A 57671-nucleotide genomic window follows, 5' to 3' on the forward strand; every position below is an offset into this window, starting at 1 on the left:
ACGAGATACGAGATACGAGATACGAGATACGAGATACGAGATACGAGATACGAGAAGTTTGCGTTACTGTTACAGTAACGCAAACGATTTTAACTTCAGAGCTTAACGCTCGAGAATCACAAACTCCATGTTGTGTTTATTCTTCTCATCGGCTTGATAAGTTTCACTAAAGCTCTGCTTCCAACCTTCTCCCCAACTAGGGAACTGCGTGTCGCCATCCACATCAAAATCAATATAAGTCAGATAGAGCTTGTTCGCTTTAGGCAGACAGCTTTCATAAATCGAACCACCACCGATGATCATCACTTCATCAACATCGCTTACTAGCTCTAACGCTTGATCAATTGACGTTACCGTCGTCACACCTTCTATTTCTAAACTTTCATCGCGGCTGATTACGACATTTAATCGGCCAGGTAAAGGGCGACCAATCGAATCATAGGTCTTACGCCCCATCACTACCGGTTTACCCATCGTTGAGCGTTTAAACCATGCGAAATCTGCAGGTAAATGCCATGGCATCTGATTATCTTTGCCAATTACACGGTTGTTTGCCATTGCCGCTATCATACTGATGATCATAAATAGAAAGTCCTGTCCTTACCCGAAAATAAAATTGAAGCTAGACGATAGGTCTACGACGGTAGAATAACAGCCCAGGCACCGCCAAGCCAACCGCTAGCCCCGCGATAATGAACATCGATTTTAAGAAGTTCTCCATCAACATGGCGAGCAACTCTGGGTTATACCCTGCTCTGTTGATTTCTACCATAGCGATCATCGCTTTGAACGCAAAGACTCCAGGAACCATCGGAATCAAAGCGGCGACGGTAAATACCTTTGGGTGCGCCAACAGTTTATGTGACCAATGAACCCCGATCATCCCGACGATGGTCGCCGCGAAGAACGTCGCCCATTCAATGGGAATGCCGAAATGCATCATTAAATAACGGCTACCGTGGCCAATGGATCCTCCGAGAGCACAGTAGATCAACGCTCGTTGTGGTACGTTAAAAACTAATGCAAAGCCGACGGCAGGTATGGCAGCAAAAAACATATCGTTCAGAAGGCCTACCAATAATTCAAAGATAGTCATTGGCTTACCCACCCCCACACGTCTGAAAGGCTCATCGCAGCAACAATGCCTAAGCTTGTTGCCAACGTTAATAAACTAGCCATGGTAAAGCGTGCGAGCCCCATATTGATATGGCCTTTAAGCATATCCGCAACAGAGTTAATTAAAGGGAAACCGGGCACTAGCATCAATACTGACGAAGCCATCACGATAGTGGGTTGACCACCAATATTGTAGAGCACTGCCTGAGCTGAAATGGTGGTGGTGACAAAAGCGGTAATAGCGAAATTTAATAACGGATTGAAATGGCGATGACCAATCTCTTGTCTCACGATCATACCGCAAGCCGAAGCTATAAACGTCATCATAAAGACATGCCAATCTCCGCCAGCAAGACGGCTAAAAGAAGCACACGATAGCCCTATCATTACGACAACTAACCAACGGTTGTAGCGTTCGGGACTGATCCCTTGGATCTTCTTATAAGCTAAATCATAATCAAGAATCCCTTTCTCCATCATGATACACACGCGTTGAATCTCGGTGATAACCTGCATATTAATGCCACGATCAGCACAACTTCGAGTCGTCGTTATGCAATGATCATCCATTACCGTTGTCACAACCAACGCATTGGCTGACAGTGCAACTTCAACTTCATTCACCCCACAAGCAATACCGATACGGCGCATAATGTCACCGACCAATGTGCTCTCGGCGCCGTGTGCCAATAACATTTGTCCTGATTGAGCGACTAACCTTGAGATCGCTCTTTGCTTTGATGCCATGATTTCCTTCCCATAGGCGTTAATTATCTAAAGATAAATTTTGCATAAAAAACAGCAAGACGTCATGATTTAGATACAAAAAAACCGCAATTTTCATTGCGGTTTAATAAAACTATCAGCGTATCTTAGAAAAAGCGACCAAAGTGCTTATAAGAAACTACGAGGATTATTAATCACGAACATAGATAACATGACCGTCATCTTCTTCGTCATCCCAATCATCCCAGTCGTCGTCATCTTCAGTCACGACATTCTTACCGGCCATCGCATCTTTATGGTAGTCATCCCACATAAAGTTAACTTTTTCTTCTTCTTCAATTGCTTCAACTTCACGAGGTAGGTTCTCCATGAACTCACCCAGTTTAAAGCAAAGATCTTTGGTACCGATCTTGTTTACAGCAGAGATCTTAAAGTACTCGCCTTCCCAACCTAAAGCTTCGACGATTTCTTGAATCTTTTCGTCAGCTTCTTCTTCAGGCATTAGGTCAACTTTATTGAACACTAACCAACGAGGTTTCTGTGCCACTTTTTCGCTGTATTGCTCAAGCTCGTCAATGATCGTCAGTGCATTCTGAATAGGATCAGAACCATCGATCGGCAAAATATCGATCATATGCAGAAGAACGCGACAACGCTCAAGGTGCTTCAAGAAACGAATACCAAGACCAGCGCCATCAGCTGCGCCTTCGATCAAGCCAGGGATATCGGCAACGACGAAACTCTTCTCAGGGACAACACTTACCACACCTAAGCTAGGGATTAGCGTGGTAAACGGGTAATCAGCCACTTTTGGTTTCGCAGCAGATACTGAGCGAATAAAAGTAGATTTACCAGCGTTTGGCAAGCCAAGCATACCAACATCCGCTAATAGAAGAAGCTCTAAACGCAGTTCGCGAACTTCACCTTTAGTACCCATTGTCTTTTGACGAGGAGCACGGTTAACCGACGACTTAAAACGCGTGTTACCAAGACCGTGCCAACCACCTTTACCAACCATTACTTTTTTGCCATGTTCAGCAACTTCAGCAACGATTTCATTAGTGTGGATATCAACAGCACGAGTACCTACAGGTACTTTCATGGTCATATCTTTACCACGTTTACCCGTACAGTTACCACCGCGGCCATTTTCGCCACGCTCTGCATTGTAAAAACGTTGGAAACGGTAATCGATCAGTGTGTTTAAGTTCTCATCCGCTTGGATGTAAACATCACCGCCATCACCGCCATCACCGCCGTCAGGACCACCTTTAGCGACGAATTTTTCGCGCCAAAAGCTTACTGTACCATTACCGCCATCACCGGCTTCTATTTTTACTGATGCTTCATCAACGAATTTCATTTTTTAACTCCGCACTTACGTTGCGTTACCACTCATCAAGGAGTGATATAAATTCTAGCAGATCCGTGTTTAGATCGATCACCTAAGATCTAGATCGATCTGCAACCAAGGAACAAATAAGGAGAGGTTCTTTGCTTTCTGTTTCTTAAAAAACAAACGGCTTCTCAAAACTAAACTGCTTATCAAACACCAAATTGCTTCTCAAACTAAAGCCAGAGCGTCTACTTTTTTATTCTCGCTATAAATAAAAAACCCTGCCGAATCGGCAGGGCTTTTGAATTCAGCTTGAAAGCTAGTATAAATAATCTAATAAAAGATTAAATTACTCAGCTTCGATGCTTACAAACTTACGGTTTTTAGGACCTTTTACTGCAAATTTCACTTTACCTTCAGTAAGAGCGAAAAGAGTATGGTCTTTACCGATGCCAACGTTTGTGCCAGCGTGGAACTTAGTACCACGTTGACGAACGATGATGTTACCTGCAAGAACAGATTCACCACCAAAACGCTTAACACCAAGACGTTTGCTTTCTGAATCGCGGCCGTTATTAGTAGAACCGCCAGCTTTTTTATGTGCCATTGTTAAACTCTCCTAATACTTAAGCGTTAATGCCAGTGATTTTCACTTCTGTGAACCACTGACGGTGACCAGCTTGCTTACGCGAGTGCTTACGACGACGGAACTTAACGATTTTTACTTTATCGCCACGACCGTGTTGTACTACTTCTGCAGTAACCTTGCCACCTTCAACAAGAGGTGCACCAACAGCGATTTCTTCGCCGTTAGCAACAAGAAGAACTTTATCAAATTCTACAGTTGCACCAGTTTCAACGTCTAATTTCTCTAAACGAAGTGTTTGACCTTCGCTTACTCGGTGTTGTTTGCCACCAGATTGGAAAACAGCGTACATATTTTACTCCGCTTTTTCCGCACAGCCTATGGTTGTTAATTCTACAACTCGGGTGTGCGCTAAACTAATCAATAGGGCGCAGATTCTACGGGAATCATGCCGCTATGACAAGCCATATTTTTAAAATATTGGCGAAAACATGTTCGCCAAAGAAAAGTGCGGCAATGATGCCTTTAAGTGATGTATTAATCAACGTTTTTTAGTGTATTATTCAACAATTAAATACAACGTATAAGCCTTACAGGGTCTAACTTCAGCCGGATGAACAATGGATTTTAAAGCTATCCAAACGCTTACTGCCAATGATATGGCAAAAGTGAATGAAACAATTCAAGCCCAACTTAATTCTGACGTAAGTTTAATCAACCAGCTTGGTTTTTATATCGTTAGCGGTGGTGGCAAACGCCTACGCCCTTTGCTTGCTCTTTTATCAGCTCGTGCACTTGGTTACCAAGGTGAAGCTCACATCACCTCAGCCGCTTTTATTGAGTTTATCCACACAGCAACACTGCTTCATGACGATGTTGTCGACGAATCAGACATGCGACGTGGCAAAGCTACAGCGAATGCGGCTTTTGGTAATGCAGCTAGCGTTTTGGTTGGTGATTTTATTTACACCCGCTCATTCCAGATGATGACGACGCTTGGATCTTTAAGGATCCTTGAGCTAATGAGCGAATCAGTAAATGTGATTGCCGAGGGTGAAGTTCAACAATTGATGAACTGTAATAACCCAGACACCACAGAAGAAAGCTACATGCAGGTGATCTATTCAAAGACCGCTCGTTTGTTTGAAGCCGCAACCCAAATCGGCGCAATTCTTACAGAGTCTTCACCTGAGATCGAAACTGCGATGCAAAACTACGGTAAGTACCTAGGAACAGCATTCCAGCTTATTGATGATGTGATGGACTACACCGCTGATGGTAAAGAGATGGGTAAAAATGTTGGTGATGACTTAGCAGAAGGCAAACCGACGTTACCATTACTTTACGCTATGCATAATGGCTCGCCAGACCAAGCGAGCATGATTCGTGAAGCGATTGAAAAAGCCAATGGTATGGAACGTCTCGACGACATCATGTCTGTCATGAAAGAGACAGGCTCGTTAGAGTACACGACCAATAAAGCCTATGAAGAAGCTGATAAAGCTATTGCTGAGCTTTCTATTCTTCCTGAGTCAGAATACAAGCAGGCTTTAACTACGCTAGCTCACCTTGCAGTAAAACGTAGCAAGTAAATAGAGGCTAAGCAGTAAGTAGACAGCTATACAAAAAAGAGCCTGTTGGCTCTTTTTTTGATCCTGCTAGATAATACTCTGGGTCTCAATAACGACTCGATTCTAACGATAGAGGTAATTGCGCTTCGATCTCTTCAAGTTCTTCCAATGGAACCGCATATTGTTTATGACTATTGTAAGACTCAAACAACGCGAACTGCTCTTGCTCATCGATAACCAATATCTTGCCCAAGCGACCTAGGTAGTTAACATTCATTCCTTTTTGTACTCTAGTCATAGTTCAATACCCTAATTCTTCGTGGTTAGAAAAAGATTACGAGTGGGTTGAATACAAGGATCAAAAAAGCCGATCGCAATGATCGGCTTTCGTTAACTGTCGTTTTAGCAGAGTTCAGTTATCTATCGCTTATTTAGCGAATTCAACACCAATCTCAATATCGCCATTTAGCGTTTCTAGCATGCTGTCTAGTGCATTGCGTTCGAAATCGCTCAGTTCACCGTAGCTAAGAATCGCTTCAGCGCCTTCTTTGCCAAGTTTAACTGGTTGTGCGAAGAATGGTGCGTGCTCGCCTTCACCTTCAACGTAGGCACACTCAATCACGTTCTCTTCGCCTTGAAGTGCTTTCACTAGAGCAAGACCGAAGCGACAAGCCGCTTGCCCCATAGATAGAGTCGCACTACCGCCACCCGCTTTAGCTTCTACTACTTCAGTACCCGCGTTTTGGATGCGAGTTGTTAGCGCTGCGATTTCTTCGTCAGTAAACTCAACACCTTCAACTTGAGAAAGCAGAGGAAGGATCGTTACACCTGAGTGACCACCGATAACAGGAACACGAATGTCGCCTGGATCTTTATCTTTCAGTTCAGCAACGAACGTTTCAGAACGAATGACATCAAGAGTAGTAATACCGAATAAACGACGCTTGTCGTAAACGCCCGCTTTCTTAAGTACTTCAGCAGCGATTGGCACTGTTGTATTTACTGGGTTAGTAATGATACCAACACAAGCAGTAGGACAAGTAACGGCAATTTTTTCAGCTAGAGACTTAACAATGCCAGCGTTCACATTGAAAAGATCCGCACGATCCATACCAGGTTTACGAGCAACACCCGCAGAAATAAGCACAACATCCGCACCTTCAAGTGCTGGAGTTGGATCTTCACCCGCGTAACCTTTGATCGAAACAGGCGTTGGGATATGGCTAAGATCGGCAGCAACCCCCGGGGTTACCGGAGCGATGTCGTAAAGTGCAAGATCTGAACCAGCAGGCAGGCGGTTCTTTAGTAGTAGGGCTAGGGCTTGACCGATGCCACCAGCGGCACCAATAACAGCTACTTTCATTGTTATTCTCCTTGAGAGCTTTCTCTTATAGATTCTTTGTAGGGTAATTCTTGAGCTAAATTAAGGCTAAAAAGCTAAATTATCGCTAAAAAACTATATTAATCACAAAGTGATTACAATCAATTAACGCTAGCTTTGCGACTTCGCGCAAGTCAATAAAACCGTGCTACACAGCAAGTTCGCATTATGGCGATAATCATTTGAAATGACAAAACAACTCGTCTTAAATAACACATTATCCTATTAAATTTTTACAGTGATATGACTAACAAATTACCGTGATATTTTGGCGAGAACTGAATATGTATGCGAGAATATGCAAACATCTTTGTTAATGAATAAGAATGACATATGCGCAATACAGAAAAACAAGACAACTTAGTTCGAGCTTTTAAATCACTACTAAAAGAAGAACGTTTTGGTTCGCAAGGCGAGATTGTCGATGCCCTGAAGCATGAAGGCTTTGAAAGTATCAACCAATCTAAAGTTTCGCGTATGTTAACTAAGTTTGGCGCAGTGCGAACACGCAATGCAAAAATGGAGATGGTTTACTGTCTTCCTGCTGAACTTGGTGTTCCGACGGTTTCAAGCTCTTTAAGAGAGTTAGTGTTAGATATTGACCACAACAATGCATTGGTTGTGATACACACTGGCCCTGGTGCCGCGCAGCTTATTGCTCGCTTATTAGATTCATTAGGTAAGTCAGAAGGCATACTGGGGGTAGTTGCTGGAGATGATACTATCTTCATTACTCCAACCTTATCAGTTACCACTAAGCAACTGTTCGATTCTGTATGCGAACTGTTTGAATACGCAGGATAATTGCTCACAGTTTCATAACTATCAGCCATTACTATTGGATCACAAACACCTATTTAGTTCGTGATCCAAATCACATCCTAAGATATCTATCCCGCCTCTCCCAAAAATCACTAACTCATTGATTTTAAAAAACTCAATAGCAAATCAAACACGAGATCCAACCGTCATTTGTTAGATTTTTTCGCTATATCTTTTAACATTTGAGTAATTTTCTGCCAATTTTTGATATTATTCAGCCACTTTTTCATCACATGGATTGAAAAAGGTGCCGTTTCCAAATAGGAAACTCCAGAAACGACTACACTTGTTTCAGGGTTAATAATGAATAAAGGAAGGGAAATTCATGGCATTTACCAAACTGATTAAAGTTGGGGCTATTGCAGCTGCTGTAATGGGCGCTGGCGCAGTTAACGCTCAAGAGTTCATCACAATTGGTACTGGTTCAGTAACGGGTGTTTATTACCCGACTGGTGGTGCAATTTGTAAGCTAGTGAACAAAGGCCGTAAAGACCACAACATTCGTTGTTCTGTCGAGTCTACTGGCGGTTCAATCTACAACGTTAATACCATCCGTGCTGGTGAACTAGATTTCGGTGTTGTTCAATCGGACTGGCAATACCACGGCTACAACGGTACAAGTAAGTTCAAAGACCAAGGCGAATACAAGAAACTTCGTGCTATGTTCTCTCTACATACAGAACCGTTCAACATCATCGCTCGCACCGATGCAGGTATTAACAATGTTTCAGACCTAGCTGGTAAGCGTGTCAACATTGGTAACCCTGGTTCTGGCGACCGTGCAACGATGGGTGTTGTAATGGACTCTATGGGCTGGACTAACGATAGCTTCAAGCTTGCTTCTGAACTGAAAGGTTCTGAGCGTTCACAAGCACTTTGTGATAACAAGATTGATGCATTCATTTACATGGTTGGTCACCCGAACGGATCAATTAAAGAAGCGACAACGTCTTGTGATGCAAAACTGGTTTCTGCAACAGGTCCACAGATCGACAAGATCGTAGCTGAAAACCCATACTACGCATACAGCACAGTACCTGCTGGTATGTACCGCGGTACAGATGCTGACGTAAATAGCTTCGGTGTTGCTGCAACTATGGTAACAACTTCAGACGTTTCGGATGAAGTAGCATACAACGTTGCTAAAGCAGTATTTGAAAACTTCGCAACATTCAAACGTCTGCACCCAGCATTTGCTAACCTGAAAAAAGAAGACATGGTTAAAGCGGGTATCTCTATCCCTCTTCACCCAGGTGCCGCAAAATACTACAAAGAAGTAGGTCTTCTAAAGTAACTCTACTTTAAGCCTACTAAACCAATAAGGAGGCTAGTCCTCCTTATTGGCTTTTCACGTTTTATAAAAATAATTTAAGTGAAAAGAACAACCCTTTAAGTTTCTCCAATTTGGAGGACTTACCTTCGTATCAAGCCTAAGACAAAGACGAACAAAGAACGCATTTCTCTATCCATTCACTACACTAGATAGGAAAGAAATCACGTTTAGTTGTTCGTAACAAAAGGCAGACCATCAATAATAAGGATAAAGTACATGACGCAGACAACATCACCGTCTCCAGATGTGCAAGAAATGGTGGCACAATCAGATACTGGTGCGCGTAGCCCTCGTGGTATCCAAGGCCGTATTTTATGGTTTGTGCCTCTATGTTGGTCACTGTTCCAACTTTGGTATGCATCTCCGCTGCCATTCATTTTTAACTTCGCAATTTTAAACGACACTGAAGCTCGAGCAATTCACCTTACGTTTGCTATTTTCCTAGCCTTTACCGCTTATCCAGCCATGAAGAATTCGCCTAGGGATCGCATCCCAGCCGTCGACTGGATATTAGCGCTTGTAGGTAGCTTTTCAGCTTCTTATATCTATATTTTCTATACTCAACTCGCTGAACGTTCAGGCGCTCCAACAACGTTTGATATTGTTGCAGCGGTATTCGGTATGGTTCTACTGCTTGAAGCAACACGACGCGCTTTAGGTCCACCTCTTATGGTTGTGGCAGCAGTCTTCCTACTTTACACCTTTGGTGGCCCTCACATGCCAGACGTTATTGCCCACAAAGGTGCGAGCCTGAACAAGGCAATGTCGCATCTGTGGTTAACAACAGAAGGTGTGTTCGGTGTTGCTCTTGGCGTATCAACGTCATTCGTATTCTTGTTTGTACTGTTTGGTGCAATGCTTGAGCGTGCTGGCGCGGGTGCTTACTTCATCAAAGTGGCATTCTCTCTGCTTGGCCACATGAAGGGCGGCCCAGCGAAAGCAGCCGTTGTAGCATCTGGTTTATCTGGTCTGGTATCAGGTTCTTCGATTGCTAACGTAGTTACCACAGGTACCTTTACTATCCCGCTAATGAAGCGTGTTGGTTTCCCGGGAACAAAAGCGGGTGCAGTAGAAGTCGCAGCTTCAACCAATGGTCAATTAACACCACCGATCATGGGTGCAGCAGCATTCTTGATGGTTGAGTACGTGGGCATCTCTTACGTAGAAGTAATCAAAGCAGCACTACTGCCCGCTCTGATCTCTTACATCGCCCTGATTTACATTGTTCACTTAGAGGCATGTAAAGCAGGTATGACGGGCTTACCTCGTCGTCACACACCAACTATCGTGCAAAGCCTACTCTCTTTCACTGGTACTATCTTAGGCCTATGCGTCATCAGTGCTGCGGTTTACTACGGTGTCGGCTGGACAAAAGATGTCTTTGGCGCTGCAGCCACACCAATTGTGACTGTTGCTCTATTAGTCTCTTATGTCGCTCTGGTTCGTGTTTCTGCTAAATACGCAGCTGAAGGTGGAATGGAAATCGACGAGAACCTAACAGAAGTACCTGATCCAGGCCCAACGATTAAGTCTGGCCTTCACTTCCTACTGCCTATCGTAGTTCTAGTTTGGTGTTTAACGGTTGAACGTTTCTCTCCAGGTCTATCGGCATTCTGGGCGACCGTGTTCATGATCTTCATTTTGATCACGCAGCGTCCTTTAATGACTCTGATGAACAAATCAGACGATCTCGCAGAACAAACAAAAGCAGGCTTCGTTGATCTAGCAGAGAGCTTAGTTTCAGGCGCACGTAACATGATCGGTATCGGTGTAGCGACAGCTGCAGCAGGTACGGTTGTAGGCGTGGTAACGCTGACAGGTATCGGCCTTGTAATGACCGATTTTGTTGAGTTCATCTCAGGCGGTAGCATCATTCTAATGTTGTTATTCACTGCGGTAATCAGCTTGATCTTAGGTATGGGCTTGCCAACAACGGCGAACTACATCGTTGTATCAACATTGATGGCACCAGTAATTGTTACCTTAGGTGCAGCGCACGGCTTGATCATTCCACTGATTGCGGTTCACTTATTCGTGTTCTACTTCGGTATTCTTGCGGACGATACACCTCCGGTAGGTTTGGCTGCATTTGCGGCCGCTGCGATTGCTAAATCAGACCCGATTCGTACCGGTATTCAAGGTTTTACCTACGATATCCGGACCGCGATATTGCCGTTCATGTTCATCTTCAACACCCAACTACTGTTGATGGGCATTGATTCTTGGTGGCACTTAGCACTGACGATTTTCTCTTCAGTTACTGCGGTACTTATCTTTGCAGCAGCGACACAAGGTTGGTGGTTCACTAAGAACAAGTGGTGGGAAACTATACTGCTTATCGTTCTGACCTTCTCTTTCTTCCGCCCTGGCTTCTGGTGGGACATGATTTATCCAGAGAAAGTTCTTTCACCTGGAGTTGAGATCGCTCAAATCACAGAAAATCTATCTGTGGGACAATCACTTGAATTGAGAGTCGGTGGCGAAAACTTAGAAGGTAACTATTCTGAGATAACAGTTCGCCTTCCGTTTGAAGATTCTGCGACAACAAGTGAAGACCGCATTGCTTCAATGGGCCTAATGCTGACCCAAGCTGACGATAAGATGATTGTTGATATGGTTGAGTTTGGTAGCCCTGCTGAAGCTGCTGGCATTGACTTTGATTGGGAAATTAAATCCGTTATCCAAGATGCAGAACGACCAATGAAAGAGTGGGTATTCTTACCTGCCCTATTAATTTTGATTGGTTTAGCGATGAACCAAAGAAGGCGTGCTCGTAAGGATGAGATTAGCGCGTAATGGATAGAGCCAAATAGCGCTCTACTCTATTTGGCTTTTTACTACATGGAAAAGATAATTACAGCGCTTGGTATGTACTCGGCGCTGCTCAAAAAGAGACGAATACATGTATAGACAAATCCTTGTTCCCGTTGATCTGAACGACAAAGGCTTTTCTGATAAAGCGGTCGAGCTAGCGGTATGGCACGCGAAACACAGTAATGCTGAGATCCACATTCTGAACGTATTACCGGGCATCCACATGTCGATGGTAGCGTCTTACTTCCCGAAAGATGCAGCAAACCAAATGAAGCTTGATGTTAAAAATCAGCTGAAAGAATTTGCTGATAAGCATATCGACGATGATGTGATCTATAAAGTTCACGTTGCCGAAGGCAAGACCTACACAACGATTCTTGATTGCGCAGAAAAACTAGGGGCAGATCTTATCGTGATGCCTAGTCATAAGCGTTCAAAAATCGACAAGGTTGTACTTGGTTCTGTTGCAAGCAAAGTGGTTCAGAACTCACCAATCAATGTATTGGTAGTTAAGCCGCAAGGCTAAATCACTTAATCGACACAACGATCTAAATCTAAAAAGGTTGGCCTAAAAGCCAACCTTTTTAGATTTTGTGCTTGCACCATTAAATACTTCCAATCAACTCACTAAGTTCTGCGGATTACCTGCAACAAACCCATCAATATTATCGATTAAGATATCAGACAGTTTTTGAATTGAACTGTCGCTGCCCCACGCCACATGTGGTGTTAGCAGTAAATTAGGTAAGTGGCTGTTAGCCAATAGTGGATTCGAATTATCTGCAGGTTCTTGTGTAAACACATCCATGCCCGCACCTGCAATCTCATTACTTTTCAAAGCTTCAACTAAGGCCTGCTCATCGACAAGTCCACCACGGCCAGCATTAATTAATACCGCACTTGATTTCATCATGGTTAGCTCTCGCTCTGAAATCAGATTTCGAGTCGCTTCAGTTAATGGACAATGTAAGCTGATCGCATCCGCTTGCTGTAACACCGTATCAAAAGGTAGATACCCTTCTCGACAAGAATCAGCCCCTTTACGCTCAGCAAAGATGACATTCATACCAATTGCTTTAGCCAATATCGCTGTTGCTTGTCCTAAGCCACCACTACCGATTAAGCCTAATGTACTGCCTGCAACATCTTGAATCGGATGAGTAAAGAAGCAGAATTGTTGATCCTTTTGCCACTCGCCGGCTTCGATGTCTTGATGATAACCAACGAGATTTCGTTTTAACGCAAACAACATAGCGATAACGTGTTCAGGTACCGATTGAGTCGCATAGCCCTGTACGTTAGCCACTGCGATATTGTTACCCTTACAGTAGCCAACATCGACATTGTTCACACCCGTTGCTGAAACAGCTATTAGCTTAAGTTGTTGTGCTTGAGCCAAATTCGATTCGTTAAGCACGACCTTGTTGGTAATAACCACATCAGCGCCTTCTATTCGTTCAGACACTTGTTCTGGCGAAGTGAAGTCATACTCCACCCACTGATGCTCAAAGCTAAGGGGTTTTAAATGTATTTGAGATGGGATGGTAGCTCTGTCGAGAAAGACCACTTTCAACTTCGGCATTGTACGTCCTTGCATTGGTATTGATGGCACCATTCTAAGCTTTTAGCTTACTGTAGTCTGGAAGCTCTGGCGCAATTTCAAAGTGCTGCTCGATTTGTGGCGATGCTTGAGGGTAAAAATCACAAGGGACAAAGGCTTTGAACAGTTGGTTGTTCGCTGGATGATAGAAGCTCAGTTCACACGCATGTAAAGCTAGCCGATCGCTATACTCAAAAGCTTCAGGCGTTGCGTAAAACTCGTCGCCCACAATTGGATTCCCTATTTCCATACAATGCACACGCAACTGATGAGAGCGGCCGGTGATAGGCAGTAGCTTCAATAAGGTCGTTTGAGCCTCTTGTTGCTCAACCACATAGCGAGTCTGAGATGGTTTACCCTCGTCGAAACACACTTTCTGTCTAGGACGATTCGGCCAGTCGCAAATAAGAGGAAGATCAATCAAACCTTCTTTGTCTTCCACTGAACCCCACACTCGTGCGTAATAAAGTTTGTGTGTCAGTCGATATTGAAATTGCTTCTTCAAATGACGCTCAGCTTGCTTGTGTTTAGCGAGCAACATCAAACCCGATGTCGACATATCCAACCGATGCACAACTTGAACCTCCGGAAATTCGACAACCAACCGGCTCCACATACTGTCGTAGTGCTCTGACAGCCTCCCCGGCACCGAAAGTAGGCCTGCTGGCTTGTTCACCACAAGAATATCATCATCTTGATAGACAATATCAGTCCACGGTTCTCGTGGTGGTGTGTACTGTTCTAACGCCATTAGAGCCTCTAACTACTAAGGAAGTTTTGATTTTTTACTTCATTTCGCGATTGATCACTCGATAGGAATATAGTCGAGCGCTAAGCTTTAACCAAGCTACAGTTTAACCAAACTACAGATACAAATAAGGCCTTCGTAATGAAGGCCTTATTTCGTTAAAGCATTTAGCTAATTCAAAACTAGTTGTGAGAAACCACAATCAAACGTAGCGAATCAAGCTGAACCTGAGCCTTGCTGATGTAACCTGTCAGTTCATTGATTTGAGCTTCGATAACCTCCAGTTCTTCATCACGAATGTTAGGATTAACCGCTTTAAGCGCTTGTAGGCGTTCTAGCTCACCGTTCAAGTTAGTTTGCATATCTTTCTGAGCTTGTTGACGAACTTCTTCAACCTTCGGCAGTACATGCGTCTCACCTGCTTCGATTAGCTTGTGAATCTCACCTTGTACCGAGTTCACTAGCTTGCTCGCTAAATGACGGTTTACCGGGCTTAGTTGACGGTTAAAGCTATCGAATTCAACCTGAGCAGATAAATCGTTACCACGACCATCCATCATCAAGCGAATCGGCGTCTTAGGCAGGAACTGGCTGATACCGCTGCGCTTTGGCGCTTGTGCATCAACAAGGTAAACCAACTCAAGTAGAATCGTACCGACTGGCAGCGCTTTGTTCTTCAGTAGAGATACCGCAGACGCACCCACACCTTCACTCAATAGCAGATCAATACCGCCCTGAATCATTGGGTGTTCCCAGCTAATAAAATTCATGTCTTCACGAGAAAGCGCGGTTTCACGGTCAAACGTAATCGTTGCACCTTCATAAGGTAAGCCTGGGTAGCTTGGCACCATCATGTGTTCAGAAGGTGTCACAACTAGTGCATTTTCACCCTTGTCATCTTGGTTCAGACCAATGGTGTCAAACAGGCTCAGTGCAAAAGAAACTAGGTTAGTATCACCATCGGTAGAAGCAATTTTCTCTGCAATCTCATGGGCTTTATCGCCACCATTTGAATGCATCTCTAGTAGGCGATCTCGGCCTTTTTCTAGATCCGATTTCAGGCTTTGATTGAGCTTCGCTGACTCTTCAATCACTTCATCAAGCTGCTCAGTGTTACCAGAAGCCAGCATTTCGATCAGTACATCAGAATACTTATCGTAAACCGTGCGACCAGTAGGACAAGTCTCTGCGAATGCATTCAAACCTTCATCGAACCAACGCGCTAGAATCGCTTGCGATGTGCCTTTTAGGTAAGGGACATGAATGTCGATATCTCGAAGTTGACCGATACGGTCCAAACGACCAATACGTTGTTCAAGCAAATCCGGGTTAAACGGAAGATCGAACATCACTAACTGGTTAGCAAACTGGAAGTTACGACCTTCAGAACCGATTTCGCTACAGATAAGAACCTGAGCGCCGCCCTCTTCTTGAGCAAAATAAGCCGCAGCTTTATCACGCTCTAGAATCGACATGCCTTCGTGGAATACCGTTGCACGCACGCCTTCACGCTCACGCAGTGCTTGCTCTAATTGCAAAGCAGTACTTGCTCGAGAAGCGATCACTAGGATCTTTTCGCTGCGCTTGTCTTGGATTTTTTCAATCAACCAGTTCACACGTGAATCGAACTGCCACCAGCTTGAATCTTCACCTTCAAATTCTTGGAAGATCTCTTCTGGATACAACATCTTCATCGCTCGAGCTTCTGGCGCCATCTTGCCACCGATCATGCCCGATACACGCATCGAGGTTGTGTACTGCGTTGGAATGTCCATCGGCAGTAGGTTTACATTACGCTTAGGGAAGCCTTTGATTGCAGCTCGTGTATTTCTAAAAAGAACACGGCCAGTACCATGGCGATCCATAAGGTTATCAATCAGTTCTTGGCGAGCTAAGGCTTGCTCTTCTTCGCTGCTATCGCCTTCAATCACGCGGAATAGAGGCTCAACATCTTGCTCAGACAGAAGCTCTGTGATCTGGTTCTTCGCGCTATTTTCAAGCTTCACGCCAGAGAACAATGCCTTTACAGCATCAGCAACTGGCGCGTATTGGTCTTCTTCTTCAACGAATGCTTCGTAATCGTAGAAGCGATCAGGATCAAGCAGACGCAGACGCGCAAAGTGACTCTCACGACCAAGCTGTTCAGGGGTCGCTGTCAGTAGTAATACGCCAGATGTGTTTTCAGCTAATCCTTCAACCACTTGGTATTCGCGGCTCGGTTTGTCTTGGCTCCACTCAAGGTGGTGCGCTTCATCGACAACCAACAAATCCCACTCACCTTCAAGTGCTTGCTCGTAGCGCTTGCGGCTCTTGCGTAGGAAATCCAAAGAACACAAAACGTATTGCTGTGTATCGAATGGATTATCTGATTCTGCGAAAGATTCTATGCAACGCTCTTCATCAAAGATAGAGAAGTGCAGGTTGAAACGGCGCATCATCTCTACTAACCACTGGTGTTGTAGAGTTTCAGGAACCACAATCAGAATACGTTCAGCACGGCCAGACAACACCTGTTGGTGGATGATCATGCCCGCTTCTATGGTTTTACCTAGGCCAACTTCATCAGCCAGTAAAACGCGCGGAGCGTGACGACGACCGACTTCATGAGCAATGTACAATTGGTGAGGAATCAGGCCCGCACGCATACCACACAAGCCGCGCATTGGGCTCTTATGTTGTTGGTATTGGTTGCTTAAAGCACGGTAGCGCAACACAAAGTTATCCATACGGTCGATTTGACCTGCGTACAGCTTATCTTGTGGCTTGTTAAAGCGGATCTGGTTACTTAAAAAGATTTCACGCAGAGTCACCTCTGTCTCTTGAGTATCTTCACGAGTACCCAAATAAGTCAGTAGCCCTTTATCTTCGATAACTTCTTCAACAGATAAAGACCAACCTTCTTGGCATTCGATGACATCGCCTACATTGAACGCCACTCGGGTTACGGGAGCATCTGTGCGTGCATAGACGCGGTTTTCTTCTGACGCAGCAAACATTACTGTTACTGTGCGAGCATCCATTGCTACAACGGTACCTAAACCTAAATCGCTCTCCGTATCGCTTATCCAGCGTTGCCCCAAAGCAAATGTCATGAATCGACTACCTCAATCTTATAGTTGGAATTTGGTCTTTCTAACTGCAATTTCAAACAAGAACGTTATTGCTCTTGAACTAAAAATATAGCCAAAAATGCCTAGTTTGCAGCCACTTTTTAAGTGCGCTCTTAATAATAAATATCTTGAGAAAATGGTGCAGAAAAAGGTCGCTAATCTTACTCGATGCTGTGATTTAGGTCACGCCTAAAGGAGACGATTTCATACTTTTTTTCTGTTTTCATAAGTGCAATCAAACTGTCAAAAAATCATGGTTATTCTATGGAGAGCAGAATGCAGCTCTCAAATGAAGTTTAGGTGAGTTGTTGACTATCACTAGAATCAGATACTAACCTTTATATGAGCTTAATCTACGTTCAATGAATGCAAGGCAAGCCGCACGTCGGCAAGGAGATGCTATGGGCGAGACCAACCGGAAGCTATTTGTTTTAGACACCAATATCCTACTTCACGAACCCTTCGCTATATTTTCTTTCCAAGAGCACGATGTCGTTATCCCAATGACAGTGCTAGAAGAACTCGACAGAATCAAAGACAGTAAAAGAGATGTTGCTCGAGATGCGAGAATTGCGATTCGAACGCTCGAAGACTTATTCAGGGAAGCCACACCAGACCAAATATCGGAAGGCATCCCTTTTTCTAAAGACATAAACGCATCTGGCAGTATTTCAATACTCGCTGACTACGAACTTCAAGAAAGCATCAAAGCCTTCGCCGATGACAAAGCTGGCGATAACCGAATCCTCAACGCAGTCCTCTATCTTCAAAATAAACGCGCGCCACGCGAAGTGGTTCTTATCACCAAAGACATCAACATGCGTTTACGAGCCAAAGGCGCCGGTGTCCGTTTTGTTGAAGACTATCAAACCGACCAATTGATTGATGATATCCAATACCTCACCAAAGGCTTCCAACAACTGGAAGGCTCATTTTGGGATGGTATCGATAATGTCGAGAGCAGAAGTTTAGGCGGAAAGACGCTGCACACCTTAGCAAGAGCGCCGTTCGAGCCAACCTTTCTCAACCAGTATGTGATTGACGAAGAAAGTGACTTTGCCGCTCGAGTCGAAGAGATTGAAACTGAAAGAATTACACTAAGAGACCTCAGTCGCGAAAGACTAATGAATCGCAGAGCATGGGACATCACACCCAAAAACGTATACCAAGGTATGGCGATCGATGCCCTGCTCGACCCTGATATTGATCTGGTGATTCTTACAGGCGCAGCGGGGAGTGGTAAGACACTGTTAGCCATGGCTGCTGCACTTGAACAAACCATTGAACGTAAACAGTTCGATAAGATCATCGTAACCCGAAACACACCAGATATAGGTGAGTCGATAGGGTTTCTTCCGGGTACAGAGGAAGAGAAGATGTTGCCTTGGTTAGCTGCAGTGACCGATACACTGGAAGCGCTGCACAAGAATGATCACTGTACAGAAGGCTCGATGAAGTACATCTGTGATAAAGCCAACATCCAGTTCAAATCGATTAACTTTATGCGTGGTCGTTCAATTCAGAATGCGTTTGTGCTTTTGGATGAGTGTCAGAACCTCACCGCTTCACAAATCAAAACCATCATCACCCGTTGTGGTGAAGGGACCAAGATCGTCTGCTCAGGAAACCTAGCGCAGATAGATTCTTCCTACCTAACTCCTGTGACCTCGGGGCTCACCTACATGGTCGAGCGTTTTAAAAACTTCGAAGGCAGTGCCAACATCCACCTCAATGGTGTGGTGCGTAGCCGACTGGCTGAGTTCGCGGAAGAGAACATGTAGACTCTGCGCGCTCACAGAACCAGTAACCTATAAACAAAAAGCGCCTCACAATAGAGGCGCTTTCAATCTATTTTATGACGAGAGGTTTTGAAATTAACTCGTGCTGCTGACCTGAATTACTCAGTACCACCAACCGTTAGTGAGTCTAGTTTCAATGTTGGTTGACCAACACCCACAGGCACACTTTGACCAGCCTTACCACACACACCAACACCACGGTCGATGCTTAGGTCATTACCGACCATAGACACCTGCTGCATTGCTTCGATACCAGAACCGATCAGCGTCGCGCCCTTCACTGGGTGAGTGATCTTGCCGTTTTCAATCATGTACGCTTCAGAAGCTGAGAACACAAACTTACCTGATGTGATATCAACCTGACCGCCACCGAAGTTCGGTGCGTAGATGCCTTTCTCAACCGTTGCAATGATCTCTTCCGGTGTGTGTTCGCCCGGCAGCATGTATGTATTCGTCATACGTGGCATTGGAAGATGCGCGTAAGACTCACGACGACCGTTACCTGTAGGTGCTACACCCATTAGACGAGCGTTTAGCTTATCTTGCATGTAACCTTTTAGGATGCCGTTTTCGATTAGCGTGTTGTACTGACCATTAACGCCTTCATCATCGACGTTCAATGAACCACGTAGATCCGTTAGTGTACCGTCATCAACAATCGTACATAGGCTTGATGTAACTTGCTCGCCGATCTTGCCAGAAAATACTGAAGACTCTTTACGGTTGAAATCACCTTCTAAACCGTGGCCTACCGCTTCATGCAGTAGAACACCCGGCCAACCAGAACCAAGAACCACAGGCATTGCACCAGCAGGCGCAGCAACCGCTTCAAGGTTAACTAATGCCTGGCGAATCGCTTCATCAGCGAATTGGTAAGCAACTTGAGAACCGTTAGCATCACTTAAGAAGAAATCGTAACCAAAACGACCACCGCCACCGGCACTGCCACGCTCACGACGATCACCCTTCTGTGCAAGTACGCTAATAGACAAGCGAACCAGCGGACGAATATCACCAGCGTAGGTGCCATCAGTCGCAGCAACCAGCATCTGCTCATGCACACCACTTAGGCTTACCGATACTTCAGTCACCATCGGCTCTTTAGTACGAATGTAAGCATCAAGCGCTTTAAGTAATTCTGTCTTTTGCTGTTTTTCCCAGCTTGCTAGCGGATTAACTGCATCATAGTAAGCTTGGTTAGAGTTACGCTTGAAAGCTTGTACCTTACCGTTTTGCCCTTGCTTAGCGATACCGCGAGCCGCGATTGCACTCTGTTTAAGGCCATCCAATTGGATTTGGTCAGAGTAAGCAAAACCGGTTTTTTCACCAGATACCGCTCGTACACCAAGACCACAATCGATATTGAAAGAGCCGTCTTTAATAATGCTGTCTTCTAGCACTAAAGATTCATGCCAGCTTGACTGAAAGTAGATATCAGCATAATCAATTTGGCGGGTAGCAATGCTCGCCAATGTATCTGCGATATTTTGCTCCGTCAGCCCTGTTGGGTTTAGTAGCGCTTCTTCAATTTGATTGATGCTCATAAATGGCTCTTATTTGTAATTAAAATTGATTGGTAAATCGAGAATGCTGCGCGATTGGCATATTTTGCCTGATTGATTCGCAACTGGATGTGTCTATCTCAACCACCATACTTTTAGGATCTTGGTCTAGTTGTGCAACCACTCGTCCCCATGGATCAACCACCATTGAGTGTCCCCATGTTTCTCTTTGGCAAGGGTGATTTCCGCCTTGCCCTACCGCGATAATCCACGATTGCGTTTCGATCGCGCGGCATCTTAATAATGCTTCCCAGTGAGCTTGCCCTGTTACTGCGGTAAAAGCTGCCGGTACCACTATGATTTGTGCACCTTGCTTGCGTAACTCTGAATACAAGTGCGGAAAGCGCACATCATAACAAATACTCAAACCTAAGCGACCAAAAGGCGTTTCCGTTGTTACCACTCGGTCACCGGGCGTGAAAATATCCGATTCTCGATAGCACTTATGTGCATCAGCAACATCCACATCAAACATGTGTAGCTTATCGTAATGGGCCACTAAGCAACCAAAATCATCAACCACCAAAGTTGTGGTAGTCACGCCTTTAGCTGTGCTTATCGGCATACTGCCAATAACAATCCAAATTCGGTAAAGCTTTGCTAGCTCAGAGACTTTCTTTTGCAGTGGACCATCATTTAGAGGCTCAGCATACTGGTGATAGTCGGCTTTACTGCCAAAGACTAACGCGTTTTCAGGGCACACAACCCACTTAGCCCCCAACTCTTTGCACTTTGCTACTTCTTGAGCAAGATAATCAAAGTTCAAGTCAGGGCGAGGGCCTGATGTCATTTGAATCAACCCAACACAATCCATGTGTATCGCTCCTACATTCATTATGATTCAGAAATCAGCATTTCACCGTATATTAACTGATTAGGATACTAAGGTCTTTTCGGCTAATTTAAGATTTATTTGGCTAATTTAAGGCTTATTCGGCTAATTTTCTGAGTTTTTCTGGTAGCTGGAATTCTCCAGAACTGCGAGAAAGCTCGCTCACTGTTGGTGAATCCAACGGCCCTTTCACCGAATAATTAACTTGGGTAAAGACTTCAACAACCGGTGAAATAACCGTAGTCACCGCTAACACGTATAGCGCTGTTTGAGGCGTTACCGCAAAAGCCGTTAATACTGGAATCCCGGAGGTGATATCTGGGGTGAAGTTCACTTCAGCATCGACCTCGCGTGTATTGAGGTTGGCGATCCCTTTTATTTTCATCTCACCGGCGACCGCATCCATATTCAGATCGTTAGTCAGAAAGATACCATTTTGAATCTCGCCAGTTCCTGTGATGCTGTTGAATGCCATGCCATTATCAAAAACGTCCGAGAAGTCGAGCTGCATCTTACGGATAATCGAATCTAGGCTAAACAGCCCCAGTAATCGAGCTGCGCCACTCACATCCGAGATAATACCTTTACCAAATTGGGTTTTAACGTTGCCATCAAGGGTATCCATTTTGATCCCCCAAGGCGAACCATCCCAATTCAATTGACCTTCTAACTCAAAGGGCGCTTTTTGAATCCCGGAAGTAATACCGAAGCGTTCCATTAACTCGCTGTTGTTTTCACCTTCAACATCAAGAGTTAACGATGAGTGACTCTTATCACCTTGCAGTTCCCACCAGCCACTGATATCCGCTTTATTTCCGCCGCTTCGAACCTGAATCTTATTCCACTCAATGCGATCTTCCTGCCTAGTCATCTCAACATCAACCTTACCAACTTTATACCCTTGCAGCCAAAAGTCGTTCAGGGTCAGCGTCAAATTCGGCATCGCATCATGGAGCTTTCTATCCAACTCAGAGATCAATGGTGCTTCTTGCGCCTTACGCTGTAGCAGTTGATCTTGGTTTTTCTTGTCACTCCACCCAGGAACAAACAGATGCAGGCGATCCAATGAAACCGTCAAATCATAAGGTGGCAGGTAGTTAATATCCCCTTCTAGCTCTTGGCTAGACACTTCCATTTGCCATGCTTGCTTATTTTTTCGAGCGCTAAAATCAACATCATTCCAAGAAATACCACCTAAGATCAGCTCTTTGCTCTCGAAGGTGATGCGACGTGGCGCTGGAATGGTTGGCGTGTTCATCTGGCTAAGGACAGCATCCGATGGTTGCACTGGCTCCATGACTACTGACAGCCAGTCATCGGCATTGAACTTATCGGTACGAATCAAGGCATGGTGCCCTACCACGGGGCTAATTTTATAGCCACCACGACCAAGGACTAAATTGGTCGCCGTTAATTCAGGAACATCGCCGGAAATATCAATCTCAGCTTGGTATTTAGTGCTCGGCAATTGCAGACGCGCGGTAATCGATTCTTGATTGCCCGAGGCTTGTAGCCTTGCAGAACCACTTTCTAATGACTTTTTGGCTAATGGATATGGGTAATCACTCGCTAAGTATTTGAGGTCTGACTGTAAGTCGAGTTGGTAAGTAAAACCAATATCATTAAGTTGAATATCGATCTGGCTTTGCCATTGTGCATGACCCGACAAACGGCTTAACCACTGCTCTCCGACATACGGCTTTAGAGGATTGACGTCCCAATCACCTAACACATCAAGATCCACTGCATAGCCAGGTCCATCATTAAGACCTTTAAAGTCAACCGAGATACCTTGATTAAGCAAATCAGCGGCAAGACCACTTGCTGTCACGACATCATTATCAAATTCAATACGACCAGTGGTGTTCTCTAGCACCATTGGTGGAGCTTCAATCTCAACATGGTTACCACTCAGATCTGCATATCCCCACGCTCTAGGTTCTTGTTCAGAATCAAACGGAATATTAAGCTGGAACTCAGAAGAGACATCACCACTCACTTTAAGTGCGGTTAACGCAGCACCCACAGAATCTACGAGTGGCGAAGCAGTCATGTAATTTCGAACTGCATTACCAGACGCCGTTGCTTTAGCTTCAATTTCGATATGGCCGCCTTCCCCTAAATAAGGAATACGACCAGTGATTCGATCTGCCGCCACATCCATCAATTGAGCGGAGCGAGAGTCTAAATACATCGCATCATTTTCAAATAACAGATCAAGTTGAAGGTCGGTTATCAATGGCCACGCGGTATCGAAGCTGAACTTAGCGTCTTCTAAGCCAACCCAAACTTGGAAAATACCATCATGATTGGTGTACGGATATTGGGCTAATTCACCATGCCAGAGTAATTTAACGGTGTCGGCCTTACCCGCTTGAATCGCCGTTGAAAGGTAATCGGTTAAGTCTTGGCCAAGTGCCAATGTCGGCAAATAACGCCATGTCTCACCGACGTTGTAAGCGTCCGCTTCACCATAGAAAGAAAGATAAGGGCTAGCGTTATTTGGAAAGTCCAAGCGAAATGCGCCTAGTACTTGTAAATCTGGCGTGGCTGCAGTGATTTTGTCCGACCACAGTTTCCAGCCGTTTTCATCTTGCTGCCAAACAATATCAACCTGACCTTGTTTGATATTCAGAGGCGCTTGGAAAACATCACCATAAGGAAACACATCATCAATAACATATAAGCTGGCTTTCGCTTCCGAAGCCGAGCCAAACACATGCCCTGATACTTGGCTAAAACCAGGGACTAACTCCCATTGTTCGATCGCCAAATCGGAAAAGTTCGCAGAGTAACGCAAGCTTTCAATTCCAGAGTCCATCGCAACGCGAATGTCTGAAACGATACCGCCCGGAGCCAATGCATTGATCATTTGGGTAGATTGCGAAGAATCTGGCATCAACTTGATCAACGGGGTAATGGTTTCAACATCAAGTTCAGAAACATTAAGTTCCCACGGGCCTTTATTCCACTTGAAAGCGACATCAAGCTCAGGCCAAGGCCTGTCATCCGTTCTTAGATTTAGTGAGTGACCATTTACCTGCCATCCACCATCAATTGGTGATAATTTAAAAACACCCGACTCAAGCATCAAGTCATGTTGACCACCTTCATTCCAAGTCAGTTCTGAAGGTAATACCTCAACATAAGCGCTAACTGGCTTGCTATTTCGTAGCGTTAGCCAGCTATTCAAGCTCACCGTGCCCGTCTCAATGCCGGATTCTGCCTGCATATAACGAGTTAACCAAGGCATTACTGAGATACTATCCGCGCTGACATAAAACTCGCCCGTCATATCAGTTAAAGAACCACCATCAACAAAGTTAGCACTTACTGACAAAGAGTTGAGATTAGCGTCTTTAATACTTACTACACCCTCCGCAAGGTGATGTTTACCTGAGTTTTGCCATTTTAAAGTTTCGATATCAAGCTGACGTTCTTCACCAGAGATAGTGCGATATAGAAGAGAGGAATCTTTAGCGGTCACATCCACCAAAGTTTTTAGAAGTAAATTGTCCAGCTCCTGTATCACTCGCTTGGAAGAGCCGGGGTCTTTAGGTTCATCTTTACCGTTTTGCCCGGCAAATAGATCAATTGAGCGGATATCAAGATACATTTGATTCATGACTAAGTCGGCCACAACCGGACGCATCTGCACGACCGATTGAATCAAGTCAAACTCAACTTCAACACGCTCAACAGAGAAAGCCACATCTTCTGCGTTGGGAAGGCTAGCCTTAACACCTTGCAGAGCAATAGAGGGGTGAGTGTTACGCCAAAAACCACCCACATCTTGAATAGAAAACTCAAAACCGGAATGTTGGTTTACCCAAAGCTCAATTTCAGATTGATACTTATTTAAATTGGGTAAGGCTACACGCAGTGTAGTGACAGCAATGGCTAGTGTTACTAAGAGAGTAACCACTAACCATAGACATGTACGAAGAATCAGAGTAACGCTTGAACTCACAAAATATCCATTACATCATAACAACATCAAACTGCTCTTGTATGTACAGAGGCTCAGCCTGGATTTTAACTTGCTTACCAATAAACACTTCAAGCTCAGCAAGCGCATGAGATTCCTCGCCTTCTAACGCCTCGGCAACGGCGGCAGCCGCATAAACAACAAACTTATCGGCGTCATACGCGCGATTCACTCGTGTGATCTCTCGAAGAATTTCATAACAAACGGTTTCAACTGTCTTCACGCTACCGCGACCTTCACAAGCAGGGCAGCTAGAACACAGAATATGCTCAATACTTTCACGAGTACGTTTACGAGTCATCTCAACCAGACCAAGCTGCGTGAAGCCATTAATGTTGGTTTTCACACGGTCTTTATCGAGCGCCGCTTCTAAAGAAGTTAGTACTCGCTTACGGTGTTCTTCAGACAGCATATCAATAAAATCGATAATGATGATGCCGCCTAAGTTACGAAGGCGAAGTTGACGAGCAATAGCTTGTGTCGCTTCGACGTTAGTATTGAAAATCGTCTCTTCTAGATTACGACGACCAACAAAGGCACCAGTATTGATGTCGACGGTTGTCATCGCTTCTGTTTGGTCGATAATCAGATACCCACCAGACTTCAATTCGACTTTGCGATCCAATGAACGTTGAATTTCGTTCTCGGTATCGTACATATCAAAGATAGGCTTATCACCTTCATACAACTCAAGCTTGTCTGTTAGCTCAGGTACGTATTCGGAAGTAAACTCTTTTAGGTTTTCATATTCTAGACGAGAATCGACCTGAATCTTGCTCAGCTCAGTACCGACAAAATCACGCAAGATACGTTGGCTTAAGCACAACTCACCATACAAGCGAGTACGAGCTTTGTGCTTACCACGACGTTCTAACACCTTTAGCCATAATCGCTTCAAAAATGCGGCATCTTGCGCTAACTCATTTGAATCTGCGCCTTCTGCTGCCGTGCGGATAATAAAACCACCGTGCTCATCACAGTAACGAGACACGACTTTTTTTAGGCGGTTGCGTTCTGACTCACTATCAATTCTCTGAGAAACACCAACGTGGCTTGCGCCCGGCATGAATACCAGATAACGAGACGGTAAAGTAATGTCAGTGGTTAGACGGGCACCTTTGGTACCAAGAGGATCTTTGACCACTTGAACGACAATATCTTGCCCTTGGCGAACAAGCTCTGAAATATCACGAACCTGAAATTGCTTCTTTTCATTCTCAGCAACACATTCAGTGTGGGGAACAATATCAGAGGCGTGCAAAAAAGCTGCTTTATCAAGGCCAATATCCACAAATGCCGCCTGCATTCCAGGCAAAACACGGCTTACACGTCCTTTGTAGATATTTCCTACGATCCCGCGTCGAGCATCTCGTTCGACATGGATCTCTTGAAGAGCTCCCCCTTCAATCATGGCCACACGAGTCTCACTCGGGGTCACGTTCAGCAACAATTCAGCACTCATGGTGCACCTCAGATTAGTAATTATAAGAATTCTTGCAGTAGCTGGTCCGTTTCAAATAAAGGTAAGCCGACAACGGCGTAATAACTACCTTCGATTCGGGTAACAAAGCGTCCGCCCAAACCTTGGATCCCATAGCTACCGGCTTTATCGCATGGCTCCCCTGTTTGCCAGTATTGTTCTATTTCTTTTTCACTGAGGGGTTTAAACCATACGTCGGTAATAATGATTTCTGTCTTTTGTTTTTCTTCCGATACAACAGACACTGCCGTCATCACTTGGTGACGATCATTCGCTAACTGAGTAAGCATACGCTTAGAGTCAGCAAGGTCTATTGGCTTCTCGAGCACTTGCCCTTGGCTTACGACGACTGTGTCAGAGCCCAGAACCACTGTTTCAGAATCAAGAGAAATAACATCAGAGCTAAGAGCTACAATATCAGAACTAGGAACAACATGCTGTTTTTCAGAAGGGTTATCTTTCAATAAAGACAACGCTGCTAAGGCTTTATCTAAAGATAGTCGCTTAACGTACTCTTCGGCGGTTTCTTGGGCGTGTTTACACTCTTCGACATCAGTTACAAGGACAGAAAACTCATAACCGAGTTGAGATAGCAATTCTTTACGGCGTGGAGAGCCGGATGCCAAAACTAAATGTTTCTTTTCCATCGTCACTCTACCTTACATGCCAATGGCGACGCACGCGTCTCATTAATAAAAACATCCAAGGCCAAAGTATACAGTTTATCAATGCGCTCCATAGCGATAATGGGTTGAAAACGACATCTTGGATCAAATATTCACCAAAGAATATCAGCACCTCAAACAACACCGTTAAGGCTGCAATGATTATCGCTTGCTGCCATAGCGCCATATTTCGAATCACGAGGAAGTTCATTGCAATAATGTACATTACTATTGCCATCATCATGCCTCGAATACCCAGAGTCGAACCGATCAAAAGGTCCCACAATAAGCCCAGCACTAGAGCACTACCAACATTAACCCTGTAAGGTAACGCTAAAACCCAATAGCTGGTAACCAGTAATAACCAAGATGGCCTGAATAGATCTAAACTACCCGGCCAAGGGATCGTTTGTAGAATAAGTGCTATCAAAAATGAGCAGCCAATCACTACTTTGCTTCTTAAAACGCTATTGGCCATTTTCACCTTCTAACAATGCTTGTTCGATACTGGATTGCTCTGCTTGCATCTGTTTATTTTCATCAGGCCACACAAGCAACAAGTATCTGAGCTTATCAAACTCAACTACAGGTTCCGCTTTGATAACGGCGAACTCACGCTTAGGATCATAATCAACGGCAGTAACATAAGCGACTGGGTAACCCTCTGGATATACACCACCAAGCCCAGATGTCACCAGCAGATCTTCTTCTTGTATGTCAGTACTGGTTGGAATGTGCTCCAACTGGATCTCATCAATCATGCCATTACCAGAAGCAATCACACGTATATCGTTACGAATAACCTGAACAGGAATTGCGTTGTTTGCATCAGTCAGTAGCAAAACACGACTATTATGAGCAGCAACGAAAGTGACTTGGCCAACAATGCCTTTTTCGTTAATCACTGGCTGACCTTCATACACTCCATCAATCTGACCTTTGTCGATCACCACTTGATGTCGGTATGGTGAAGTATCCACCGCCATAACCTCTGTGACGACCTTCTTCTCATCACGGATAAACGGAGAACCTAACAGCTTACGAAGGCGCTTGTTTTCTTCTTGATATTGCTCAAGCAGAATCAACTCACTCTTCAGTCGCAAGACTTCTCGTTTAATATTATGGTTGGATTCAATTAGCCCTTTGCGAGTACTAAAACGGTCGTATACGCCATCAAACATAGTGCGAGGCAAATTAGCGGCATACTGAATTGGTGCAACCATGCTGTTTAATAGATAGCGGACATTTGAGAATGCATCTAAACGACTATCAGCCAGCATAAGGCTGGCTGATAATGTTACAGCAAAAAACAGGCGCAATTGTAGAGAGGGACCTCTACCAAAAATTGGCTTCATTCTATATTTGGTCCTAGAGCTACATTTGATCCTATAGACAAGGTCCTAGGCTCTTTACATAAAACTAGATAATAAAAGAGCCTAACACTAGATTCTATTCTTCGCTGAAAAGATCACCGCCGTGCATGTCGATCATCTCTAGAGCTTTACCACCGCCTAGAGCAACACACGTTAATGGCTCTTCCGCCACAACAACAGGGATACCAGTTTCTTCAGTTAGCAGACGATCAAGGTCTTTAAGCAGTGCACCACCACCTGTCAGTACCATACCGTTTTCTGAGATATCAGAAGCAAGCTCTGGCGGACACTGTTCAAGTGCAACCATGACTGCAGATACGATGCCAGATAAAGGCTCTTGAAGCGCTTCAAGGATTTCATTTGAGTTCAGGCTAAAGCTACGAGGAACACCTTCAGCAAGGTTACGACCACGCACTTCAATCTCATCGACTTCATCGCCTGGGTAAGCAGAACCGATTTCGTGTTTGATCTTTTCGGCTGTTGCTTCACCGATCAAGCTGCCGTAATTACGACGAACGTAGTTGATGATCGCTTCATCAAAACGGTCACCACCGATACGTACAGAAGACGAGTAAACCACACCGTTTAGTGAGATAACGGCAACTTCAGTCGTACCACCACCGATATCAACAACCATTGAACCTGTTGGCTCAGATACACGTAGGCCTGCACCAATCGCAGCAGCCATAGGCTCATCGATTAGGTAAACTTCACGAGCACCAGCACCCAATGCTGATTCACGGATTGCACGGCGCTCAACTTGCGTTGAACCACAAGGAACACAAACCAATACGCGAGGGCTTGGCTTAAGAACACTGTTATCATGCACTTGCTTAATGAAGTGCTGAAGCATTTTTTCCGTTACGTAAAAGTCAGCAATTACGCCGTCTTTCATTGGACGGATTGCTGAGATATTACCAGGCGTACGGCCAAGCATTTGCTTAGCAGCGTGACCAACCGCAGCGACACTCTTTGCAGAACCCGCACGGTCTTGGCGGATAGCTACAACTGAAGGCTCATCAAGAACAATGCCTTGGCCTTTTACATATATAAGGGTATTGGCAGTACCTAAATCAATCGATAGGTCGTTTGAAAACATGCCACGAAGCTTTTTAAACATATTCTTCGCTCATCCTGCAAGAATTAGAAGACAAAAATTGCACTAAATGTACCAATGCCTTGCTGTCACGGCAAGGCATTGAAGTATAAACATGGACTGAAACCCACAATTTCTTACAGATTCCTAACTTAACAACCAAAAAATCATATTATTGCTGACCTATTAAGCCACTTTCACCTCGGTAGATCACACGATCGTTCCCGCGATGGATACCAAAGGTAACTACTGTTGATGGGTTTTCTTCATCAATACCATCTTGGTCCCAATCAAACATTAACCAAGGCATATTATTATTTATGGAGTCAAGCTGTTGCCAAATTTGCACTTGCTCCCTAGTTACAGCATTAGGGGCTTGCTGTGCTGTAAAGTTGTTCGACACACCATTATTCACATCAGCAGCTCCCGTTAATGTCGCCGTAGTCGCTCCCCCAACAGGCCATATAACCGTAGGGTTTCCATCCATTTCAGCATCGATATCAGTGAAACTATCAAATACATTGTTAATAAAAGCACCGTTTGTCCAATACTGAACTTGAAGAGGAACGGTAATCGAACTACCTTCAACCCCACCTACATCACTCAAATTTACACGACCAAAAACCACATTGGGTTGGCTATCAGGCAGTCGTTGTGTTGTCATGCCTGAAGGATCGGTTGGTTGTGTTTTGAATTGCACAGGATCTGAAAGTGTTGCTGTAAAAACATTCAAAGAGACATCTCGAATTGGCCCACCATCAAAATTAAAAGGACCATCAGGCGAAAAGTCAGCCTGCTTCTGCCATGATATATCGTTGTTATTGATCGCCCCTCGACTACCTCGATAAGTTAAATTCAAGCGATTACCGTTGAGTAAACGCCCTTCATCTAACTCAAAAAAAGCTTGCTGAATAGTGTTAAAACTTCCGTAATTCTGAGTTTCATTCCCCAATGCACTGTAAGCCGCAACGTCAATGGAGACATTATCAAACTCTTGATTCATGTAAGCAAAAGCTTGCCCTGCAGGGTTTCCCCACACATTATTCAACGTATTAAAGTAATCAGGATAAAAGCGGCCAATGACTTGGTGATCTTTTTGTATATCACGACCAAGATAAACAGCACTACTAATAAACTCGATAGCGCCAACTTCGCTCCAAGTATGAACGAGAGTATTCAGTACTTGGTTGGTACTAAATGAAGGAATCACATTAGGAGTCACAGCCCCTGGTTGGGGATTTAATGATGGAGCTGGATAAACCACCTTAAAATCTAAATCTAAGGGACCACTATCAAGTGAATAATTACTTGTCACTGGGTAGGTACACTCATCAGTGATGCCTAATGCTGAATCTGGATGAATGATTGGTTTATAGTCAACAATGAAATCTGTTCCTGCTGATATAAAGCCACCTCCTGTTGCCCCACCAGCAGGGTTAAACGAAGATCCCGAACGAACATTACATATTGCTATTTTCCAAGGACGAGCCTTCAAGGTAATTTGACCTTTCAACGTACCACCATCGCTAGGGCAGTTCGCGACTGTCGGGGGTTGAGTTGAACACCTAAAGCTCTTATCTTCAAGTGTGACCACTAACTCGCCTGAGTTATCAAATTGAATAGCAACATCCTCAACCATCCCTTTAGAGAAGTTAAAATCGCCACTGCCAAGGCTACCGCCACCACTTCCTGGCTTTTGAAGCACGTACCCAAGATCGTTCACATCTAACTTTTCCGCATAATTCATCACAATCGGCGTTGGTGATGCATTATTACTACAAGCCAAGACTCGAACATCAATATCTTCTGCTTTTCCGGCAATGACCTCTAGCGGCTGATTGTTCCATGAAGAACTAGCACTCGGCTTAATATCAAACCGATAAGGTACAAAGCTAATGTCTTTTTGGTCTTGGATAGTCGTTCCATTAACTGATGCAGTCGCAAGCACATCACCGTATTTATTACCACTTCGACCATCAATATCAAAAACAAACCTCTTGTTTTGGCTATCAAAAGATCCACCGCTAAAAGTTACCTCAGGTGCACTTATAGATACCGTCTCCCCATTGACATCGCTCATTGGCTGACTGTTTTCATCATAAGGGACGACATACACCTCAGCCTTGTCATCACAAGTTAAGTGATAGTTGTTTGGTTTGATCTCTATATATTTTATCGTTGGGCTAGGAGGCGTGTAACACCCTATTATTGACTTAGCCCTTATGAAGCTAGTGTCTGACGACCTAAATGAAACTCTAGGAGCGGTAATTGCTCCGGTCATTTGAAAACGAGCGACACCATTAATATCGAAACCAGCACTGATAGCCTCTGGCGATACATACACATTCGCATTCAAACGGATATCAGAACCACCTAAAGGCCAAAAAGATGAAAAACGGCCATGACCAATAAGCGTAAAGTCATTGTGATCATAGCTAGAATCACTCTGCTCATCTATTCCTGCATTAATATATATACGACTTTTATGAGACAAATTTATATGGTTGTAGTGAATAACAACTGGACCATCACCTTTAGCCTTAATGTAAGAATCGTTATGATTAAAATTGATGGTGTCAATCCAATACTCTCCAGCGGGAAAAACAACTGTGCTCGTATTTGCGCTAAAAGATAATGAAGTATAATTAAATTGAGTCGCCTCAGTCGTCTGATTATTGCCAGCCGCTATCAACACACCGCCCGAAGGGTTAAAAGCAGTAGTAGCCGGAACACCTAACGGAAATAAATTCTTAGCCGAACTCACCGTACAACTTCCGCCACTATTCTGCCCGTCTTTATAAACACAAGCTCCAAGACCAGACACTCTAGAAGAAGTAAAACCTAATGCTTCTGATTTGGAAATTTGATCGAGATAGATATTATTTCCAGTACCACTTCCTGAAGATATATCCAGTTGTCCATCCCATGGAGTCCATTCTCCGGGATTTGCGCCTGGCAAATAACGGTTTGATTGCAACATTTCAGGAAAGTAATCACATTTTTGAATAGGGGGTTTTGGCCTTACTTCTTCAAATGCAAAGAACCCAACTCTTTCATATGTCTGATGCGAGCGATTTGAAGCGTCTTCTTCTAGCATAAATGTAAAATAATCCGGATTCGATAGTTCACATAACCTCAACCACCCTCCATCCGATCCACTTCGAGTTTGCTTTTGAATAATCACACCAAAGTCTTGGAACGACTGGCCATGGAACACCTGATTATCAATACAAGACTGCGCTAATGAAGCGCTTTGATTGTATGAACTACTGGGTTTATTAAAAACAAAACGAATACCATCTGAAGTTTGCCCAGAAAACTCAGGTGCCGCCATATACCCTACAGTTCTGCGTCTATAGCTTGTAGGAGTTGGTACATTTTGCCGGCCAAACTCTAAGGCCAGCCGAAAATTCGAGGTTCCAACATTTTTATGTGCAGTAGTTACCCAAAAATCCTTACCGCTATCGGGCTGAACTTGAGAAAAGACAATAGGAGCCGCAGAGAAACGTTGAGAGTATGTTTCTCGTTTCCAGCCTTCCCCCCTTGTATCGCCTGCCGTTTGGAAGTGGTTCAACTCAACTTTACTTACACGTATTATTTTCCCTGGCTGAGATTCATCTAGTATTACGTCCCCAACCTCTGCGGCAAAATAATAGATCGGATCCATTAAATTAGGGTCCGAGCTTAAAGGGAAGCGCTGTTTCACTTCGACCCGATCTTTAGTCACAGATGTGACGAACATTGCCGATGGATTATCATTTGTATTATAAGAAGACATTAATATAACGACAGGCGTCGTTTTAAAATCTTCATCAAAATCAAAGCTACACGTATACCCATTACAAGAGCTAGCGTCTACCTCTCCAAATTCAAATAACGGTTTAGAACGTGGTACCAATGGCTGGCAATCTTTTTCCGATATACAGTATTGGGAACTACTAGTGAAACTATCGCCAATCAGTGTAATGGTAACAAATGGGTCGAATTTATCAGCGCCAGTGGCATAAGATAAATCAAAGTTATTAATAACTTTTTTCTGGGTACCATCTACTGAGTAGGTTAATTTCCCACTTATCCATCTAGCGTTATAATTAGAAGTACGCTCAAACTTAACCTGAAATTGTCGAAGGACGTCATCATCTTCATAATCTTCGTCAAAGATTTGCTGATAGTATCCATCAAAATCATCATCATCTGTCCATAACGGGAAATATTGGCTATTCGCTAATCGAATTCGATTCGACCCGTCAGACTCAAGAGAAAAGGTGATACAAAAACCATTGCGAGCATCTACAGAAGAGCCATTGGTTAGACAAGTGGAAGCATACGAAAACGATGATGTGCTGAGAGAAAACAACAAAGCCAATGATAAAAATAGTACTCTCATTATCTCACCCACACATCTTGACTACGCTGCATTAAATTTACATCCGTTCCGCACGTTGCGACCGCTCTTACAGTATATAACTGAGAGTTGTCGACAAGTGGACCACCTGTTGGTGAGCATGTTATTTGAACATCTGCACATGTAATTGTCGTTGCGAAGTTCATAGTGGATGCGTCCAAGTTTGTACACTCTGCAGCCACATCAAATGGAACAGTTATATTGGTTCTAGGAGGATATATCTGCATTAATGCACGCTCTATTGCTGAATGAGCTAAAAGCGCGGCTTGAGTACCAATCACATCTTTTGTATGTGCGTCATTATTGGACCACTCTATGCGGCTTAAGGTTGTAGCAAGAAACCCCATCACCACCAATACAAAAATAACGACAATATACAGGCTACCGACTTGTCTTTTTTTAAGGTACATTGATCACCTGTATATCTTGCTGGAAGTTGGTCGTTTCGTCTCCAACTTGGTTGCTAAACTCGAACTCAAGATGGACGACACCATTACGCTGAACATTTGCGGGTTGATAGCCTAAAGTCCCTGTTACTCCCGTGTCCGATATTGGAACTAGTGCCCCATTACCTTCACTTCTCCACACTCGGCCATTAAAAATACAATAGTTTACGCGGCCATTAGGATTATAAATATAGTGTCGATTTGAAACTGAATTACCCACAAGGTTTCCAGACTCATTAGCAAGCAAGAAAGTATTATTAGTTGCAGTTACAGTCGCTAAGGGGAAATCATTATTGGTCGGCGTCGCTTCTGTAGGATTTATCACTAAAGATAACGGGGCTAGAAGAGCGGCCGTCAGTGCATTATCAGCCGTGACAAATTGAATATCATCGCCCGACATCGCATAAATACCAGAGGTAACGATAGGGAAAAATGAAACACAGCGAGATCCAGGGACAACAGCATTCTGACTGAACATATTCGGCACAGCATGACGCACTTCACGAGTGATTTTTTCTAAGACAAATTTGGCTTGAGTTTGTAAACGCTGCCTATCGACGGTGTCCGCATAACCTCGCGCACCTAACTCAACAAACCCAGCAATGCCTACAACTAAAATGCTACCAACAATCATGGTGATAATCATTTCAATAAGAGTGAAACCTTGCCTTTTCATTAATAATTCCCTCGATAGGCATCCAGCACGATAGGAGGATAATTTGAGGCCGAGATCGTTAGGTTAATTCTTTTTAGTTGATCGACCATTTGGTACGTCACATCAACATCTAGGCGGTAGTTTCTGTAGGTTGTTGCGCCATTTTCACCCAATAATAGATTAAGGTCTCGACACCCGTTAGTTGCACCGGGTTCCCAACACCCATCATAGTCATCGACATCATTGTATAGAGCAATATCAGCCTCTTCTGGGCCAAAGTTAGCCTCAGCAGTGCAATTAACACCGGCAGCAGCTCCCTCACCGCACCTAAGTTCCCCACCATCAAAGTCACTATTCTCATCGAACCCTCGAGCAAGAATCATCGACATCACACTCTGCCCCAACGCGGCTGAACGGGTTTGATAGTGAGGATCACCAGATCGGCTAATCTGAGGTGCTAAAAAATTTATGATGGTCATCATGGCAAGCCCCATAACCACGATCACAACGACACTTTCAATTAATGTGAAACCACGTTCTTTCGCAAGTGATTTATGAATGGTGTTCATGAGCACACCCCATTTTCCACATAACCTTGCGAGTTAATATCCACACGGCAGGTGTTCACATTTGAAGTGATAGTAATCACCACACCGGCTGCAACGTCAACGACAACGCCAGCAGGTGTTTCACCTGTTGTAGGGTTGCCTAATAAATCAAAGTTAACTAGAGATAGGGGACTGGCAGGTGCGGTATTCGATGCCGCCGTTAAGGTGACCCCGTCGAGCATAACCCAATCACTACGCGCTTGGTTTTGCGCAGTACAGCTAACTTCGGAACCGATACAATTCCCAACGATAGCGAGAATAAAATTGCTCTCTCCAACGACGGCCCCAAGGTCCACATTGGACTGCATACGATTCACTTGAACTTGTCGGACAACAGAAGTTACTTGCTCTTGAGCAGCAAAGGCAGAAAAGCTATCCCTTCCGGATAGACGGCTAGCAGCGTAGGCAGAGACAATCGCAATCAACAAGATCACAATGATTAGCTCAACCAAAGTGAAGCCTAGTTGCTGAAGCCCGATGTTTCTGTATGTTCTATTGAATTGATTCACCGAAATCCAATCCGCTAAATATTTGATAATTTAAAAATTAAGTGTAACTCAGGGAAGGGAGGTTGTCTTTGTCGCTTAACTGAATTTCAGATAGAAAAAAGGCCAGCTATGCTGGCCTTTTAAGATAACTATTAATTAACAACCGTTGGTAACTGCAACAGTGAACGCAGGTGTCGTTGCATCATCCGCCTCAGCGTACAAAACAAAGCAACCCGTACCAGCTTCTGTTGTGAAGTTGTAAGTAAAACCATTCGTCGCGGCATTAACATCTGAGCCAGCAAAAGAGTACGCAACAACATCAAACGTAGGTGCTGTTGGTGTTGTCGTTATACCAACTGCAACCCAATCTCCGCCAGGTAGCCCTTCAACGGCCTCTTCAATGCCACTGTTTAGCGCACCAATATCGGCAAATGTCGGATAACCAAAGTTAATAGCAATTCCATCAGTTGTTTGAGGTGTCGTTGCTGCATCGGCTGTTTTTTGACGCAGTTCAAATCCATCAATTGCAGCTCGGCCGTAAACGATTCCCGCCGCTCCTGCCATTGCGCCGCGCAGGCCTTGCAGTGAAGATTCACGAGCATCACCTTGTAAGTTTAAGAAACGAGGTGCTGCAGTAACTGCAAGAATACCTAGAATAACAATTACCACCACTAGTTCTATTAGGGTGAAACCGCTTTGTTTTTTCATAGTCTTTTCTCTCTATGTATATTTAACGCAGGTTTACTGCAGTGTTACGGTCACACGACCAGTTCTAATCTCGTAAACGAATTGATGCTGAGTACCGCCTTCCAATTGAATGTAAGTACAGTAGTCATTACTATTATCCGCTTGCGCTGAATATTTGTAATTCGAACCATTAGCCACATTGGTTAATGTTCCAACTTTAGGAGGGTTCTGAAGTAGATTTTCCATTAAATCGACACACGAAGAATCAGTCACATCATTAGACGGAGCTGAAGCTGAATTTGTGTTTATAGACCATGGGTAGCCGTCTCTAAAATTAGTACGTCCATTGCTACTTGTTGATCTGGTTAGCCAAAAATCAACACCATCGTAATTTACAGTATTGTATGTTTCAACACCAATTCTTTCTGATGGACGAGCTTCTGCTTCCCATTGCGCTCTTGCTGAAAGCACTCCTGTCGCAAAACCACCCGCGACACCTTCAATACTGGCTTTCTTAGCTTCGTCTGTCACATCTAAGAAACGGGGTAAAGCAGCAACGGCTAATAAGCCCACGACGACAATCACTATGACCAACTCGACTAGGGAGAAACCCTTTTGATTTTTAAGCACTTTCTACCTACTCATCTAATTGCTAATGCGCATTATACATTTGAATATGTATAAAACCATAAAAACAGCGTCAATACGTTCACAAGGCCAATATATTGACTTTGACACTAAATCTTTCTTTTTTTAGTAATATATCTATCTGATACTTATCACTATAATGATATCGGCAATGAAAACGAATGTTATCACTTTTGTCTTCAACACTTGGAGAGCTGAGACCTAAAATACTCCCCTTAGGATATAATTGCTCCAACCAATAACCGCAATTTCGAGTAGAGTCTTTAATTGGCATAACCCACCCCGTTCTGCTGTAAGTCTTTGGCGGTTTCGAATCATTCTTTTGCGCCACACCAGATAACAAATACTGCTGTTTGAACAAATTAGCTTGCTCAAGGATTCGCTTACTTGCAACTATCAATGCCGTGTTCGTCGCTTCTTCTTCTACTGTTTTCCATACAGAAAGCAATCCCATAACGAGAAAAAGAATAACCGCAACCCAAATAACAAAACGTGAGCGCTGTAGGTTATTCAGCATCCTCTAACCTTTGATTGCATCCAGCATTCCCCACATCGGCAAGAAAATACCCAGAGCTAAAATCAGCACCATTCCCGCAACGATGGTCAACAGAATAGGTTCAATTCTAGCGGTTAACGTTTTTAGATCGTAATCAACCTCTCGGTCGTAAAAATCCGCAACTTCGAGCAGCAATTCATCAATACGACCCGTTTCTTCACCCACAGAAATCATTTGTATCACGAGTGGTGTAAAAATTTCGCTGTTAATCGCGGTTGAAGAGACTGTGCTGCCCGCTTCTATTGCCGATTTCATGCCTTGAACACGAAGTTCTAAAAAACGATTGTCCAGAGCTTCAGCCGATAGCGATAACGATTGGTTAAGTGGTACGCCTGCTTTTAGCATCAAAGCAAAAGTACGTGAGAAGCGCGACAATAGAGCTCGATTGACCACCCCACCAATCACTGGCATTTTTAAGCGCAGCCGATCCCACTTTTCCCACCCTTTATCTGTCTTAACCCATGCTTTAAAAGCAAAAATAAGACCAAAGATTAACCCAAGCATTAACCCCCAGTAATTAACAAAAAACTCAGACATTCCCATTAATATACGGGTTGGAAGCGGCAAGTTGACGCCAAAACGCGAGAACATACTTGAAAACTGAGGAATCACAAATATATTCAAGACAAACATAGCGATTGTAATAAAAGTAATTACGAACGTTGGGTAACGCATTGCCGTTTTAATTCGCTTTCGAGTTTCAACCTCTTGTTCGTAGTATCCTGCTAGTTGTAACAATGCCTGATCTAAACGACCTGTATTCTCACCAACACTGATCATCGATACAAACAATGGACTAAATACCTTAGAGTGCATTTGCATCGATGCCGCTAATCCACGACCATTTGTAAGCTCAGCGACCACTTCTTCAAGTGCTACTTTCAGTTGCTTATTTTCACAATGCTGAGTTAACCCTTTCATCGATCTTAATAGTGGAACGCCCGCCTTAGTTAAGCTATACAACTGTCGGCAAAACAGAACCAACACCTCTAAAGGCACATTCGGGGAGAACAGACTGGATACATCCATATCCAGGATTGAACCGCCACTTTTTCCAAGTTGAATCGAAGTTGGAATGATCCCTTTACTCATCAAGCTGTCAGCAGCAAGATCTTCGTTATTCGCATCCAATTGGCCAATCACTTGACTGCCGTCAGAACTGCGACCTACATAACGATAAGTTGGCATATCACTCTACCCCTACAGATAAATTGGATCAGTGGCACCAGAAGCATCGCCTTCGCCAAGGTTCATGACCTCATCGAAGCTCACAACACCCTGCATGGCCAATTCCATCGCAGAAGCTAACAGCGGTTTGTAGTTTTCAGACTGCCTTGCCGTTTGAGCAAAACCAACGGCATCATTGGCTCTAAGCGCATCCATCATAGGCTGATCGAGCTCCAACATTTCAAACACACCAACACGACCACTGTAGCCTGTCAAATTACAATTTTGACAACCACGCCCTTTCATAAATGGCGTACCTAGCTGGTTTGGGAAACGAACACTCAACCATTGCTTACGCGCTTCATCCAGCTCATCATCAACTTTGCAATCAGTACATACCTTACGAACTAACCGCTGTGCGACCACGGCTCGAACAGCACTTGCTACCAGATACCCCGGAGCCCCCATGTCCATCATACGCAATGCACTGTCTACTGCATCGTTGGTATGCAGAGTACTTAACACTAAGTGACCAGTAAGTGCCGCTCTCAAACCAATTTCAACGGTTTCATGATCTCGCATCTCACCAATAAGAATGATATCCGGGTCCTGACGTAGGAAGGTTCTCAAAATCGTTGAGAAGTTGAGGTTAATCTTAGGGTTTACCTGAACCTGATTCACACGAGGAAGACGGTATTCTACAGGGTCTTCAGCGGTAATGATCTTTTTACCCGGTTCGTTTAATTCACTTAGCGCACCGTATAGAGTGGTTGTTTTACCTGAGCCCGTAGGCCCGGTAACGAGGATCATGCCATGTGGGCGGCGTAATTGATGACGAAGACGAACGAGCAAATCACTCGGAATACCTGACAACTCCAATTTACGTAGGCCTGCGGATTGATTAAGCAAACGCATAACCACTGACTCACCGTGCTGTACTGGCATAGTCGACATACGAATATCAACCGATTGACCTTTAACACGAATATTAAAGCGACCATCTTGAGGCAGTCGTTTCTCTGAAATGTCGAGGTTAGCCATCAACTTCAAGCGCAAAACCAGTGCAGAAGCAATATTCACTTCATTCAACAACGTTTCATGCAGAACACCATCAATACGCTGGCGCAAACGTAATACGTTTGAATCTGGTTCAATATGAATATCAGATGCACCAACTTGAATAGCATCTTCAAACAGCGAGTTTACTAGCTTGACGACTGTAACTTCGTCGCTGTCTTCTTCTGCGATATCAAAATCAAAGGCTTCATTAACTTTATGCTCAGCATGAAGCTGCTCAGCAAATGAGGCAATCTCTTTGGTTCTTCGGTAATAACGGTCGAAACCATCAACTAATTGCCTCTCTTGGGCGACGACAAATTCGAGTGCGTAGTCGCCTAATTGGCTAAGCAATGATTCTTGGGCAAACAGATCGGCAGGATCACTCATTGCAACACGTAATGTGTCACCTTGACGCCCAATGACCAAAGCACGAAGGCGGCGAGCATGAACCTCAGGTAAAAGCTGCACAGCTTCGACGTCAACATTAGCTCGGCTAATATCAATAAGAGGAATAGCAAGCTGTTGCGACAAGAAACTGAGCATTTGCTGCTCTGATAAAAAGCCAAGCTCGATCAGTGCATCACCAAGCTTACGGCCTGTCCTTTTTTGAGCGGCCAGAGCTTGTTCAACTTGATCTTCAGTAATGATGCCCTCTTCTACGAGCAAATCACCGAGCCTTTTTCTTAATCTAATTTGCATCGCTACTCTCCTCTAAAGCATTGAGTATTTTTAAACGATCACGTACAAAGCCTTGCGACTGAGATGAGATCCCAACTCTAACCAATGCTCCTTGGTATGATTGCTTTGCAGCCGTGAAATCAAGTTGACGCTCTTGTTGAATCGCTAAACCTAACCACCAGCGAGCATTATCTGAATCGACCTCAGTCAATTTTTGGTAACTCTCTAGTGCGATTTCTTCTTGTTGAGACTTTTGACTTAATGCTGCACGCATTGCTAAGTAATCTTGAGTTGGACTAGGCGATAAATGTATTAATGGGCTCAAAGCGGCTTCTGCCTGATTGGCTTTCACGAGTAACTTCGATAAACCTAAGCGTAGTTTTTCACTGTTGATATTAAGTTTGATGCCCGACTGAAATAACTCATAGGCTTTTCGCGTGTCACCTTTCCCAAAATAGAGGATAGCGAGTTTCTGGCGCACGTCTTCATTTCGAGGAGTATAGCGCAAAGCTTCAGTGTAACCTTTCAAAGCACCTGTAAGATCATTGGCATCCAACGCTTTTTGAGCTCGCCCTTGTGCATTCACTGATAACTGCTCAGGCGTCAATTCCACCTGCTCAATCAACATTCCATTGTTGTCTGAATCGCTAGACGTTTCAGGCTGATTAGATACTGGTGCGAGATCTTTTTTAGCCACGCTAGCAACAAGCATTGGCTTTGCTACTTTTTCTTTAGGTATACTTTGAGCTTTAGGTGCGCTTTGAGATTTAGGTATGGCTTGAGATTCAGGGTTTACTTTAGGCTTTGTAACTGATTCAGTTGATGCAATAACTGAATCAGATTTAGCTTGAGTACTTTTTAGTATTGTCGTGTTGGGAGCCGAAAGGTTCGCTGAATCTAGCGTCACTAACTTCTTAGTCGGCGAGGACACTGGTTGAGTCAAGGCATCTTCAGACATACCTTCAGAACTATCAATAACAGAAACTTGTATATCTCGAGTTGATATTGAGTTATCGACAGCGGGGCCTTGCGATATCGCCCAGCCCCCCATGGCTAAGCTCAGTGTAAAACCTGCGACTACCCAAACCAATGGAGAACGCGTTTTAACCTTAGGTACCACCGCAGCTTCAATTGAAGTCGCTGATTTTTTTTTTGCCAATTCAGACAAGGCGCTGTTAATGACGCTCATAATTAATTCCAACCCCACAGTATTGGCGTTTTAAATTTAGGCTTACATACATCGTATGTTTCATGCATAGCTGAAAACAGGTGCTGATTATCGACACTTCTCTTATCTTCACTAAACGAAAGCAAAAGAGCTTTATGACACAGTTGATTTATCAATCTTGGAATGCCTAACGACGAGCGACAAATGGCTTTTTTTTGATTCAAGCTGAACAACTCGGTGTTACCACCTGATTTAACGATCCGATTATCAATATAAGCTACCGTTTCATCGAGAGTAAGCGGTCTCAGTGTCGAACTGAATGTGATTCTTTGACGAAATTGCCTTAGATGATAAGCCTCTAATCGAGCATCCAATTCAGGCTGACCTAATAAAACAATCTGCAGCAGTTTTTTATCTTCAGTTTCAAGGTTACCGAACAACCTTAATGTTTCGAGAGCTTCATCCGACAACGCCTGAGCCTCATCGAGAATCGCCACAACTCTTAAACCTGAGTTATGTAACTCAATGAGTTTATGTTGAATGTTATCAACTAAGGTGGCTTCGTTATCGATAGTCAAACCCAGTTCTTTAGCCACGGCTTGGCGTAAATCCGCGCCGGAGAGCACCGGGTTTGGCAAGTAAATAAGGGCGGCACTATCGTTGAGCTGATTGACCAACATCCGGCACACCATGGTTTTCCCAGTGCCTACCTCTCCGGTCACTTTTATCACGCCCTCACCCATTTCTAACGCCGACATTACCGTTTGAATTGCTTCAAAGTGAGGCACTAAACCATAAAAGAAATCGGTATTCGGCGTTAAGGTAAACGGTAACTGTTCAAAACCAAAGTGAGCCTGATACATAAGATGATCCAGCTTAGTCAATGACGACCAATCTACATTGAGACGATGAGCAATTATTCTTCATCAGAGAACCATTGCTGAAGAAGGTCACGAGAACGCTCCAACTCAGTTTGCCAAGTGTTCACACCCACAATCGTTGGTTTCAATAGAATCACTAACTCTGTTTTTTGAGTCAACTGACTGGTATTGCGGAATAAATGACCTAACGCTGGAATATCACCAAGAAATGGAACTTTTGAGGTCATGTCACTGGTATTTGATTTCATCAATCCACCAATAACAACAACATCACCATCCTGTGCTCGAATCACTGAGTCCGACTCACGAATCGAACTTTTTGCCAAAGGCAGCTTCACAATGCCTGTTGTTGAGCCTAGGTTGAGCTCTTTCACTTCCTCTTCCACCTCAATAACGGCAGGGTGAACATGTAAAAACACATTACCTTTATCATCGATCTGCGGCGTCACATCCAACGAAATACCAGAGAAGAATGGGGTTAACTCAACTTCAGGGGCCACATTCGCGTTATCCCCACTCCCCACTGAACTTGATAATTCAGTCACGTAGTATTCGTCGGTACCCACTTTAATAACCGCTTTCTGGTTATTAGCGGCTGTCACTCTTGGGCTAGATAACACATTCAAGTCACCCTGTGTGTCCATAAAACTCAAGACGGCTTCAAAACTACCTCCAGAGACAACAAGATTAGATTGACCACCTAAAGCCGCACCGATTGGATCCATGCCTGGTAATGTACCAGGGATGATCGTACCAGCCGCATTTTTAACAATTGAGCCCATACCGACCGTGTAGTTAGTTCCGTTCGACGAAAACATCTTGGTCCAGTTAATACCCTGCTGATAGCCATCACTGAGCGTCACTTCCATGATCTTGGCTTCCAAGATAACTTGGCGCTGCAGGCGTTTCTGAGAAATACCAAGGAACTCACGAACCTCACGAATTTCATCCGGGTAAGCTCGCACCGTAATCACACTAGCTTGCGGCGTAACTACTACACTTTGCCCATCACCAGAACCAATTAAGTGGGCGACAGCTACTTCAAGCTGCGGCCAAAAATCACTTTCAGAGATCGTTTCGATCTCTGTACCGCCGTTCGATGTAGAGCTCGACGAATCAGATGAATTGGACGAATCAGACTTGGAGCTAGAATTAGAAGAACCCGATGGCTTAGAGTCTGAATTTGTAATTGTTCCTGTGGTAATCGTTGTCAAAGAGCGACCAGAGCGCTTTACTTGCAAGTAATCCACAGGAATCGTCACCGTACGCAAGCCGGCAGGGTAAATTTGAATTACCTTGCCACGCTTTTCAATATCGTAACCATACATATCCTGAGCAACAGCCAGTACTTCATCTAACGTCACGTCTGTTAGATTTAGAGTGAGTTTTCCAGTAACGCTTGGATGAATCGCGGCACTGTACTCTGTACCTTTCACTAGGCTTGCAAAAAAGGTTCTCGCTTCAACGCCTTTTGCTTGAATACGAAAGCGCTTGACGGTTTCCACACTCGGAGACATAGAGTCCGAACTTAGCTGAGGCATAAGGTCATCTTGTACCGACGAAGGTAAGTTATGAAGTGCTTTGCTATTCGCTTCATTAATAGATTCGTTTAAAGACTCTTTTATCTCAACAGGGTCTCTATGCCCCATCGAACAGCCGACTAAAGATGACACTAGAATTGCTACTACAAGTTTACGCATGTCTTCACTCTAACCTTAATTATTCTTAACATCTAAAGAGAACATCTCTAATTTCCACTGCTTAGAGCTTCTCTGCAGAGTGACGTACTCTGGATCAATGTTCTTAACTCGGTACCCTCTGATCGTTTCTCCTTGTTCGAGAATCTGACCATTCATAATCGCATAACAAGGTGTATCGCCCTTGCAAACAATGCTCTCTAGAGACGGTAAACGATATTGAACTGGCGCCTTTTTAGCTGATGATGATTTCTGTTGGGGCGAAAGCCAACCTAATGGCGCAGTTGGGTCTTGTTCTGCCCATACCACTGAACTACCAAACAGCAAAGATAACACTAGAGTTCTAACCACCGATAAACTCCTGTCTGGTACCTAGGGTGTAAACCTCGAACACAAGCCGAGCTTTGGGATATTCTTCTACTGAATACTCAAACGTGCGCCAATAATAGCTCACAGGAAGTGACTCAAGTGCTTGAAGATAAATTGAAATATCGAAGTAGCTACCCGTCAACTCCATTCTAACAGGATGGAGAAAGTACTTCGAATTGTCACTGTTCTCTTGATTGTCCGAAATAGCTTCTGGTTGTAGCGATTCTAAAGACTCAAGCTTCAGTCCATTACCTGCATTAAGAACGCTCTCTAATAACTGCGCCATTTGAGAAGGCGTAACCAACCTATCAACGATTTCAGCGAGCTCAAATGATAGCTCTTGGCTCTCAACCAATAATTTTTTTAACTCAAGATCAATTTCTTTATCTGGGTCTTTGTTCAACTTGGCTTGTAGAACAAGTAATTCACCTTGTTGTTTCTGATTTGACTGCGTAAGGCTCATCGACTTCACATTCTTTTCTTGTAAATCAAGATATGCAGGTTCAATCAATAAGGTAAATACAAGCATGGATAAACCCACTAGACCACACACGAAAAGTAGCCATTTCTCTCTCAGGCTTAATGCAAGAAACTTATCGCTAAGCTGATTCCACAGTTGCATTATTCACTCTCCCTATGAGTACTTAACTCAAACGTCACCACATCTTGCTCATTACGACCTATCTTTATCTTTTCAAAGGTACGTCCGACTAAATTAAGTTCATTCTTAAATTGACCAACCCAATTTGGAACTACACTTGCATCACGGGCAAAACCATTAAGCTCTAAGGTATCGTGAGTCATGTATATATGCGAAAGCGAGATGTCATTTCGGCCTAATTGAGCGAAGGAGTTCATGACGCCAGAATACCCGACTTGCTGAGATTCATCGAATTGACCGACCGCCTTCAACGCCTCTTTTTTCGCTTGCGTCTCACTAGTGAGACGAGCAACCGCAGCTACCTTGTTTGGAGACGGTTTATGTTGAATTAACTGGCTGTTTAATTGGTTAACTTCTTGGTTAAGCTGATTCAAGTCATATTGTAAAGCTGCTAGCTCTTCATCCAAACTCGATGCTTGATACTGCATTACACAATAACTGCCAAGCAGCAAGGTACACACAAGCCCCCAAACCATGACCACATTCACTAGAGTGAAATACTCTTTTTTAGGCTTAAGGTGCTCAGGGTAGAGATTAACGTTAAAAATATTCTTTTCAGCCGCGAGCGTAACTAACCATTTCTCTGAATTTTCGCGTTCACCTTCAACAAGCAAAGAAACGGTCGAACTCAATGTGCTATTTAACACGCTCTGCAATTCAGCTTCATCTTCCTCATCACAGCATATTTTTAACTGATGAAGTTGGGTGCCTTTAATTTGAGAAGAAAGGTAATCAATCGATCGTTGGAGTTCTAAAGCTAGGCCATCCAACTGCAATGCACTTGATGCGGTACCAGTTAAGGGGGGGACAACACTGCGGATTGTTCTTTGGAAGCAAACCGTGTTTTCAACAAATGCACCAAGCTTAAAATGTGAGTTGGGGCTGCGTTGTAAAAGAATGAAATTAGAGAGCTCACCAGCACTGTAGCCCCAGACTTCATCTTCGGGTGCAATACCTTTAAGATCAACTTGTGCTGCATTAGTAACGCTTACAAGCTTGTCCAATAGCTTTTTAGGCAAAACATACACTTGTAGCTTATTCGAGGTCGGTAGCGCTACCGCACTCGCTGTAATATCAGTCACCCTTTCAGAGATCAGATCTTTCAATAGAAAAGGCAATGCCACCGACCATTCACTCTGTGGAATGTCCGGTTTATCAATTTGATAGGTTTGGTAGTAGTTCGCACATACAATTAGCTGAAGGCTATCACTAGTAAGCGACTCACTGCTCAACAATTTTTTCAGCGCACTTTCCCAGTCACCGTTAACCACAGGGAAACTGGTGACTTGAGGTTCTGACTCAGCCGATGAAATATAAACGGTATCATTGCCCAAAAGGACAATTTGAGAACTACCGTTATTATTCGTTGGCTTTATTTTGTCTAAAATCGCTTTAAAATTCATGCTTAACTATTACTCTTACGCCATCGATTTCTTCGACCGATTTTTACAACGGATTCAGCTTTCACTGTCTTCTCCCCTTGAGTAGGCAAGGGAATTATTTGTTGTTCTTCGTCGAAATATCTCCCTTGATAACCGTTAATGCCTAACTCTATCAAGGTATTCTTTTCTTGCTTTGTCTCAACTCCGACCGCGATCACTTCAGTTGGAGAATCACCGCATGCTCCAATCAGACTTCGAACAAACAGTTGGTTTTCATGCCGTTTATCGATTTTCTTTACCAAACTTCGATGAAGCTTAATATAGTCAACCTTCAAATCCTTTATATAATGAGTGCTAACAATGGTTCGCCCAGCTTGGCCAACCACCACTTTACACCCTAACCCTCGTAACACCTTCGCCACTGGTCGCATATAATCAAGGTGAGTAATTAGATGGCCTTCTGAAAACTCAAAAGCAAGCTGAGAACGATGCTGAGCAGAGAGCTGTAACAACTCACTTCGGAACCATTTAAAATGTGATTTATTTGCAAACGGAGTGACACTCAAGTTCACCGAATAATTGACAGGCTGTGTTGATACTTTCAGCGACTTAAATAAAACCGTCAAAACCGATTGATCCATTTGAGCTTGATAACCGACTTGCTCTACCGCAGACATAAAGCGAGAAGATTTCAATAGACCTTTATCTGGATCTTGAATTCTAATAAATATTTCCTTATGCAATTCATTAGCTTGACCTGAATCCGGCATAAGATAACACCGCTGAGCAAAGATTACTAAATTTTCAGGTAGCAGGGCTTTATCAAGTAATGTTCTCCAGCGAACACTGCCTCTGTCTATCTCATTTTTATTTTCTTTTGGGTAACGGCTCCAGTTATTAATGCGCTCTAACTGAGCGCTCTTTAACGCCGTTTCCGTTTCATCCATAATTTGGCTATGGCGTTCACCTTCGGTATACATTGTCACACCAATATGGCACCAGTTATCTGATTCCAAAGGCTCCGGCGGAGTCAATTTATCTAATTGCCTTAAACATTGAGCAGCCAACGTCGCAATATCCTTTGTTCCTTGATGCGGAATAAACACGGCAAAGTCTGCTTCGTAATAGCGAGAAAAAATGACATCGGGATAACGCTGAACAATATTCGACAATACTTCACCTACTTCAATAATAAACCCGTCGGTGATCTGCTTGTCATTGGCATCTCGAACTTGTTCCCACTCATCGATACGTATCAGTAAAACGCCTCCACGAGCGCCACTTTCATGTAGTACAGATTCAAGTTTGTTATCAAATAGTACTCGATTGGCTGTACCAGTGAGCTTGTCTAGAAAAGTATGGGTGCGAATAAAAGTATCAAAGCGACTTCGCTCTTGGCGTGCATCTTTCAACTCTTCAATCAGTACATCAAGCGCTTCACTTGCCGTATATGGCCATTCTCGCTCGTCCCCTTTTGAATGAGCCTCTACCTGCCCAGCAAGGATCATTCTCCCTCGCTCTTCCAAAATCTCTGATCCCATTAACTGTTCTTTTAACCAGCGAACACCGCGAGCCAAACAGAAAAGGATCAATGCCACCGCCAAAGTAATCGACCACATAGCTTCAATCGAATAGTTGTAACCAATATAAGGGGGGAGTGCTTTAAATTCGATTTGATAGCCTTCATTTCGGTCTAAAATGAAGCTTCTCTCATAGAGACGGTTTGGATCAATTTGTGGGGAGGTATCTTTAAATCGGTAAACGATACCGGTTTTGTTTGAAAGCTTCATCTCAACGATATTGCTTGCCTGCAACATCTTCGGCATCCAACGTTGCATTGAATACGCAGCATCTGGATCTTCCATCTCTTTATCTACGACGTCGACAATGCCAACCAAATAATGGTCTAAATATTCCTGTCCTATACGCTTAAAGGAGAGTGTGCCACCAATAAAAAGGATGAACATCGCACTGATCACTATCACGGTGACAAATGCGACCAATCGAGTGCTCAATTTTAGTGTCGGGGTATATCTCATGAATAACGAAATCCTTTTCAACTCACATTATACCGTATTGCTACTTATACTATAAATTGACGTTGTAAATAAAGCGTTAAGAATTGTAGGTAACAAAAAGCCGCGACGAACGCGGCTTCTTCCAATTTAATACTACTTTTATAATATATTAAAAACAGTGCTTAAAATGGGATGTCATCATCAAAATCCATCGGCGGCTCATTATATTGAGGTTGAGCCTGCTGAGGAGCTTGTTGAGGTGCTTTCGGCTGCTGTTGAGCTGGCGCACTGTATTGTTGCTGCTGTTGTTGTGGCTGCTGTGGTTGCCCCCAACTACCTTGCTGTTGGTTGTTACCCATACCACCTTGGGCAGGAGCACCGCCTTGAGCACGACCGCCAAGCATTTGCATTACACCGTTGAAGCCTTGAACAACGACTTCTGTTGTGTAGCGATCTTGACCGCTTTGATCTTGCCATTTACGCGTTTGAAGTTGACCTTCAATGTAAACTTGGGAACCTTTACGTAGGTACTCACCAGCAACTTCCGCCAGCTTGCCAAACAGAGCAACACGGTGCCATTCTGTTTTTTCGCGCTGTTCGCCAGTTGCTTTGTCACGCCATGACTCTGACGTTGCAATGGTAATGTTCGCTACTGCACCGCCATTTGGCATGTAACGAATTTCAGGGTCATTACCTAGGTTACCCACTAATATAACTTTGTTAACTCCACGGCTAGCCATGATTTGCTCCGTCTAAATTCATAGTCTCAGAAAATTTTAGCGCACAAGAATAGCATGCTTTTCTGCAGTGATAAATCGCATTCCTATTCTCTCCTCACGACAAAGATTAAAAACGTAACAAATCATGATATTCAGAGCGATGTTGCTTTTTCCTCCACTTACAAACCACTCATTTACTTTGAGAGTTGATATTCAACGCAAGTCACATAAAAGGTGCTAGAGAAGTAAAAATGTGCATGACAACGTGAAATCTAATTAAATATAAACAGGACGTTTCAATGAGAAAATCTCGATACGCTCGCACTTTACACTTTCTGTGCATCGATCCGAGTGACACTTACCTACACGTAAAAGAAATCGAAAAACACTTATCCATTATTCTCTACAAAATGACACCAAGTGAATTGATGCTAGTTGATAGAAAGCAGAGCAATCGCATCTTACTCGTTGATTACAAAGAGGTACCACAGCTATTGGCTATTTGTCCTAACCTACCCGTGATGTGGAAGAATCATGAGATAATTTTATTCAATGTTCCTCTGCAACTTCCTACCTCAGAACTGCTGACCTATGGGGTATTAAAAGGACTCTTTTACAACACAGATCAAAAGGACAAGATTGCTCGTGGTCTTCAAGAAGTGATCGATGGTGATAATTGGTTACCAAGGAAGGTGACTAATCAACTTCTGTTTTATTATCGTAACATGGTCAATACCAATACGACCCCAACCAATGTTGATTTAACTATTCGTGAAATCCAAGTCATTCGCTGCCTTCAATCAGGATCATCAAATACTCAAATAGCCGATGACCTTTTCATTAGCGAATTCACGGTCAAATCCCACCTCTATCAAATATTCCGTAAGTTAGCGGTGAAAAATAGAGTCCAAGCTATTGCATGGGCAAACCAAAACTTGCTTGCATAACCACTCCGCCTCTAACCTGACAATAATTTTGAGGGAAGCTCGAGTAATCATTGGTATTGTTGCTGAATTTTCGACATAACATATGCTAGAGTTGCCCTCAGAAATATCAACAAATCAGTTGAATCAATAATTATTATAGATAAAGGGTCTTATCATGATCAAAAAGTGCCTTTTCCCGGCAGCTGGCTACGGTACACGCTTCCTACCAGCAACTAAATCAATGCCTAAAGAAATGATGCCTGTTGTGAACAAACCTCTGATTGAATACGGCGTTGAAGAAGCCATCGAAGCAGGTATGGATGGTATGTGCATTGTTACTGGCCGTGGTAAGCACTCACTGATGGATCACTTTGATAAGAACTACGAGCTTGAGCACCAAATCAGCGGTACCAATAAAGAAGACTTGCTGATCAATATTCGTGAGACGATTGAAGCAGCAAACTTCACCTACATTCGTCAACGCGAAATGAAAGGTCTAGGCCATGCTATCTTGACTGGTCGTGAACTTGTGGGTGATGAGCCTTTCGCCGTTGTGCTTGCTGATGACCTTTGTGTGAACGAGCAGCAAGGCGTTCTGGCTCAAATGGTTGCGCTATACAAGCAGTTCCGTTGCTCAATCGTTGCAGTACAAGAAGTGCCGGAAAACGAAACTCATAAATACGGTGTTATCTCGGGCGAGATGATCAAAGACGATCTTTTCCGTGTCGATGACATGGTAGAAAAGCCAGAACCAGGTACTGCACCAAGCAACCTAGCAATCATTGGCCGCTACATTCTGACTCCAGATATCTTTGAACTGATCGAGCAGACTGAACCAGGCAAAGGCGGCGAAATCCAAATCACTGATGCATTGCTAAAACAAGCAAAAGCAGGCTGTGTGTTGGCTTACAAATTTAAAGGCCAACGTTTTGACTGTGGTAGTGTTGAAGGCTACATCGAAGCAACAAATTACTGCTTTGAAAACCTATACAAAAAAGACCAACAACAAATCGAGTTAGGTAAACACTCAACAACAAAAGAAGCTTAATCGCTAATTTTGGCTTACTCACTGTTTAACTATTTAGCTATTTAGCTATTTAATTAATAGCAATGAGCGGTTGGTTAGCAGCACATTAAATGATTCCAAGGGTGACTCAAAAGAGTCGCCCTTTTTTATTACTGTTTTTTTATCCAGTAAAACTTTGCACAAATCTCACTCTATGTAATACTTTAGCCACTTAAAATTACATGGTCTGTTGAGATGGATAAAATAGAAATTAGAGGCGCTCGTACGCATAACCTCAAAGACATTAACCTAACCATACCTCGTGATAAGCTGACGGTTATCACCGGGTTATCAGGTTCAGGAAAGTCGTCACTTGCGTTTGATACCCTCTACGCAGAAGGTCAACGTCGTTATGTTGAGTCTTTGTCGGCATACGCTCGTCAATTTCTATCTCTCATGGAAAAGCCTGATGTCGACCACATCGAAGGTTTATCTCCAGCCATCTCCATCGAACAGAAATCAACTTCTCACAATCCTCGTTCAACTGTTGGCACCATCACTGAAGTCTATGATTACCTAAGACTACTTTATGCTCGTGTCGGTGAACCGCGCTGTCCTGATCACAATACCCCTCTTGCAGCACAAACCATCAGTCAAATGGTCGATAAAGTCTTAGAACTGCCTGCTGGTTCAAAGATGATGCTGCTGGCTCCGATAGTCAAAGAACGTAAAGGTGAGCACGTTAAAACGCTTGAGAATCTAGCGGCTCAAGGCTTTATCCGTGCCCGTATTGATGGCGAGACCTGTGATTTATCCGATCCTCCCACATTGGAGCTGCACAAGAAGCACACCATTGAAGTTGTCGTTGATCGCTTTAAGGTTCGCCCAGATCTTCAACAGCGTTTAGCTGAATCGTTTGAGACCACATTAGAGCTATCTGGTGGTATCGCAGTTGTCGGTTGGATGGATGATAAAGAACAAGAAGAGATCGTGTTCTCGGCTAATTTTGCTTGTCCAAAGTGTGGCTACAGCATGCAAGAACTTGAGCCTCGCCTATTCTCATTCAATAACCCGGCAGGTGCTTGTGGTACTTGTGATGGACTTGGTGTTCAACAATATTTTGATCCAAGTCGAGTTATTTTAGATGAGAACCTAAGCATTGCAGAAGGTGCAATAAAAGGCTGGGATCAGAAAAATTATTACTATTTCCAAATGCTAACATCGCTGTCAGACCATTATGATTTTGACCTTTATGCTCCGTTCAATTCTTTATCAAAGAAAACTCAAGAGATCATCCTCAAGGGGTCTGGTAGAACTGAAGTAGAATTCAAATACATCAATGATCGTGGTGATATCCGAGTAAAACGCCACCCCTTTGAAGGTATTTTAAATACGTTAGAACGCCGTTACCGCGATACCGAATCTAGCGCTGTGCGTGAAGATCTTGCCAAGTACATATCAACGAAATCATGCTCTAGCTGTGATGGTACACGCTTAAGATTAGAAGCTCGAAATGTCTTTATTGGCGATACCACACTACCACAAATCGTTCAGCTCAGCATTGCTGACGCACTACAATTTTTCCAAGAGTTGAAGTTAGACGGCCAACGTGGACAAATTGCTGATAAAGTGATGAAAGAGATCAATGATCGTCTGCATTTTTTGGTGAACGTTGGTTTGAATTACCTGAACCTATCACGCAGTGCAGAAACACTGTCAGGTGGTGAAGCGCAAAGAATTCGTCTAGCAAGTCAAATTGGGGCCGGTTTAGTTGGCGTTATGTATGTGTTGGATGAACCATCGATTGGCCTCCACCAGCGTGATAATGAACGTCTACTGCAAACTCTGGTTCACCTAAGAGACTTAGGAAATACCGTACTTGTTGTTGAGCATGACGAAGATGCGATTCGTTGCGCTGACCATGTTATCGATATAGGCCCAGGCGCAGGTGTTCATGGTGGTCACGTGGTCGCTGAAGGCACCATGCAAGACATCATCGAAAATCCGAATTCTTTAACTGGGCAATACCTCAGCGGCGCCAAAGAAATTGCGATCCCCAAACAAAGAACGCCTATCGATAAGAAAAAGGTCGTCGAGATCGTTGGCGCGACTGGGAACAACCTAAAGAATGTCACTGCGACAATCCCTGTAGGCTTGTTCAGCTGTATTACCGGTGTATCGGGATCCGGTAAATCAACACTCATCAATGACACCTTCTTTAAAGTCGCCCACACTCAATTGAACGGTGCAACAACTGCAGTTCCGGCGCAGCACAAAAAGATTAAAGGCTTAGAGCATTTCGACAAAGTAATCGATATTGATCAAAGCCCTATCGGTCGAACACCAAGATCGAATCCTGCAACCTACACTGGTATTTTCACTCCAATTCGAGAGTTATTTGCAGGTACACAAGAATCACGATCTCGTGGCTACAAGCCAGGTCGATTCAGTTTTAACGTTCGTGGTGGTCGTTGTGAAGCGTGTCAGGGAGACGGCGTCATCAAAGTAGAGATGCATTTCTTGCCAGATGTGTATGTACCGTGCGATGTGTGTAAAGGTAAGCGTTATAACCGTGAAACGCTAGAGGTCCGCTACAAGGGGAAAACCATTGACGAAGTTCTAGAGATGACTGTCGAAGATGCTCGAGAATACTTCAACCCTGTTCCTGTTATTGCTCGTAAGCTGCAAACATTGATGGATGTTGGCCTTTCCTACATTCGCCTCGGACAAGCAGCAACAACCTTGTCTGGCGGTGAAGCACAACGTGTTAAGTTGGCAAGAGAGTTATCTAAGCGAGACACGGGGAAAACCTTATACATTCTCGATGAGCCAACAACAGGCCTACATTTCCACGATATCCAGCAACTGTTAACGGTACTGCATAGATTACGGGATCACGGTAATACGGTTGTCGTGATTGAGCATAACCTAGACGTCGTCAAAACAGCGGACTGGATCCTAGATCTTGGCCCTGAAGGTGGTCAAGGAGGCGGTGAAATTGTTGCAGAAGGTACACCTGAAGATGTGGCGTTAGTCGAAGGTTCGCACACTGCTCGCTTCCTTAAGCCTATGTTAAATTTGAAGTAGGTGTAAAATAGCTCCCTGCGAGCAGACAGAAAAATGTTAAAGTAACAGGGCTTTTTTCAGAAGGAACAAGCTCTGTTTTTATAAGGTTAGGGATTTATGGCAACAATACATACTAGCGGTACCCAGCTAGAAAATCAGAGAACTCAGCTTCCGCTTAACAAGGCATTCCTTGCCTCTTTAGCTGTTATATTCTTATTAGCCATGCACTTTTTCATGCCCAATCCTGGAGGCTCAGGCCTCGCTTTATCCTTTAATCCAACCACTTGGTTAGCTCTTAGCTTTACGTTGGCGATTGGCTTCTACCAGCTTGCCACTAACCGAGCACTCAAATATTCAAAGTTAACCGTTGGCTTGCTAATAAGCTGCGTGATACTGACGTTGCCCATTATTTACAGCAACGCCTCTCCTCAAGCCGCATCAGGCCGACTACTGGGATTGTGGGCGGGCTTCGCTTTATTCGTGGTGCTTCAGCAATTTAAATTCAGTAACAAACACAAACAACGCATGTTGTGGTTCATTGTTCTTGCTGTCGTCCTACAAGCACTTTTTGGCTATGTGCAATATTTCTTACTGGAACCTGGCAACCTATTTGGTTATAACACTGCGGCCAATAGACCTTATGGGATATTTCAACAACCGAATGTTATGGCCAGCTTTTTAGCTACCGGTTTTGTGCTTTCAGCTTATCTTTTAGCGAGACAGCCTGCTAAATATAATCGCAAAATTAGCGAGTCATTCTTACTATACCTGACACCAACCTTAACCGTACCTTTGCTGATCATCATTGCATCACGTACAGGATGGTTGGCTGCCGTAATCGGGTTTGTCTGCATTCTGCCTTACCTTTACAAGTTCTCGACCAAGAAGCGCTTCTACGGATGGTGTGTATCAGTGGTAGTCGGTATCGTCGTCGCTTTTTCGGTGATCAGCCTCAGTACAACTGATAGCCTCGCAAGCAAAAGGGCTAACTTAGAAAGCCCACGAGCTTATACCTTTCCGCAAGCGCTCGATATGATGATCGAAAAGCCATTTACAGGGTATGGCTACGGGAAATTCGAATCCGAGTACACGCTATACACAGCTCGCCAGCATCAACTCAACCCAAATTATCATCCCGGCCTTCCTTCAATGGATCACCCACACAATGAGTTCCTGTTTTGGGGGGTTGAGGGCGGAATAGTACCAATCATCGGGATCTTGATTGCTGCGGTGTTGGTGATGTCACGCATAGCTAACTCAGCGAAAGGAACACGTCTAGCACTACTTGCGCTATTCATACCTATACTCTTACATTCTCAGCTTGAGTATCCTTTTTACCACTCGGCGATTCACTGGATAACCTTTATCATTTTGATTTACTGGGTCGACCAACGGGCTTCTCGCCACTATCAGCAGCCGTTTAGTATCGTCAGTAAAACCCTATTCAGAGTGTCGAGCTTAGTCGTTCCTATCTTGGTGAGTTTTTACATGCTGAGTGCCTTACACACCAATTATGTACTCACTAAATTTGAAATGTCTAAGCCGAAAAACCCGGACATTCTTAAGCAGGTAACAAACCCCGTAGTCTGGAAAGATCGCTATGATTGGGACGTGTACAGTACCTATCTAAATATCGGCCTCTACAAAGCCGATCCTAGCCTGATCCAACCTTATATAGATTGGTCGTTAGAGATCATAAAGAGTAAGCCAAGGCCTACTTTCTACAGTAACCTGATTCTCGCGTATCAAGGATTAGGTGATCACAGCAAGGCAGAACAAATTCGTAGTGAAGCGAGCTTCTTGTTCCCAAATCGAGACTTTTCCAAGGTTCAGTATAAGAAGATATCGGAAGCAGAAAACAATATCTCTGCTGCTAAATGATGCCAAGGAATCTAGAGTCATTTTGCTGTAATGACGTTTAGCCTAGACACAAAAAAGCGCACATTCTCTCGTGCGCTTTTCTTTTAAACTTCAATTTATTAGCGTTATTTTAAAACGTCTTGTAACGCTTTTAAGCACAAAGCGACATTCTCTTTTCGAGCGCCATAACCCATTAAACCAATACGCCAAGCCTTCCCAGCCAGAGAGCCCAGCCCAGCACCGATTTCAAGATTATACTCTTCTAACAGCTGCGTTCTTATTTTGGCTTCATCAATCCCTTCAGGGAAGTAAAGCGCATTCAATTGAGGTAGGCGACTCTCTTCATCAACCACAAACTTTAATCCTAGTGCTTCTACGCCTTCTTTAAGCTCTTGGTGCATCGCATGGTGACGTGACCACGCATTATCCAGGCCTTCATTTTTCAATAAAACCAACGACTCATGCAGAGCATATAGGCTGTTCACAGGCGCAGTGTGGTGATAGCTACGCTTACCTTCTCCACTCCAATAACCTAATACCAAGCTCTGATCCAAGAACCAGCTTTGTACGGGAGCTTGACGTG

The 57671-nt window shown here is 43.9% G+C and carries 48 protein-coding genes (1 of these 48 running past the window's edge); 10 read left to right on the plus strand and 38 right to left on the minus strand.

The window, feature by feature from the left end:
- Positions 1-102 precede the first annotated feature (102 nt).
- The 6 genes from folA to rplU all read right to left on the minus strand — a co-directional run bounded on the left by folA (position 103) and on the right by rplU (position 4116).
- A complete protein-coding gene (folA, locus tag ACED25_RS17295; RefSeq protein WP_102579709.1) occupies positions 103-582 on the minus strand; it encodes a type 3 dihydrofolate reductase in 480 nt (159 codons plus the stop codon).
- 40 nt (positions 583-622) lie between these two features.
- Complete coding sequence (locus tag ACED25_RS17300; protein ID WP_170213690.1) at positions 623-1096, minus strand: threonine/serine exporter family protein; 474 nt, start codon at positions 1094-1096, stop codon at positions 623-625.
- On the minus strand, positions 1093-1863 hold the full coding sequence (locus ACED25_RS17305) for a threonine/serine exporter family protein (RefSeq protein ID WP_371695758.1): 771 nt from the start codon (positions 1861-1863) through the stop codon (positions 1093-1095). The genes ACED25_RS17300 and ACED25_RS17305 overlap by 4 nt, the downstream gene beginning before the upstream one ends.
- 169 nt (positions 1864-2032) lie before the next feature.
- The gene (gene cgtA, locus ACED25_RS17310; protein WP_009847831.1) at positions 2033-3205 is read right to left on the minus strand and encodes an Obg family GTPase CgtA; all 1173 of its coding nucleotides are present in this window, start codon (positions 3203-3205) and stop codon (positions 2033-2035) included.
- 322 nt (positions 3206-3527) lie between these two features.
- Positions 3528-3785: a 50S ribosomal protein L27 gene (gene rpmA / locus ACED25_RS17315; protein ID WP_004735905.1), complete on the minus strand. Its 258-nt coding sequence runs from the start codon at positions 3783-3785 to the stop codon at positions 3528-3530.
- Between the two features lie 19 nt (positions 3786-3804).
- Positions 3805-4116 carry a 50S ribosomal protein L21 gene (gene rplU / locus ACED25_RS17320; protein ID WP_004740823.1) on the minus strand — a complete coding sequence of 104 codons (312 nt, stop codon included), beginning with the start codon at positions 4114-4116 and terminating at the stop codon, positions 3805-3807.
- A 268-nt stretch (positions 4117-4384) separates the two neighbouring features.
- On the opposite strand from rplU, the gene ispB reads away from it, so the two are divergent.
- A complete protein-coding gene (gene ispB, locus ACED25_RS17325) occupies positions 4385-5356 on the plus strand; it encodes an octaprenyl diphosphate synthase (protein ID WP_012603158.1) in 972 nt (323 codons plus the stop codon).
- A gap of 85 nt (positions 5357-5441) precedes the next feature.
- Here the strand turns inward: ispB and ACED25_RS17330 are convergent, their stop codons facing one another.
- Positions 5442-5633 carry a hypothetical protein gene (locus ACED25_RS17330; protein ID WP_009847833.1) on the minus strand — a complete coding sequence of 64 codons (192 nt, stop codon included), beginning with the start codon at positions 5631-5633 and terminating at the stop codon, positions 5442-5444.
- A gap of 129 nt (positions 5634-5762) precedes the next feature.
- On the minus strand, positions 5763-6698 hold the full coding sequence (gene mdh / locus ACED25_RS17335; RefSeq protein ID WP_009847834.1) for a malate dehydrogenase: 936 nt from the start codon (positions 6696-6698) through the stop codon (positions 5763-5765).
- Positions 6699-7049: 351 nt separating this feature from the next.
- On the opposite strand from mdh, the gene argR reads away from it, so the two are divergent.
- From argR to ACED25_RS17355, 4 genes are all read left to right on the plus strand, one after another.
- A complete protein-coding gene (gene argR / locus ACED25_RS17340) occupies positions 7050-7520 on the plus strand; it encodes a transcriptional regulator ArgR (RefSeq protein WP_004735909.1) in 471 nt (156 codons plus the stop codon).
- A 343-nt stretch (positions 7521-7863) separates the two neighbouring features.
- Positions 7864-8832: a TAXI family TRAP transporter solute-binding subunit gene (locus ACED25_RS17345; protein WP_009847835.1), complete on the plus strand. Its 969-nt coding sequence runs from the start codon at positions 7864-7866 to the stop codon at positions 8830-8832.
- Positions 8833-9087: 255 nt separating this feature from the next.
- Positions 9088-11667, plus strand: coding sequence for a TRAP transporter permease (locus ACED25_RS17350; RefSeq protein ID WP_371695759.1), 2580 nt, complete (start codon positions 9088-9090; stop codon positions 11665-11667).
- Between the two features lie 106 nt (positions 11668-11773).
- Positions 11774-12211 carry a universal stress protein gene (locus ACED25_RS17355; RefSeq protein ID WP_029222921.1) on the plus strand — a complete coding sequence of 146 codons (438 nt, stop codon included), beginning with the start codon at positions 11774-11776 and terminating at the stop codon, positions 12209-12211.
- A 93-nt stretch (positions 12212-12304) separates the two neighbouring features.
- On the opposite strand, the gene ACED25_RS17360 is transcribed toward ACED25_RS17355, so the two are convergent.
- The 3 genes from ACED25_RS17360 to rapA all read right to left on the minus strand — a co-directional run bounded on the left by ACED25_RS17360 (position 12305) and on the right by rapA (position 17125).
- Complete coding sequence (locus ACED25_RS17360; protein WP_371695760.1) at positions 12305-13267, minus strand: D-2-hydroxyacid dehydrogenase; 963 nt, start codon at positions 13265-13267, stop codon at positions 12305-12307.
- A gap of 34 nt (positions 13268-13301) precedes the next feature.
- Positions 13302-14036, minus strand: coding sequence for a bifunctional tRNA pseudouridine(32) synthase/23S rRNA pseudouridine(746) synthase RluA (gene rluA, locus ACED25_RS17365; RefSeq protein ID WP_269335443.1), 735 nt, complete (start codon positions 14034-14036; stop codon positions 13302-13304).
- A 179-nt stretch (positions 14037-14215) separates the two neighbouring features.
- Entirely contained in the window at positions 14216-17125 is a 2910-nt protein-coding gene (rapA, locus tag ACED25_RS17370) for an RNA polymerase-associated protein RapA (RefSeq protein WP_371695761.1), read from the minus strand.
- A gap of 419 nt (positions 17126-17544) precedes the next feature.
- Between rapA and ACED25_RS17375 the strand changes: the two genes are divergently transcribed.
- Positions 17545-18924, plus strand: a complete 1380-nt coding sequence (locus ACED25_RS17375; protein WP_371695762.1) for a PhoH family protein — start codon at positions 17545-17547, stop codon at positions 18922-18924.
- Positions 18925-19040: 116 nt separating this feature from the next.
- On the opposite strand, the gene tldD is transcribed toward ACED25_RS17375, so the two are convergent.
- From tldD to ACED25_RS17505, 26 genes are all read right to left on the minus strand, one after another.
- Positions 19041-20486, minus strand: coding sequence for a metalloprotease TldD (gene tldD, locus ACED25_RS17380; RefSeq protein WP_371695763.1), 1446 nt, complete (start codon positions 20484-20486; stop codon positions 19041-19043).
- A gap of 19 nt (positions 20487-20505) precedes the next feature.
- Positions 20506-21318, minus strand: coding sequence for a carbon-nitrogen hydrolase family protein (locus tag ACED25_RS17385; RefSeq protein ID WP_009847844.1), 813 nt, complete (start codon positions 21316-21318; stop codon positions 20506-20508).
- A 115-nt stretch (positions 21319-21433) separates the two neighbouring features.
- A complete protein-coding gene (locus ACED25_RS17390; protein ID WP_371695764.1) occupies positions 21434-25306 on the minus strand; it encodes a YhdP family protein in 3873 nt (1290 codons plus the stop codon).
- 10 nt (positions 25307-25316) lie between these two features.
- Entirely contained in the window at positions 25317-26786 is a 1470-nt protein-coding gene (gene rng / locus ACED25_RS17395; RefSeq protein ID WP_009847846.1) for a ribonuclease G, read from the minus strand.
- A 20-nt stretch (positions 26787-26806) separates the two neighbouring features.
- Positions 26807-27451, minus strand: coding sequence for a nucleoside triphosphate pyrophosphatase (locus ACED25_RS17400; protein WP_371695765.1), 645 nt, complete (start codon positions 27449-27451; stop codon positions 26807-26809).
- Between the two features lie 7 nt (positions 27452-27458).
- Positions 27459-27947, minus strand: coding sequence for a rod shape-determining protein MreD (gene mreD / locus ACED25_RS17405; protein ID WP_371695766.1), 489 nt, complete (start codon positions 27945-27947; stop codon positions 27459-27461).
- Positions 27937-28824 carry a rod shape-determining protein MreC gene (gene mreC, locus ACED25_RS17410; RefSeq protein ID WP_012603147.1) on the minus strand — a complete coding sequence of 296 codons (888 nt, stop codon included), beginning with the start codon at positions 28822-28824 and terminating at the stop codon, positions 27937-27939. Before mreC ends, mreD begins: the two co-directional genes overlap by 11 nt.
- Before the next feature lie 94 nt (positions 28825-28918).
- The gene (locus tag ACED25_RS17415; protein ID WP_009847850.1) at positions 28919-29962 is read right to left on the minus strand and encodes a rod shape-determining protein; all 1044 of its coding nucleotides are present in this window, start codon (positions 29960-29962) and stop codon (positions 28919-28921) included.
- A 148-nt stretch (positions 29963-30110) separates the two neighbouring features.
- A complete protein-coding gene (locus ACED25_RS17420) occupies positions 30111-34325 on the minus strand; it encodes a DUF6701 domain-containing protein (RefSeq protein ID WP_371695767.1) in 4215 nt (1404 codons plus the stop codon).
- Entirely contained in the window at positions 34325-34753 is a 429-nt protein-coding gene (locus tag ACED25_RS17425) for an MSHA biogenesis protein MshP (protein WP_371695768.1), read from the minus strand. Before ACED25_RS17425 ends, ACED25_RS17420 begins: the two co-directional genes overlap by 1 nt.
- Positions 34743-35465, minus strand: coding sequence for a PilW family protein (locus ACED25_RS17430; protein WP_371695769.1), 723 nt, complete (start codon positions 35463-35465; stop codon positions 34743-34745). Before ACED25_RS17430 ends, ACED25_RS17425 begins: the two co-directional genes overlap by 11 nt.
- Positions 35465-36019, minus strand: a complete 555-nt coding sequence (locus tag ACED25_RS17435) for a prepilin-type N-terminal cleavage/methylation domain-containing protein (RefSeq protein WP_371695770.1) — start codon at positions 36017-36019, stop codon at positions 35465-35467. Before ACED25_RS17435 ends, ACED25_RS17430 begins: the two co-directional genes overlap by 1 nt.
- Complete coding sequence (locus ACED25_RS17440; RefSeq protein WP_371695771.1) at positions 36010-36561, minus strand: prepilin-type N-terminal cleavage/methylation domain-containing protein; 552 nt, start codon at positions 36559-36561, stop codon at positions 36010-36012. Before ACED25_RS17440 ends, ACED25_RS17435 begins: the two co-directional genes overlap by 10 nt.
- A gap of 135 nt (positions 36562-36696) precedes the next feature.
- The gene (locus ACED25_RS17445) at positions 36697-37248 is read right to left on the minus strand and encodes a type II secretion system protein (protein ID WP_371695772.1); all 552 of its coding nucleotides are present in this window, start codon (positions 37246-37248) and stop codon (positions 36697-36699) included.
- A gap of 33 nt (positions 37249-37281) precedes the next feature.
- Positions 37282-37857, minus strand: a complete 576-nt coding sequence (locus tag ACED25_RS17450) for a prepilin-type N-terminal cleavage/methylation domain-containing protein (RefSeq protein ID WP_371695773.1) — start codon at positions 37855-37857, stop codon at positions 37282-37284.
- Positions 37858-37936: 79 nt separating this feature from the next.
- On the minus strand, positions 37937-38392 hold the full coding sequence (locus ACED25_RS17455) for an MSHA biogenesis protein MshF (protein WP_371695774.1): 456 nt from the start codon (positions 38390-38392) through the stop codon (positions 37937-37939).
- 3 nt (positions 38393-38395) lie between these two features.
- The gene (locus tag ACED25_RS17460) at positions 38396-39619 is read right to left on the minus strand and encodes a type II secretion system F family protein (protein ID WP_371695775.1); all 1224 of its coding nucleotides are present in this window, start codon (positions 39617-39619) and stop codon (positions 38396-38398) included.
- 12 nt (positions 39620-39631) lie between these two features.
- On the minus strand, positions 39632-41356 hold the full coding sequence (locus tag ACED25_RS17465) for a GspE/PulE family protein (RefSeq protein WP_371695776.1): 1725 nt from the start codon (positions 41354-41356) through the stop codon (positions 39632-39634).
- Entirely contained in the window at positions 41346-42524 is a 1179-nt protein-coding gene (locus ACED25_RS17470; protein WP_371695777.1) for a tetratricopeptide repeat protein, read from the minus strand. The genes ACED25_RS17465 and ACED25_RS17470 overlap by 11 nt, the downstream gene beginning before the upstream one ends.
- 2 nt (positions 42525-42526) lie before the next feature.
- Positions 42527-43366, minus strand: a complete 840-nt coding sequence (locus tag ACED25_RS17475) for an ExeA family protein (RefSeq protein ID WP_135382251.1) — start codon at positions 43364-43366, stop codon at positions 42527-42529.
- Between the two features lie 53 nt (positions 43367-43419).
- Positions 43420-45084, minus strand: a complete 1665-nt coding sequence (mshL, locus tag ACED25_RS17480; protein WP_371695778.1) for a pilus (MSHA type) biogenesis protein MshL — start codon at positions 45082-45084, stop codon at positions 43420-43422.
- A 15-nt stretch (positions 45085-45099) separates the two neighbouring features.
- Positions 45100-45432 carry an MSHA biogenesis protein MshK gene (locus ACED25_RS17485; protein ID WP_371695779.1) on the minus strand — a complete coding sequence of 111 codons (333 nt, stop codon included), beginning with the start codon at positions 45430-45432 and terminating at the stop codon, positions 45100-45102.
- Positions 45425-46072, minus strand: coding sequence for a type 4a pilus biogenesis protein PilO (gene pilO / locus ACED25_RS17490; RefSeq protein ID WP_009847865.1), 648 nt, complete (start codon positions 46070-46072; stop codon positions 45425-45427). The genes ACED25_RS17485 and pilO overlap by 8 nt, the downstream gene beginning before the upstream one ends.
- Positions 46072-47514, minus strand: coding sequence for an MSHA biogenesis protein MshI (locus tag ACED25_RS17495; RefSeq protein ID WP_371695780.1), 1443 nt, complete (start codon positions 47512-47514; stop codon positions 46072-46074). The genes pilO and ACED25_RS17495 overlap by 1 nt, the downstream gene beginning before the upstream one ends.
- 2 nt (positions 47515-47516) lie before the next feature.
- The gene (gene csrD, locus ACED25_RS17500; protein ID WP_371695781.1) at positions 47517-49532 is read right to left on the minus strand and encodes an RNase E specificity factor CsrD; all 2016 of its coding nucleotides are present in this window, start codon (positions 49530-49532) and stop codon (positions 47517-47519) included.
- A gap of 161 nt (positions 49533-49693) precedes the next feature.
- Positions 49694-50251, minus strand: a complete 558-nt coding sequence (locus tag ACED25_RS17505) for a single-stranded DNA-binding protein (RefSeq protein WP_009847868.1) — start codon at positions 50249-50251, stop codon at positions 49694-49696.
- A gap of 278 nt (positions 50252-50529) precedes the next feature.
- Between ACED25_RS17505 and ACED25_RS17510 the strand changes: the two genes are divergently transcribed.
- The 4 genes from ACED25_RS17510 (at position 50530) to ACED25_RS17525 (ending at position 57109) form a co-directional block, all read left to right on the plus strand.
- Positions 50530-51177, plus strand: coding sequence for a LuxR C-terminal-related transcriptional regulator (locus ACED25_RS17510; protein ID WP_009847869.1), 648 nt, complete (start codon positions 50530-50532; stop codon positions 51175-51177).
- A 154-nt stretch (positions 51178-51331) separates the two neighbouring features.
- Positions 51332-52204: a UTP--glucose-1-phosphate uridylyltransferase GalU gene (galU, locus tag ACED25_RS17515; RefSeq protein WP_004735975.1), complete on the plus strand. Its 873-nt coding sequence runs from the start codon at positions 51332-51334 to the stop codon at positions 52202-52204.
- Positions 52205-52417: 213 nt separating this feature from the next.
- The gene (uvrA, locus tag ACED25_RS17520; RefSeq protein ID WP_371695782.1) at positions 52418-55249 is read left to right on the plus strand and encodes an excinuclease ABC subunit UvrA; all 2832 of its coding nucleotides are present in this window, start codon (positions 52418-52420) and stop codon (positions 55247-55249) included.
- A 96-nt stretch (positions 55250-55345) separates the two neighbouring features.
- Positions 55346-57109 carry a PglL family O-oligosaccharyltransferase gene (locus ACED25_RS17525; RefSeq protein WP_371695783.1) on the plus strand — a complete coding sequence of 588 codons (1764 nt, stop codon included), beginning with the start codon at positions 55346-55348 and terminating at the stop codon, positions 57107-57109.
- Positions 57110-57213: 104 nt separating this feature from the next.
- Here ACED25_RS17525 and ACED25_RS17530 read toward each other — a convergent pair whose 3' ends face one another.
- Positions 57214-57671 carry the final stretch of an alanine--glyoxylate aminotransferase family protein gene (locus ACED25_RS17530; protein ID WP_371695784.1) on the minus strand. 682 nt of this gene lie beyond the right edge of the window, so the window shows 458 of its 1140 coding nt (coding positions 683-1140); its start codon lies beyond the right edge, outside the window; the stop codon is at positions 57214-57216.

It is taken from the genome of Vibrio sp. 1F263 (assembly GCF_041439035.1).
Classification (GTDB): domain Bacteria; phylum Pseudomonadota; class Gammaproteobacteria; order Enterobacterales; family Vibrionaceae; genus Vibrio; species Vibrio tasmaniensis_A.

Coding starts and splice junctions, on each gene's coding strand:
- ispB (WP_012603158.1), top strand. CDS start 4,385: ATGGATTTTAAAGCTATCCAAACGCTTACTGCCAATGATATGGCAAAA.
- rplU (WP_004740823.1), bottom strand. CDS start 4,116: ATGTACGCTGTTTTCCAATCTGGTGGCAAACAACACCGAGTAAGCGAA.
- csrD (WP_371695781.1), bottom strand. CDS start 49,532: ATGAGATATACCCCGACACTAAAATTGAGCACTCGATTGGTCGCATTT.
- ACED25_RS17415 (WP_009847850.1), bottom strand. CDS start 29,962: ATGTTTAAAAAGCTTCGTGGCATGTTTTCAAACGACCTATCGATTGAT.
- ACED25_RS17350 (WP_371695759.1), top strand. CDS start 9,088: ATGACGCAGACAACATCACCGTCTCCAGATGTGCAAGAAATGGTGGCA.
- ACED25_RS17300 (WP_170213690.1), bottom strand. CDS start 1,096: ATGACTATCTTTGAATTATTGGTAGGCCTTCTGAACGATATGTTTTTT.
- ACED25_RS17430 (WP_371695769.1), bottom strand. CDS start 35,465: ATGAAAAGGCAAGGTTTCACTCTTATTGAAATGATTATCACCATGATT.
- galU (WP_004735975.1), top strand. CDS start 51,332: ATGATCAAAAAGTGCCTTTTCCCGGCAGCTGGCTACGGTACACGCTTC.
- pilO (WP_009847865.1), bottom strand. CDS start 46,072: ATGCAACTGTGGAATCAGCTTAGCGATAAGTTTCTTGCATTAAGCCTG.
- rluA (WP_269335443.1), bottom strand. CDS start 14,036: ATGGCGTTAGAACAGTACACACCACCACGAGAACCGTGGACTGATATT.
- cgtA (WP_009847831.1), bottom strand. CDS start 3,205: ATGAAATTCGTTGATGAAGCATCAGTAAAAATAGAAGCCGGTGATGGC.
- ACED25_RS17465 (WP_371695776.1), bottom strand. CDS start 41,356: ATGCAAATTAGATTAAGAAAAAGGCTCGGTGATTTGCTCGTAGAAGAG.
- ACED25_RS17455 (WP_371695774.1), bottom strand. CDS start 38,392: ATGCTGAATAACCTACAGCGCTCACGTTTTGTTATTTGGGTTGCGGTT.
- ACED25_RS17425 (WP_371695768.1), bottom strand. CDS start 34,753: ATGTACCTTAAAAAAAGACAAGTCGGTAGCCTGTATATTGTCGTTATT.
- ACED25_RS17475 (WP_135382251.1), bottom strand. CDS start 43,366: ATGTATCAGGCTCACTTTGGTTTTGAACAGTTACCGTTTACCTTAACG.
- ACED25_RS17375 (WP_371695762.1), top strand. CDS start 17,545: ATGGGCGAGACCAACCGGAAGCTATTTGTTTTAGACACCAATATCCTA.
- argR (WP_004735909.1), top strand. CDS start 7,050: ATGCGCAATACAGAAAAACAAGACAACTTAGTTCGAGCTTTTAAATCA.
- mdh (WP_009847834.1), bottom strand. CDS start 6,698: ATGAAAGTAGCTGTTATTGGTGCCGCTGGTGGCATCGGTCAAGCCCTA.
- ACED25_RS17470 (WP_371695777.1), bottom strand. CDS start 42,524: ATGAGCGTCATTAACAGCGCCTTGTCTGAATTGGCAAAAAAAAAATCA.
- ACED25_RS17400 (WP_371695765.1), bottom strand. CDS start 27,451: ATGGAAAAGAAACATTTAGTTTTGGCATCCGGCTCTCCACGCCGTAAA.
- ACED25_RS17355 (WP_029222921.1), top strand. CDS start 11,774: ATGTATAGACAAATCCTTGTTCCCGTTGATCTGAACGACAAAGGCTTT.
- rng (WP_009847846.1), bottom strand. CDS start 26,786: ATGAGTGCTGAATTGTTGCTGAACGTGACCCCGAGTGAGACTCGTGTG.
- rpmA (WP_004735905.1), bottom strand. CDS start 3,785: ATGGCACATAAAAAAGCTGGCGGTTCTACTAATAACGGCCGCGATTCA.
- tldD (WP_371695763.1), bottom strand. CDS start 20,486: ATGAGCATCAATCAAATTGAAGAAGCGCTACTAAACCCAACAGGGCTG.
- mshL (WP_371695778.1), bottom strand. CDS start 45,084: ATGCGTAAACTTGTAGTAGCAATTCTAGTGTCATCTTTAGTCGGCTGT.
- mreC (WP_012603147.1), bottom strand. CDS start 28,824: ATGAAGCCAATTTTTGGTAGAGGTCCCTCTCTACAATTGCGCCTGTTT.
- ACED25_RS17445 (WP_371695772.1), bottom strand. CDS start 37,248: ATGAAAAAACAAAGCGGTTTCACCCTAATAGAACTAGTGGTGGTAATT.
- folA (WP_102579709.1), bottom strand. CDS start 582: ATGATCATCAGTATGATAGCGGCAATGGCAAACAACCGTGTAATTGGC.
- mreD (WP_371695766.1), bottom strand. CDS start 27,947: ATGGCCAATAGCGTTTTAAGAAGCAAAGTAGTGATTGGCTGCTCATTT.
- ACED25_RS17510 (WP_009847869.1), top strand. CDS start 50,530: ATGAGAAAATCTCGATACGCTCGCACTTTACACTTTCTGTGCATCGAT.
- ACED25_RS17525 (WP_371695783.1), top strand. CDS start 55,346: ATGGCAACAATACATACTAGCGGTACCCAGCTAGAAAATCAGAGAACT.
- uvrA (WP_371695782.1), top strand. CDS start 52,418: ATGGATAAAATAGAAATTAGAGGCGCTCGTACGCATAACCTCAAAGAC.
- ACED25_RS17505 (WP_009847868.1), bottom strand. CDS start 50,251: ATGGCTAGCCGTGGAGTTAACAAAGTTATATTAGTGGGTAACCTAGGT.
- ACED25_RS17420 (WP_371695767.1), bottom strand. CDS start 34,325: ATGAGAGTACTATTTTTATCATTGGCTTTGTTGTTTTCTCTCAGCACA.
- ACED25_RS17305 (WP_371695758.1), bottom strand. CDS start 1,863: ATGGCATCAAAGCAAAGAGCGATCTCAAGGTTAGTCGCTCAATCAGGA.
- ACED25_RS17345 (WP_009847835.1), top strand. CDS start 7,864: ATGGCATTTACCAAACTGATTAAAGTTGGGGCTATTGCAGCTGCTGTA.
- rapA (WP_371695761.1), bottom strand. CDS start 17,125: ATGACATTTGCTTTGGGGCAACGCTGGATAAGCGATACGGAGAGCGAT.
- ACED25_RS17460 (WP_371695775.1), bottom strand. CDS start 39,619: ATGCCAACTTATCGTTATGTAGGTCGCAGTTCTGACGGCAGTCAAGTG.
- ACED25_RS17360 (WP_371695760.1), bottom strand. CDS start 13,267: ATGCCGAAGTTGAAAGTGGTCTTTCTCGACAGAGCTACCATCCCATCT.
- ACED25_RS17385 (WP_009847844.1), bottom strand. CDS start 21,318: ATGGATTGTGTTGGGTTGATTCAAATGACATCAGGCCCTCGCCCTGAC.
- ACED25_RS17495 (WP_371695780.1), bottom strand. CDS start 47,514: ATGAATTTTAAAGCGATTTTAGACAAAATAAAGCCAACGAATAATAAC.
- ACED25_RS17330 (WP_009847833.1), bottom strand. CDS start 5,633: ATGACTAGAGTACAAAAAGGAATGAATGTTAACTACCTAGGTCGCTTG.